We start from the raw sequence: 56549 nt of genomic DNA on the forward strand, positions 1-56549 counted from the left end.
GCGGTACTGGCCACGGGTGGCGCTGACGCCGATGCGCACTTGATCCGCCGGGCGGGTCGCAGTGTTGACGAAGATGCCTGGCCAGTTTTCTTCGCAGGTCAGGTAGGTGCCCCACGGCGTGTAGCCATTGCCGCAGTTGTTGTTGGTGCCGCGGCACTGGGTGCCGGCTGGGGAGAATTTGGTCTTGACATGGTCGCTGCCGCGCAGTGGTCCGGCGATATCCATCAGCGACACCGTGGTGAAGCGGCGGTTGAGCGGGTCGTTGTCGACCACCTGCCAGCGCCCGCTGACCTTGCTCAGGCGGACCACGCCGGCGCCGTGGGCGTTGATTTCCTTGCGTGCTTCTTCCACCGGGCGCTTGCCGCTGCCGTCGGTGGTGGGGCCGGCCGGGTGCAGTGCGGCGGCATCGATGTACTCGAAGTTGATCGCCAGCAGGCCGTCATCCGAGCTGCCGTTGATAGGGAAGAAGTGCATGCCGTCGTGGTGCATGCCCATCGCGTTGGCCTGGTCGGTGGAGGTGTTGCTGCCATCGGACTTCCACGGATTGGCGTTGCTGTTCAGCGGAGTGCCCCAGGGCGCCAGCACGTAGGCGCTGTAACCGGCAGCGACGACGCAGGCATCGGTGCGCGAGCCTGCGATGGAGTCGAAACCGAGCCTGAGCTTGACCGGCTCCGGGGTAGACGGCGAGTCGTTGTCGGAACCGCCACCACTGTCGAAACAGCCTGTCAGACCGGTGCCGGCGATCATTGCGATGGCTGCGCCAAGGCTGCCGCGCATCACGGTGCGACGGCTCAGGTAAGTGTCCATGACGCTGGCCATCGGCAGGTTGCCGCTTTGGTTGCGGTCCAGGTTGTCGCCGGTGTCTCGACTCATCAGGGTGTCCTTATAGTGGCTGAGTTGGAGGAAACCGCGACTGTAGTGCTCAAGTGTGATGATTCCTTGGCAGAAATATTAAGGTCTGCTTAAAACCAGCAGTTCTTACCAGTGCGTATTGACAGAACAGTCGGCGATTACTGTCGGATATCTGCCATGAAACTGTCATCTGAGCGCCGCAATATCCGAACCCCAACGTGAACTCGGAAAAGGATGCGGGCCTGATGGTTAGCAGTGTGGGCAGACGCGAGGTAATCAGCTGGATGGGTGTCGCGGCGTTGACGCCGTTGCTTGGCGCCTGCTCGGCGCTGCCCGGCCAGCGTGGCGGCGGTGCGCCGCTGGACCTGCTGTATCTCGCCGACACCCTGGATGCCCGCCAACCCGGCCAGGCGGTGGTGCCGGCGACGCGCCTGGGGCCGGTCAGCCACCTCGGCCGCGCGCCGTGGATGACCGGCGCCAGCGCCAGTGCCGCATCCCCGGAGCTTGCGCCTTTGCTGGATGCCAGCCAGAGCAGCCGCGCACAGCTGGGTGGGTACCCGGTGCTGGCCGCGTTGCTCGAGCAACTGCGCAACGAAGCCGGCGCAGACAACTGCCTGACCCTGGAGAACGGTCAGGGCTGGAATGGCAGCGGCCTGGCTTATCTGAGCCAGGGCGAAAGCGGCGTGCAGGGCAGCCAGCTACTGGGCAGCGATGTCCGCGTCAGCAGCGATGAACGTGTGCTCTGGCCACAGCGCTGTGCGGCGCTCTATCAGCAGTCTACCGCGGCGACACTGGGTGCAGGCCTGTCTGCCGAGCAGAGCAAGGCGCTCGGCATCGACAGCCTGCGGGTGTTCCAGCGCGCAGGTGTGCGGATTGCTGTGGTGGGGGTGACCGACCCTTATGCGCAGGATCAAAAAGCCTCTCTGAAGCAGTGGTATCAGTCACTGCAAGCGGTCTTTCAGCAGGCGCGACGCGAGGCTGATCTGGTCATTGCGCTGGCCGATGTCGGCACCGGCCCGGGCCTGTGGCTGGCCGAGCGCGTGGCTGAAATCGACGTGCTGCTATGCGCCCGTGGCCAGGACTTGTGGCCGGCGCCAGTGCTGGCCAGCCAGGCCAGCGGCCGGCAGGTGCCGGTGCTGTTCGCCGGTTGCCGTGGCAGCGGCGCGTTCCGTTTGCGTTGCCAGCAGGTGGCGGGTCAATGGCAGTTTCAGGCGCGTTTCTTTCCCGCCTTCGAGCAGCAGTTGACGCCCGCTGCCCAGGCGCGCGCCGCACAACTGCGCAGTGTGGTGCGGGCGCAGCGTGCCGGCCATGCCGCTTGGCTCGATCTACCGTTGGCACGAGCGCCGCAAGCCCTGTGGCGGCGCGATACGCGCGGCGGCAGTTGGGATGCCTTGCTCCAGCAAGCGTTGTCTGACAGCAGCGCCATGCCGGTGTTGTTGCCGGGGCTGCGCTACGACTATCCGTTGGCAGGCGGTGAAATGATTACCCGCGAGCACCTGATAAGCCTTACCGGTGGCTACCCGGCGCCCGTGGTCGAGGCGCCGGCACGGCAGGTTGAACAGGTGCTGGAAAACGCCGCCGAGCAGTTGTTCGGCGACCCGCTGCTGCTCGACAACAGCCAGGATCTACCACGCTGGCAAGACCAGGCCTGGCGCGTCAGTTATAGCCCGCAAGGCAAGCGTATCGCTGACTTTGCGACCGTGCAGGGCCAGTGCCGTACCTTCGGCCTGCAGTTCGCCGCCGATGCCGGTGAGCCGCTGTGGCAAACCCTCGAAGCCTGGTTGCGTCGTCAGCCCAGCGACTGGCGCCTGGCACCGCTGCAGTTGCCTGAGGTGCGCTATGTACAGGGGCATCCCGGCTGGCACCCACGGCAGGCTAAGACGTGAGCTGGAGCAGTCGCCTCGGCGCTTTTTTGCTGTTGACCCTCGCCGGCTGGCTGGCGGCGCAATGTGTGCTGCAGCTTAGCCGTCAGCCGCAGCCGGCCACGACGGCGCAGCCTGAACACGCGGCCATTCCAGGGCTGATGGCGGGGCACTGGCAAGCCCCGCTCGACACCGGCGAGATCCCTCTGACCCGGCTGCCCTTGCAGTACCTCGGCGGGCTGCGTGCCCAGCCGCTGTCGGCGACGGTGGTGGTGCTGCGTTTCGGCGAGCAGATTCGCACCTTGGGCCGCGGCCAGCGGCTGGCGCCGGGGATCGTGCTGCAGGACATCGATGGCGCAGGCCTGATTATCGACAACCAGGGGCGGCGCGAACGCCTGCCCTGGCCGCCACGGCCCGCCGTGACCGGCTTCAAGCGGCAAGGATGAGTTGATGTTTGCTAGATACTGCGCAGCGGCTGCATTGAGCCTGAGCTTGTCATTGGCCTGGGCTGAAGAGCCCGAAGTGCTCGACGAAGGCGGCACGCCGATGTACGAAGTGAATTTCGTCGACACTGACCTGGTCGAGTTCATCGACAGCGTGTCGCGGATCACCGGCACTACGTTCATCGTCGACCCGCGGGTCAAAGGCAAGGTCACCGTGCGCACCGTCGACCGGCATGACGCTGACGCCATCTACGATATCTTCCTCGCCCAGCTGCGTGCGCAGGGTTACGCCGCCGTCGACCTGCCCAATGGCAGCGTCAAGATCGTCCCCGATCAAGCCGCGCGGCTCGAGCCGGTGCCGGTCGAGAACGCCGCCAGCAAGAATACCGGCAGCGATGGTGTCGCCACCCGCGTGTTCAATGTGCGCAATGCGGGCAGCGAGCAGATACTTGGCATCATCAAGCCGCTGATCGATCCCCGGGTGGGCGTGATCACGCCGTACCCTGCGGCCAATCTGCTGGTGGTGACCGACTGGCGCAGCAACCTCGAACGCATCGACAGCCTGCTGCGCGAACTCGACCAGGTCAGCGAGGAGCCACTGCAGGTGATGAAACTGCAGCACGCCAGCGCTGCCGATACCGCCCAGTTGGTCACGCGGCTGCTGGCCAGTGAACAGGCCGCCGACCGTGCCCAGGTGGTGGCCGACCCGCGCAGCAATGCCTTGCTGGTGCGCGGTAGCGCCGACAGCCGTGAGCGCGTGCGCGCCTTGTTGGCGCAGCTGGATCGGCCCGGCGACAACCTGCACAGCAGCAATACCCAGGTGATCTACCTGCGCCACGCCAATGCCAGCGAAGTGGTCAAGGTCTTGCGCGGCCTGAGCCAGACCGGCGCGGTGCCGGCCGAAGGGCAGGGCGAGGGCAAGGATCAGCCGGTGGCGATGGCCAGTGACTCCGGTATTCGCCTGGAATACGAGGAGGGCACCAACGCTGTGGTGATGGTCGGCCCGGACAGCGAGCTGGCGGCCTATCGCAACATTGTCGAGCAGCTGGATATCCGTCGTGCGCAGGTGGTGGTCGAGGCGATCATTGCCGAGGTCTCGGACATTCAAGCCCAGGAGTTGGGTGTGCAGTGGCTGTTTGCTGACGAGAAGTTTGGCGCTGGCGTGGTCAACTTCGGCAGTAACGGAGTGAACATCGCTGGTATTGCCGGCGCGGCCGCCGAGGGTGATACCAGTGCGCTGGGCAAGCTGCTGTCGGCCACCACTGGGGTGACTGCCGGCATCGGCAACTTCGGCGGCGGCTTCAACTTCGCCATGTTGGTCAATGCACTCAAGGGCAAGAGCGGCTTCAATCTGCTGTCGACGCCAACCCTGTTGACCCTGGACAACGCCGAGGCGTCGATCCTGGTCGGTCAGGAGGTGCCGTTCGTGACCGGCTCGGTAACCCAGAACAACGCCAACCCGTACCAGACCATCGAGCGCAAGGAGGTCGGGGTCAAGCTGCGGATCAAACCGCAGGTCAACGTCGACAACAGTGTGCGCCTGGATATCGTCCAGGAAGTTTCGTCGATTGCCGACAGCAGCAGCGCCAGTGACGTCATTACCAACAAGCGCGAGATCAAGACCAAGGTCATGGTCGAGGACAACGGCCTGGTGATTCTCGGTGGCCTGATCAGCGATGAATTGAGCACCAGCAACCAGCGTGTGCCGCTGCTTGGTGATGTCCCCGTGCTGGGCCGCTTATTCCGCTCCGATGCCAGCCGCAATACCAAGCAGAACCTGATGGTGTTCATCCGCCCGCGCATCCTGCGTGACGGCCCAAGCCTCGCCGGTCTGAGCCAGGACAAGTACCGCAGCCTGCAGCAGAGCACGCCGCTGCAATTGCCAGTGTTGGCCGAAGGCTCGCAGTTGTTGCAGGTGTTTCCGGCCAGCCGCGCGCGGCTCGAAGGCGGTAACTGGTGATGCTGCCCTATCGCCTGGCGCGCCAGTCCGGCCTGGCCCTGGCACCACTCGCCGAAGGTTGGCAGCTGTGGCTGCGGGCCGACGCCGACAGCGCGCAGTTGCAGGAACTGCTGCGCGTGCACGGCCAGCCGGCAGCGGTCGAGTACCTGCCGGCGGCAGACTTCGATCAACGCCTCGGCCAGCTTTATCAAGCCGGCAGCGCGGCCAACCAGGCGTTGATCGAAGGCATCGGCGAGCAGGTCGATCTCGACAGCCTGATGAGCGAAATGCCACGCATCGAAGACCTGCTCGAAAGCGATGACGAAGCGCCGGTGATCCGCCTGATCAACGGCCTGTTCGGCCAGGCCATGCGCCTGCGTGCATCGGACATCCACATCGAAACCTTCGAGCAAAGCCTGGTGGTGCGCCTGCGCGTCGACGGCCACCTGCGCGAAGTGCTGCGCCCACCGCGGGCACTGTCGGCGATGCTGGTGTCGCGGATCAAGGTCATGGCCCGCCTCGATATCGCCGAAAAACGCCAGCCACAGGACGGCCGGATCACCCTGCGCGCAGCTGGTCGCGAGATCGATGTGCGGGTCTCGACCCTGCCCGGCATCCACGGTGAGCGGGTGGTGATGCGCGTGCTCGACAAGCAGGCCAGTCTGCTGGCGCTGGACAACCTGGGCATGCCCACCGCCGTGTTGCAGGGCTTGCGCAATTGCCTGGCGCGGCCCAATGGCATTGTCCTCAGTACCGGCCCGACCGGCTCGGGCAAGACCACCACCCTGTACGCCAGCCTCAACAGCCTCAACGACGGCAGCCGCAACATCCTCACCGTGGAAGACCCGGTCGAATATGCCATCGCCGGCATTGGCCAGACCGCGATCAACCCACGCGCCGGGCTGACCTTTGCCGCCGGCCTGCGGGCGATTCTGCGTCAGGACCCGGACGTGATCATGCTCGGCGAAATCCGCGACCAGGAGACTGCACAGATTGCCGTGCAGGCCAGCCTCACCGGCCACCTGGTGCTGTCGACCCTGCACACCAACAGCGCTGTGGGCGCCGTTACCCGTCTGCGCGACATGGGCATCGAGCCGTTTCTGATTGCCTCGTGCCTGCGCGGCGTATTGGCCCAGCGGCTGGTCCGGCAACTGTGCAGCTGCGCTGTCGCGCAGCCGCTGCAGGCCGCAGAAAAACAACTGTTCCCCGAACTGGGCGCGTTGCGCGAGACCTTTCACGCAGTCGGCTGCGAAGCCTGCCAGGGCAGCGGCTACGCCGGGCGGATGGGCCTGTACGAATTCGTCGAACTGGATGCCGGGCTGATTGCCTTGCTGTACGAGGGCGCCAGCGAAGTGGCCATGCACGCCTACCTGAGCGACCGTCGGCGCAGCCTGGTGAGCATGGCCAGTGACTGCCTGCAGCGCGGTCAGACCAGCCTTGCCGAAGTGTTGCGCGTGGTCCAGGGCTAACCTATGCCGACCTATCGCTACCAGGCCGTCGACCTTGCCGGCAAACGCCACGCCGCCACTTTGCAGGCCGACAGCGAGCGCCATGCACGGCAGTTGTTGCGCGAGCAGGGGTTGTTCGCCAAAGGCCTCAAGCGCCACGACAACGCGACCGGTCGCTCCCGTCACCAGCGCCTCAGCCGGGCGCAGCTGTGCGAGCTGACCCGCCAACTGGCAACCCTGACTGGCGCCGGTATCCCTCTGGTCGATGCGCTCGCCACACTGGAGCGGCAGTTGCGCCAGCCGGCGCTGCAAGCGGTACTGGTCGGTGTGCGCGGGGCGTTGGCCGAGGGCCTCGGGCTGGCCCGGAGTTTGGCAAGGCAGGGCGCGCCGTTCACTGGTCTCTACTGCGCGCTGGTCGAAGCCGGTGAGCGTTCCGGGCGGCTGGCGCAGGTGCTGACGCGGCTGGCAGATCACCTCGAACAGGTCCAGCGCCAGCAACACAAGGCGCGTACGGCGTTGATCTATCCGGCGGTGCTGATGGGTGTATCGCTGGCCGTAGTGGTCGGCCTGATGACCTTCGTGGTGCCCAAACTCACCGAACAATTTGCCCATTCCGGACAGAGCCTGCCGCTGGTGACCTCGATCCTCATCGGCCTCAGCCAGGGCCTGGTCAGCGCCGGGCCCTGGCTGTTGGCGGCGGTCCTGCTATTCAGCGTGATCAGCCGCTGGCTGCTGCGCAAAGCGCACTGGTGCCTGCGCCGTGATCAATGGCTGCTGCGCCTGCCGCGTGTCGGCGGCCTGCTGCAAGTGCTGGAAAGCGCGCGGCTGGCGCGCAGCCTGGCGATTCTCAGCGGCAGTGGCGTGGCCCTTCTCGAAGCGCTGCAGGTGGCCACCGAAACGGTTGGCAACCGGCGCATTCGCCAAGCCATGGAACAGGTCCGCCAGCAGGTCGAGGGCGGCACCAGCCTGCACCGGGCACTGGACGCCAGCCAACAGTTTCCGCCACTGCTGGTGAACATGGTCGGCAGCGGTGAGGCCAGCGGCACCCTGGCCGACATGCTCGAGCGCGTGGCCGACGACCAGGAGCGTGGCTTTGCCCGTCAGGTCGATACCGCGATGGCGCTGTTTGAACCTTTGATGATTCTGGTGATGGGCGGCGTGGTGCTGTTCATCGTGCTGGCGGTCTTGCTGCCGATCATGCAACTCAACCAGGGCCTGCAACTGTGACAAGGAGAACCGGCAATGCAGCATCGACGTAAGCGCCAACAAGGCTTCACCCTGATGGAAATCATGGTGGTGATTTTCATCATCGGCCTGCTCATCGCCGTGGTCGCTCCGAGCGTGCTGGGCAATCAGGACAAGGCCATGCGCCAGAAGGTCATGGCCGACCTGGCAACGCTCGAGCAGGCGCTGGACATGTATCGGCTCGACAACCTGCGCTTTCCCAGCAGCGAGCAGGGCTTGGCGGCGCTGGTTACAAAACCGGTCGCCGAACCTGTCCCGCGGGCCTGGCGCAGCGACGGTTATATCCGCCGCTTGCCAGAAGACCCTTGGGGCACTCCGTACCAGTACCGCATGCCCGGCGAGCATGGTCGGGTCGACGTGTATTCGCTGGGTGCCGATGGCGTAGCGGGCGGCGAAGACCTGGATGCCGACCTGGGCAACTGGGCGCTGTGACCGATGCTCGCTCAGCGTGGCTTCAGCCTGATCGAACTGCTCGTGGTGCTGGCGATTGCCGGCTTGATGAGCGGCCTCAGTGTGGCCTGGCTCGACAGTGGCAACAGCAACGTCAGCCAGACGCTCGAGCGGCTGGCTGCACAGACCCGCGAGCAAGCTGCGCTGGCGCGCCATGCCGGGCAATTGCGCGGGCTGCGTTGGAATGGCCAGCAGCCGGAGTTTGTCCGCCGCGAGGGCGACGCCTGGGTGGTCGAACCGGTGCGCCTCGGCCAGTGGCCAAAGACGCTGCGCCCGGACTGGTCCGCCAGTGCTACGCCGCAATTGCTGTTCACTCCCGAGGGCTGGGCACAGCCCGGCACGCTGCTGTGGCGCTGGCCGCAAGGCAGCCAGCGCTGGCAGTGGGGGCGCGACGGTCGCTTGCTGACCCAGGCCGCGCCGTGAAGTCGCGCCAGGTGGGCTTCACCTTGCTTGAGGTCGTGGTGGCGCTGGCCATCGCCTCGGTGCTGGCGGTGATCGCCAGTCAGGTCCTGCGCCAGCGCCTGGCGGTGCAGGAGACCGTCCAGCAGCATCGCCTCGGGCTGCTCTGCGCGCGTGAATTGCAGGCGCGCTTTGTCGTCGAGCAGTACTGGCCTGCGGCCAATCAGGGCAGCGGAGAATTGCAGCAGGGCGGGCAGACCTGCCATTGGCAACTGCAATTGCGCAGCACCGGTGTGCGTGACCTGCGCCGTGGCGAGCTGCAGTTGTTCGCAGACCGCGAGCAGCGCCTGCCGCTGGGTTTGTACAGCGTGTTTCTGGAGCGGCCATGAAGCGTCGCCAGGCAGGCTTGACCCTGATCGAGCTGATGGTCGCGCTGGCCCTGACCGCCGTGCTTGGGGTCATGCTCGCCGCGCTGGTCAACGGCTGGCTCAAAGTTCGCGAACGTCTCGACAGCACCAGCAACGAACGCGGTGTGCTGGAGTTTTGCCTGGCCTTGGAGCGGCGTTTCGACAGCCCAGTGCTGCGCCGTCTCTATGAGCAGCGCTTGCCCTTGGCCGTGCGCTGGCTCGATTGGCAACCGCAGGCGCAGCAGTTGCTCTGGGTGGCTGCCGCCGCCTGGCCGCAGGCCGAGGGCGGCTCGCGGCTGCAACGTCAGCGCCTGCGCTTCGATCCGCGCGAGCAGCAGTTGCTGTTGGAAAGCTCGGCAGACCTGTATGCCGTCGGCATGCCGCATTGGGTCGTGCGCGAGCGGTTGCAGCGGGTCAGCAGTTGGAGCGTTGTCTATTACCAGGGCGGCCGCTGGCTGGCCTGGCCTTCCGATCAACCGGCACACCCCGGCGCCGGTGTACGGCTGCAACTGCAGCGTGATGGAGCACCTTATGTCTGCACGTTCGTCCTGCCCTGGGGGCTTTCATGAAGCGTGAATGGCGGTGGCGCTCGCCAGCGCGGCCTTGGTTGTTGGTGCGGCCTGTGGCTGATGGGCATTGGCACTGGTGCCTGCTGGACAACGGCGTGCTCCGTGACGAAGGGCAGGGGCCCCCGCCGCAGGGCCTCAACGCTCGGGTTGGCGTGGTGGTACCGGGGGACGCATGCAGCCATTTTCAGGTGCCGGCGCCGCCCGGGCTCAAGCGTGAGGAATGGCCGCTGCTGTTGGAGGATCGCCTGCTGCAAGGAAGCGATGAGGTTGACTGTGCCTGCATCGGTCGCGCGACAGGGCAATTACGGCTGGTGGTGGTGGCACGTGATCGGCTCGATGACTGGTTGGCTCAGTGCGTGGAGTGGGGTCTGGAGGTGGAACGTTGCTGGTCGCAGTTTCAGCTCTTGCCGGCGCTCGAGCGGGGCTGTGGATGGCAATGGCGACAGGAGCAAGCGACCTTGTATGCGCGGGTCGACGAGGAGGGCTGCGAACACTGGCTGGCCTGGCCACAGGGGATGGGTGGTGCGCCTGCGCCATGGGGTACACAGGTATTTGCGCAGGTCGATGGACCCTGGCCGAAGCGGGTTGCGGATCTCGATGCAGCACCGGGGCTGCGGGAAATGCGCCGCCCGCGCAAATCATTGAATGTCACGGCTCAGCACAAAGGCTTGATCGCTGCCTGCCTGGTGCTTGCCGCTGTCTGGGGCGCCCTGTGGTTAAGCCAGCAATGGCGTCAGGCCCAGCTCTATCGCGAGCAGGTACTGGCGGTCACTGGCCCCCAGGCCTCACCGCGTGAAGCGGCGCAGGAGCTCAAGCAGCTGCGTGCTGCCGACGGCGAGCGAGCCTTGCGCCTGCGCCGGCTCGATGGCTTGCAGGAGCAGTTGCAGGACTGGTTGCACGCGCATCCGCAGTGGCGTCTGCGCGCGGTGCGCTTCGATGGGCAGCGCTGGCATCTGCTCCTGGATGGCGAGGGCGCGCTGCCGCCGTGGGAGGAACTGGCCGCTGCGGTCGGCGCGACGGTACAGGTGCAGGCAGCGGGCGTGGTGTTCGATCTGGGGAGCAGTTCATGATCCGCGCACTTTCGCCCCGCCTGCGTATGCGCCTGGCCTTGGGGCTGATCGCGTTGTTGCTGGTCGTCATTCTGGTACGGGAGGTGAACGCACGCTGGGCCCAGATGAGCCAGTGGCGGGGGCTTGCCGAGGCGGCGGTCAGCCTTGAGCGCGGCACTGGATTGAGCCTGGAGCGTTTGCGCCAATCCGCCCAGGCCCGGCATATCGAGCTGACCGAGGTCGAGTTGCAGGACGATGATTGGCACGTGCGCGGGGCGGTCGCCGACGAGCAGGCGCTGCTGGCGTGGTTGCAAGTGCTGCAGGCCGAGGGCGTGCAGCCGCTGCAATGGGGCATGGAGCAGGCTGGCAAGCAGTTGCGCTTCGACTTGCAGTTTCGGCCATGAGGGTGCGCGTGCTGTTGTGGCCGGCGCTGGTGTGTGCTGTAACCCTGCTTGTGGAGTTGCCCGCGAGCTGGTTGCTGCCAGGCAGGGTCGTCAGCGGCAGCCTCTGGCAGGGACAGGCCGAGCAGGTGGGCGATGTCGGGCCGCTGCGTTGGCAGTGGCGACCGTGGCGAATGCAGGCTGAGGTCCGCTTGGCTTATCAGGGGCAGGCTTGGCTGGCGCGGTTGAGCGGTTGGCCCTGGCGCTGGCGGGTGGAGGTCGAGGCGCTCGAAGCGGCGCCGAGTGTGCCGGTGGCTTATCGCCTGGCGGGGCAATGGCAGGGGCGTGTCAGTGTGACGGGTTCATGGCGACAGTGCGCCGGTACCGAGGGGCGTTTGCAGGTGACCGACCTGGCGCTGGTATCGCCGTGGTCGCTGCAGTTAGGGCAGGGCTGGCTTGCAATGCACTGTGCGGGTGACTGGCGCTTGCAGGGTGCGCTGGCCCAGCAGAATCAACACCAGATTGATCTCGATGCGGACCTGCTCGCCCGCCGCGCGCGGGTCGCTTTTGAGGTTCAGCCAGAAGCCGCGCTGACGCCATTGTTACGTGGCGCCCAATGGCTGGGGCCGCAGGCTGGCAAGGGCGAGCGGCAGGTAAGGTGGTAGTTGCAGCGCACACTCGCGTAAGCCTGTTAACACCAAGTTAACAGGCTCTTACAGTTTCATTTGTTGGCGATTTTAGTGGGGACCTCAGGGTTAAGGCCCTGACTGGCTTCGTTATTGGAGGTTGGCGCGGGACAGGCCCGCGCCTGATTCATCTATCGGCGCCCGCCCTTGCCCCCGACACTCGATACCCACTCTTCACTGCGGCTATGCCCACTGGTACGCAGCAGGCCCAGGTCCAAGCCATTCTCGCCATCGGCGCGGACGCTGTTCTTGATCACGTCAAACAAAGCCGTGCCCAGGTCGACCGGCGAATTTGACGCATCCACTGCGAAATCGCGGCGGAAGTCGCGGCCATATAGGGTCTGCTCGGTGACGGATGCAGCCTGCACCTCCACCTGGCCTTTGCCTGACTGCAGCTTGGCACCTTCCAGTTTCAGATTGCCGCCGACCTTGAGCTGGACTTCATCGCGTCCACTCAAACTCGCTTGCTCGCTGACGGTGTCGCGCTGAACCTGCGACACGTCCAGTTTCAGCGTAGGCGACAGGCTTGGGTCGACCTTGCTGACCTGCTTGCCGAACTTGCCGGTGAGCTTGTCGCCCGCGGGACCTGCCAACGCAGCCAGGGCATTGTTGAAGCCCTGCGGATTGCGCTCGCGGCTCAAGCGCGCATCAACATCGACGCTGAGGTTGTTGACTTGGTCCTTGCGGCTGGCGACCAGTAGGTCGCCACCGATGTCGGCGTCGATGCGTCCTGCATCCAGGCGCGCGCTCAGCAAGCGACTGTCGCCGCTGCTGGTCAGGACGATGTGGTCGGCGCGCAGGTTGCTGGTGTTCCAGGTCTGGTTGTCGCGTTGGTCGAGGTTGACCTTGACCCGGCCGTGCAGGCCTTGGCTGTCGAGGCTGCCGCTGGATTGGGCAAAGCCGGCGCCGGCAGTGACGGCGAGGTTGTCGCGCCGCTCGCTGTTCGATGAGCCTTCCAGCAGCAGGCCGCCGTTGTCTGCGGTGATCGCGATCTGCCCCGCCGTCGCCTGCAGCCCTTGCAGGTGCATGGCAGTTTCTTCGCGTGCGCTGCTGACCAGGGCCAGCTTGCCGGTGGCGTCGATCTGCGCATCCACTGCCTGGCGCGAGGACTCATCCACACGACCACTGTTGAAGTGGCCGCCGACTGCGCCACCGCGGCTATCGCCTTGCTTGAGGGCCAATTCCAGGCCGCCGCCGAGGGCGTTGCCGTGGGCCTCGTGACTTGAGGTAGCGGCCTTGACCTGTAACAGCCCGGCGCTGTTCATATCGACGTTGGCGACCTTGGCCGCTCGGCTGCCGATACGTGTGCCTTCCAGCAACAGGTCGCCAGCACTGCTCAGGCTGACATCGCCCTTGGCGTCGATCTGGGCCACCTGCGCAGTCATATCGTCGAGCGAGCGTTGCTCGCTCTTGAGATAGCCGCGCACTTCACCCCCCGTGCTGCCGGGGCGGTTGCCGCCTTTGGCCCAGGCGTTGCCCTCGATGGCATTGATCTGCTCGCTGTGCCGATCAGTGACCTGCACCAGGCTCAGTTGCCCGCCGCTGTGCAGGCTTACCCCCGCATCGCCACCGTCGAAGCGGCTGCCCTCATAGCGGCCTTCGCTGCCCAACTGAACCTGAATGCCTTGCTTGCCGTAGAGGCTGCCTGGGCGGGCCGTGTCCTTGCTGACAAGACTTGCCAGTGAATCACCCTTGGCCGAGGCGCGCACATTGATGTCTTCGCCAGTGCTGGTGTCGACCCGCAGGTCGCCGCCATAGGCCAGGCGGTCGACCTTGCTCTGCTGCTGATCAACCGCCGCCGCCATGTGATGATGGTCGGCATCGATCTGCAGGGTGCCGGTATTGGCTCGCCATGCCGTACCTTGATCATCGATGCGATCTGCCTTGACCACCACCGAGCCACCACTCAGCTCGCTGACCTGCGCATAGCCGCGGCGCTGGTTTTCCAGGCGTTTGAGGTGCTCCACAGTCATGTCGGCGCCGGCACTCGGGGCGACCAGCGCATCCTCCACAGAGGCCTGCTGGAAGCGCTGACCCTCACCGCCTGCGATCAGTTGCTCGATCGGCCGGGTGAGCCCGCGGTATTCCAGGCTGCCACCCAGGCTGGCGCTCCAGTCGTTACGGTTGTGCTCGCGCACTTCAGTGTCATGCACCGCCCGATTGTCGATGTGCTCGGCATCGATTTGCAGGGTATCGCCGGCAGTCACCCGTGCGGCTTCGGTGACCAGTTGCTTGCTGTTGATATGAAGGTTGTCTGTGGCCGAGAGTTCGCTGCGCTGCACCTTGCTGTCCTCTTGCTGTTGCGTATCGCGGTTGTGGTGGCCTTCGAAGGCCGCACCGAGCTTGTCGATGCCGCCGCTCAACAGCAGGCCGCCGCCGCTCTGGCTGGAGCTGTCGAGCGACTCGTGCTGATTGTGGGTGGCGCTCAGGGTGGTTTGCTCTGCGTTGATGTTCAGGTCGCCGTGGGTGGCCTTGACCTGTGAGCCGTTGACTTGCAGGTGGGCATCGCTGCGCAGGTCGACGTTGCCGGCTTGCAGCTCACTGCCCAGCTGGGTGGTGTCTTGCTGCTCATGCTGGCTGTTGACTACCTGATAGCCCAGGCCCGCCTGGTACTGGTGCGAAGCAGGCGTGCCGTCCTCAGCCTCCTGGGTCTGCTTGGCAGATGCGGTGAGGCCGCGTTGATGAGTCGAAGTCTGCTGTTGGGATCGAGACTGGGCACTGTCGATCAGCAGGTCGCCCTTGGCCTCGACCTTCAGCTGCTGGCCAGCCTTGAGCCTGGAGCCGTGAATGCGCATCTGCTCGGCGCTGGCCAGGTGCAGGTTGCTCTGGGCCTGCACTTCGCTGGCCTGGGCTTGTTCATGTTGCTCGGCGTCGTCCTTGCTCTTGCTTATGAGGCCGAACAACTTGCTGTCGCGGCTGTGCGAGTTGGAGCTTGACTGGGTCTGCCCGCTGGTGACCTCGAGGCTGCCCTGGTCACTGTGCAGGACTGCATCGCTCTGGCTATGCACTTCACTGCCGCGGACGTTTATCGCGCCGGTGGCACTGGCGCTGACTTGGCCAGCCTGAAGGCGGCTGCCGCGGGCGGTTTCCTGATAGTCGTCGCTGTTACTGTCGCCATTCCACAGGTGTTTGCGATGGCGGATGGTTTGGTTTACCCGCGTGCTGTCGACAGCTGCGTCGATGTCCAGTTTGCCGCCGCTGGCGAGATTAATCTGGCCCTCGCTGGTTAGCGTTGCGGCAGCCATTCGCAGGTCGCCGCCCGACTGCAATTGGACCGCTTCGTCAGCCCTCAACGTGGTGCCTTGCACGGTGCGTTCGGTGGTAGTGCGGTCGCGGTTGTAAGTTTCGGTGGTCACGAACCACCAGCCTTTATCCCAGTTCTCCTGCTCGCGGGCGATGGTTTCGCGGGTAGTGGTATCCAGGGTCAGCTGTTGCCCGGCCTTGGCTTCGATACGCTTGGCCTGGCCATCAATAGCGCGCAGGGTCAAGTTGTCCCTGGCCTGCAGCCTCAACAGCCCCTGCTCACTGCGTAACGTGGCGGCCTGGCCGGGTTCACCGCTGATGAACAGATCGCCTGCCGAACCGATGCTGACGCCGTCACGGCCGTTGACCTGCACCGCGCCAACGCGCACGCCGGCACCTTCGCCAGTGCTGACTACCCGAATACGCCCTGCGTGCATCGCACCGAACAGCTGGGCGTCGATGCTCGAAGGCGTCGCAGCCAGGTGTTCGACGACGTTACCGGTCACCGCATCGATACGATTGCGGCCAACGGTGATGTTGAGGTCGTCCTTGGCGCCGAGCTCGCCCGTGCTGTGAATCTGCGGTGCGATCAGGTCCAGCGCACCGCCGTCGTTGCGTTGGCCGCCGCTCAGCACCTGCAGCGAGCCGCTCGCCTGCAAGGTATCGAGCAGCTTCAACTGCTGGTCCTGGACCTCTGCAGTACCGACCGCGAAGCCGGCCCGGGTGGTGTTGATGAAGCTGCCGCCGTTGAGGGTGATGCCGTTGGGGTTGGCGAGGATGTAGTTGGCCGCGCGACCGAAGATTTCCTGCGGGCCTTCGATCAGCGAGGCGTTGCGGCTGACCACCTCATTGAGGATGGTCGAAGCGGCCTGACCGTGAAACTGCGGGTTGGCCGCCAGGGCGCCGGCCAGTTGCGACTGGCCCGACTGCAGCGAGTTGTTGAGCACCAGCCCGGGCTTGCCGACGTTATAGTCGATGAACTGGTTGTGCGACAGGCCACTGGCATTTGGCGGGACGATTTCGATCACCGGCACGCCATGGGCCGGGTTGATCACGGGCGTTCCACCGGGGCCGCTGCTGGGCTGCAATGCGGGTTGGGCAAGGGCTGCGCCCGTGCAGAACAGGCCGACAAACACCGCCCAGCGCAGTGTGTCTGGTTGGATCAGGGGGAGTTGCGCAAGGTTTTTCATTATTGTTTTTCTCGTGGTGGTGGGTGAATCACAGGGACAGGCTCCAATCCAGCACCCAGAATCCCGGCTCGAGGGCCTGTCGAGAACGGTCACTGGCGTACAGCGGAAATTGATAGTCGAGGCGCAAACGGCTGCCCGGCAGGCTGACCTCGACGCCAGCGGCGGCGCCGGCCAGTCGTTGCCAGGGGCTGTCGCTGGTGAGGCGGGCCCAACCCAGGTCTAGGCTGAGTTGTGGGCGTAGCTGCAAGTTGAAGGGCAGGGGTATGGCCAAGGGTTGGCTAACGCTGTTGCGCCAGACCGCGCCGCTGGCGCCGGCGACGCTGTAGGCGCGAAAACCGCGTACCGCCGAGTCGTCGCTGAGCAGCAACTGTTCGATGGCCGGCAGCACATCGCGGCTGTACTGCAGATTGAGTTCGCTCTGCCAGCGCCAGGGGCTTTGCGCTGGCCCCTGACGCACATGCAGCAGATTTGCCCGGTACTTGAGAAACTGCGCTTGTGGATGCGCGGCTGCGCTAGCCGGTGGGTCTGCGCCAAACCAGGCCAAGCCGCGGGCAATGCCGAGGTAGCCGTGCCACAGGCCTGCCTCCAGCCACAGCAGATTGACCCCGGCGTCCAGCGTGGTCAGGGTCGGGCTCTGTAGTTGCAGCAGGCTGTCGTCGAGGCGGTTCTGCAGTTGCTTGTGGTCAAGCCGCGCGCTGGCGCTGAGCATGCCGTGCTGACCGCGCCAGAGCACGCGCTCGGCGCTCACGCCTTGGAAGCGGCTAGTGCCGTTACTGGTGTAACGGGTATCCGGGATCGGCGCTCGGTAGCTCAGCTGGCTGGCGTTGACGGCGAACGTCCACGGGCCGTAGGGCACGCTGTAATACAGGCTGGCGCCCTGGCTCTGCCCCGGTGCGTCGAATACGGCGGCGTTGAGGGTCAGGCGCAGGTCGTCGTTGACCTGCAGCGGGCTGTCGACGCCGAGGCCGAGGCTCAACCTGTGGCGACCGGTAAGGGGGCTGCCGCGGTTGTCCAGGCGGCTGTCCAGGTGCCAGCGCGAACCCACTGCGCGCGGCTCGATGAGTATCTGGGTGCCGCCCTGCAGGGTGCCCGGCAGCAGCGCGGCAGTCAGGTCGTAGGCGCGCAGCCGATTGAGTTGGTCGAGGCCTTGCTCCAGATCAGGCAAGTACAACGGCCGGCCCAGCAGATTGGGAAAGGCGCCGCGTAACGACAATGGCAGGTCGGGATCGGCAAGCCTGATCGACTCGACAAAGCCTTCGATGATGACCACCTCGAGTGGCTTGCCAGTCGCCGGTTGCCGGGCCAGGTACGGTCGACTGGCCGGATAACCGGCGCGTACATAGAGTTCGGTGATGGCCTTGAGTAGGCGATTGAGATCGGCCACGCCCGTGCAGGATGGCAGCAGCGGCCGCAGGTGTTGTTCAAGGTCGGCGCTGGAGATCTGTTTGTTGCCGGTGATGCGCACACCGGAGATCGCCCAGCACTGTTGATCAGGCGGGGCTGACGTGGTCGACTCGACAGTGCTGTCGACCCGCCCCCGGCGCTGCCACTGCTGCAAACGCTGGTGCTGCTCGATTTGCTGCAGCGCGCGTTGTTGATCACGTATCTGCTGGCTGGCGGGGTCGCTGGCGAGCGCCTCTACTGTGCCAAACAGGCCCAGCAAAAGGGCGCAAAGGATTAGTCGACCTACACGGGGCAGGCAAGTAGGCATGGTGAACTTCCGCAACTAGGGCACGGTTTGCGTGCTTCTTTGCGGAAATTCTAAGAAGTTGGCTATTGGAAAATATGCCGTACCTTGCTGACCGGAGCGTCAGACAAGTGCGCGAAGTGCGTAGGAAATTTCTTGTCAGGAGCCGGCCGCTTCAGGGCCGGATCTCGATCATGGTGCCATCCTTGACCATGCTCCATACCTCGCGCATATCGGCATTGCGCATGGCGATACAGCCCTCGGTCCAGTCCAGGGTATGGAAATACCACTCCGGGTATTCCTCATCCAGCGGCGTACCGTGGATCATGATCATGCTGCCGGCGGATACGCCTGCGCGGCGGGCTTTGGCGGCGTCGGTGATGTTTGGGTAGGAGATATGCATGGCCAGGTTGTAGCGGTCGCTGGCCTTGCGCCAATCGAGCCAGTAGAAACCTTCCGGGGTGCGTTTGTCGCCTTCGCGCTCCTTGGCGCCCTTGGGCTGCTTGCCCAGCGAGATGCGGTAGGTCTTGAGCGGCTCGCCGCGGCTGATCAGTTGCAGGCGGCGTTCGGACTTGAGCACCAACACCTTGTCGATCAGCGGTTGCTGGGTCTGCTGCTGTTGCTGTTGCTGCTGCTGCTGCTGCTGCTGCGCGGGCGCCTGGGTTTGCACCTGGCCCTGGGGCTTGCGAATGATGACTTCGGTAAACGCCGCTTGCGACACCGAAGCGACACCACAGCAGATAAGGGCTAGCAACCAACGCATGAAACGGTATCCCTGCAGACTAGGTAATGGGCGGCGCAACGGTCATCGGCGCCACGTATTCATGGCCTATGGGGAAGTGCTGCTCGATGCGGTCGCGATAATAGCATTCTAGTGTGCGTGCGACTGTGCGAAAAGCCAGATGGTCCCACGGGATCTCATGCTCCTCGAACAAACGCACCTCCAGGCTTTCGACGCCGACGGCATAGTCCAGATCGGCCAGTTCGGCGCGGAAGAACAGGTGTACCTGATTGATATGCGGCAGGTCGAACAGCTGATACAGCCTCATTTCGCCGACCCTGGCGCAGGCTTCTTCGACGGTTTCGCGACGAGCGGCCTGATCGATGGTCTCGCCGTTCTCCATGAAGCCTGCGGGCAGAGTCCAGAAGCCGCGGCGTGGCTCGATAGCGCGGCGGCACAGCAGCACCTGGCTGCCATGGGTCGGTAGCACCCCGGCGACGATGTTGGGGTTTTGGTAATGGATAGTCTGGCAATGATCGCAGACGTAGCGCAGGCGGCTGTCGCCGTCGGGGATGCGCTGGATGACCGGCTTGCCGCACGCGCTGCAGAAATTCATGCTTTGCTCCCTTTATATGCGCCTATCTTGGCGCGCCTTGCCGCCCGCCAGCAAGTGCCCGTCGGCCAGGGCTTGGGTGGCCCGCAGCTTTTGGTGCATCATGCACGGCAGGCCTTGCAATCGAGAGTGCGTATGCTGGACGAGCTGTTGCGCCGAATGAGCAACCATACCCCCGCGGCCATGGCGGGTGACCGTCGTTTTCCGGAAGCGGCGGTGCTGCTGCCCATCACCCGCAGCGATGAGCCCGAGCTGGTCTTGACCCTGCGGGCCAAGGGCCTGTCGACCCATGGCGGCGAAGTGGCGTTTCCCGGTGGACGGCGTGACCCGGAAGATCCGGATCTGGTGTTCACCGCGCTGCGCGAAGCCCATGAAGAGATCGGCCTGCCGCCGGGCCTGGTGGAAGTGATCGGGCCGCTCAGCCCGCTGATTTCGCTGCATGGCCTGAAGGTGACGCCGTTCGTCGGTTTGATCCCTGACTACGTCGAATATCGGCCCAACGACGCCGAGATTGCCGCGGTGTTCAGCGTGCCGCTGGAGTTCTTCCGTCAGGACCCGCGCGACCACACCCACCGCATCGATTATCAAGGCCGCAGTTGGTATGTGCCCAGCTATCGCTATGAGGGCTACAAGATCTGGGGTTTGTCGGCGATCATGATCGTCGAACTGGTCAACCTGTTGTATGACGCAGGTATCAGCCTGCATCAGCCGCCTGAGCGTTTCATCAATATCTGAGTGGGGTCGACCCCACCAAGCCGCCGACCGTGAGGAGCCAACCATGAAGTACCGCCTGGGTAACATGCACGTAGAGACCCATCCCACCAGCTGGACGGCACCGACCGCCACGCTGATCGGCAAGGTCCGCCTGCAGGCCGGGGCCAGCGTCTGGTTTGGCGCGGTGCTGCGCGGCGACAACGAGCTGATCGACATCGGCGAGGGCAGTAATGTCCAGGACGGCACCGTAATGCACACCGACATGGGCTCGCCGCTGACCATCGGCAAGGGCGTGACCATTGGCCACAACGCCATGCTGCATGGCTGCACGGTTGGCGACCACAGCCTGATCGGCATCAACGCGGTGGTGCTCAACGGCGCGCGTATCGGCAAACACTGCATCATCGGCGCCAATGCGCTGATTGCCGAAGGCAAGGAAATCCCTGACGGCTCGTTGGTGATGGGCTCGCCGGGCAAGGTCGTGCGCGAGCTTACCGATGCGCAGAAAACCATGCTCGAAGCCAGCGCCGCTCACTACGTGCACAACGCCGAGCGCTATGCCCGCGACCTGGCCGTGCAGGAAGACTGACATGAGCGAAGTCGAACGTCCGGTCAGCTCGCCCTGCGTGAACATCTGCGCGCTGGATGAGCAGGATATCTGCACCGGTTGCCAGCGCAGCGTGGCCGAGATCAGCCGCTGGGGGCGGATGGATAACGACGAACGTCGGCAGGTACTCAGGCTGTGCCATGAGCGGGCGCTGGCGTCCGGGATGATTGTTGGCCTGTGAGGCTGGCGTTGACTTGAAAATCAAGTAATCTGTGCGGCTTGCCCGAAGGTCGCTCACCATGTTCTATCTGCTCGCCTATATCAGCAGCGTAGTGCTGATCAACTACGCGTTTTCCAGCGCTCCGCATCTGGACGTGATCTGGTCCGCCTGGGGCGGGCTGGTGTTCATTCTGCGTGACATGGTGCAAACCCGCTTTGGCCACGGCGCGCTGGTGGCGATGCTGGCCGCGCTGGTGCTGTCATACATCACCTCGGAACCGGCCATCGCCCTGGCCAGCGCCACCGCGTTCTTTGTCTCCGAACTGATCGACTGGCTGGTGTTCAGCATCACCAAGCGGCCGCTGCGCGATCGCCTGTGGCTGAGTTCGGCGCTGAGCATTCCGGTGGACACCTTTATCTTCTTCGGCATGATCGGCGCGTTGACGCCGCTTGTGGTCGGCACCGCCATGGCCTCCAAGTTTGCCGGTGTCAGCGCCGTGTGGTTGGCGATGACCTGGCGCGCACGCAAGGCAGCGCTGCTGCGCTGAGCGCCGCGCCTGTTGTAGAATACCGGTCCTTTTTCAGCGGGTAGCGCTCAGCCTGACGCCGCCCCGCACGCCCACGAGGACCTGAAATGACCCGTATCGGAACTCCACTGTCGCCGACCGCGACCCGTGTACTGCTGTGCGGCTGCGGCGAGCTGGGCAAAGAAGTGGTGATCGAGCTGCAGCGCCTGGGCGTCGAAGTGATCGCCGTCGACCGCTACGCCAACGCGCCGGCCATGCAGGTCGCGCACCGTAGCCACGTCATCAACATGCTTGATGGGGTTGCGCTGCGGGCAGTGATCGAGGCAGAAAAACCGCATTACATCGTCCCTGAAATCGAAGCCATCGCCACCGCGACTCTGGTCGAGCTGGAAAACGAAGGCTTCAACGTGGTGCCAACCGCACGCGCGACTCAGCTGACCATGAACCGCGAAGGCATTCGTCGCCTGGCCGCCGAAGAGCTGGACCTGCCGACCTCGCCGTACCACTTCGCCGACACCTTTGAAGACTACGCCAGCGCCGTCAATGACCTCGGCTACCCGTGCGTGGTCAAGCCGGTGATGAGTTCGTCGGGCAAGGGCCAGAGCCTGCTGCGCAGCGCCGATGACCTGCAACAGGCCTGGGACTACGCCCAGGAAGGCGGCCGCGCCGGCAAAGGTCGGGTAATCGTCGAAGGCTTTATCGACTTTGAATACGAGATCACCCTGCTGACCGTGCGCCACGTCGGTGGCACCACCTTCCTTGCACCGGTCGGCCATCGTCAGGAGAAGGGTGACTATCAAGAGTCTTGGCAGCCACAGGCGATGAGCGCCAAGGCTTTGGCCGAGTCGCAGCGCGTCGCCCAGGCAGTCACCGATGCCCTCGGCGGGCGTGGCCTGTTTGGCGTCGAGCTGTTCGTCAAAGGCGATCAGGTGTGGTTCAGCGAAGTCTCGCCGCGCCCGCACGATACCGGCCTGGTCACCTTGATTTCCCAGGACCTGTCGCAGTTTGCCCTGCACGCACGGGCGATTCTCGGTCTGCCAATTCCACTGGTGCGTCAGTTTGGTCCGTCGGCGTCGGCGGTGATCCTGCCGCAAGGCAAGTCGCAGCAGACCAGCTTCGCCAACCTTGGCGCTGCCCTGAGCGAGCCTGACACGGCGATCCGCCTGTTCGGCAAGCCCGAAATCGACGGCCAGCGCCGCATGGGCGTGTGCCTGGCGCGTGACGAGTCGATCGAGGCCGCACGGGCCAAGGCGACCCGTTCAGCGCAGGCGGTCAAGGTCGAGTTCTGATTCAGCAATGGGGCTGCCTTGCAGCCCCAACTTCCATCAGAGGTGCGCGTTGCGCGTCTCCTTCAGGCACAGCACAGCCAGCAGGCTGATCAGCGCTGCCGCCGACACATACCCGCCAACCCAGCTCAAACCGCCCATGCTCACCAGCTTCTGGGCAAAGAACGGTGCCGCCGAGGCGCCGACAATACCGCCCAGGTTATACGCCGCCGACGCGCCGGTATAACGCACCTGAGTCGGGAACAGCTCGGGCAGCAACGCGCCCATCGGCGCGAAGGTCACGCCCATCAAGAACAGTTCGATCGCCAGAAACAGCGCCACGCCCGCGGTCGAGCCTGAGGTCAGCAGTGGCTCCATGGTAAAGCCCGATGCAATTGCCAGCAGTGCGCCGACGATCAGCACCGGTTTGCGCCCGTAGCGGTCGCTGAGCCAGGCCGACAGCGGCGTGGCCAAGGCCATGAACACCACTGCAAAGCACAGCAGGCCAAGGAAGGTCTCGCGGCTGTAGCCAAGGGTGCTCACGCCATAGCTGAGCGAGAATACCGTCGAAATGTAGAACAGCGCATAGCACACGACCATGGCCGCGGCGCCGAGCAGGGTTGGCCGCCAGTGTTTGGCAAAGACATCCACCACCGGCATCTTCACCCGCTGATTGTCGGCAATGGCCTTGGCGAACACCGGGCTCTCTTCAAGCTTGAGGCGCACATACAGACCAACCAGCACCAGTGCGGCGCTGAGCAGGAATGGGATGCGCCAGCCCCACGCGCGGAACTGCTCGTCACTCAGGCCCAGAGCGAGGCCGAGGAACAGCCCGTTGGCCGCCAGAAAACCAATCGACGGGCCAAGTTGCGGGAACATGCCGAACCAGGCGCGCTTGCCTGGCGGGGCGTTCTCTGTGGCCAGCAGTGCTGCGCCGCCCCATTCGCCACCCAGGCCCAGGCCTTGGCCAAAGCGCAGGATGCACAGGATGATCGGTGCCCACACGCCAATGCTGTCGTAGCCCGGCAGCACACCGATCAGCGTGGTCGACACGCCCATCAGCAGCAGCGAGGCAACCAGAGTCGATTTACGGCCGATGCGGTCGCCAAAATGGCCGAACAGGGCGGAACCCAGCGGCCGCGCCATGAAGGCGATGCCGAAAGTCAGAAACGCCGCGAGCATCTGCGCGGTGCCCGAGCCGGACGGGAAGAACACCGGGCCGATCACCAGCGCGGCGGCGGTGGCGTAGACATAGAAGTCGTAGAACTCGATCGCGGTGCCGATAAAGCTGGCGGTAGCCACCCTCGCTGGCGAGTTGACCGGTGCTGCCGGGGTCGAATCGGAATAGGTGCTGCTGGTGGTCATCTGTGTAGATCCCTGACAGTCGAAGCTCCATGGCCGGCGCAGGTCAGACAGGCAGCTGCGCGCGCACAGGCGCTGGAGCGAATGGTTGTGGGTCGCTCGACTGATCAAAGCCCTGGGGGTAGGCGAGGGGAGCGGGCACTGTTCAGGATGGTGAGGCAGGCGCGCGGGGTACATCAGTGGAGCGGACTGGCCGTGTGGCGCCAAATGCGGATAGCGGGCGCGACGGCAGGGCTGGGTAAGCGTGACCCGAGTATAGCTAGCGGGTCACGGTCCAGACCAGTACCTTGCTCGCACAATTGTCTTCGGTTTCAAGGATTTCCAGCCGGTAGCGGCCAATCTTCAGGCACACGGCACTGGCCGGGATGCTTTCCAGTGCCTCGGTGACCAACCCGTTGAGGGTCTTCGGCCCGCCGTCACAGGGCAAATGCCAGCCCAGGCTGCGGTTGACCTCGCGCAGCGAGGCGGCGCCTTCGATGACGAAGCGGCCGTCGGCCTGCGGATGAATGTGCGGGTTCTGCGGGCTTTGCTCGTCCTCGAACTCGCCGACGATTTCTTCGAGGATGTCTTCCAGAGTGACGATGCCCAGCACTTCGCCGTATTCATCGACCACCACGCCAAGGCGCCGTTGCTGCTTGTGAAAGTTCAGCAGCTGCATCTGCAGTGGCGTGCTTTCGGGTACGAAGTAGGGCTCATAGCAGGCGGCGGCAATCGCCTCCAGGGTCAGCTCGGCGTGTGGCAGCAGATGGCTGATCAGCTTGGTGTTGAGGATTGCCTCGACCTGGTTGATGTCGTTGTGAAACACCGGCAGGCGGGTATGCCGGCTGACGATCAGTTGTTCGATGATGCGTTCGATAGGGTCGTCGAGATTGATCCCATCGACTTCGTTGCGTGGCACCAGAATGTCGTTGACGGTGATCTCGTCAAGTGAACGCAAACCATCGAGCAGGCCGTGGCGCTGGGCTTCGAACTCGTCCTGATCGTCATCGTCGTTATTCTGTGGGTGCAGCGCAACCGCAGTCGGCGCCGGGCGGAACGGGCGCAGGATGAGCTTGGCGATGCCGTCGAGCAGGCACGCCAGCGGTTGCAGCAGAGTCAGCGGCAACTTCAGCAGGTTGGCGCCAAGGCTGACGAACGCTTCCGGATTACGCCGTACCATTCGCCGCGGCAGGTATTCGGCCAGTACCAGCACCAAGACCGCAGCCATCAGACCGCCCAGCCAGAAGCCGTGCTCGCCGCTGTAGCGCTGACCCAACAGGCAGCCCAGGCCAAACACCAGTAGCTTGCCCAGGCTGGCGCCGAACACCAACGCCTGAGCCGGCAAGGCAGGTGCGGCAGGCTCTGTGCCACGTGGTTGCGCGTTGAGTTGTTGGCGGGCGCTATCGACCGCAGTGAACAATGCCGCCCACAGCAGCGCCAGGGCCAGGCAACCCAGCAGTGGCGCATGCAACTGGACGAACAGCGGCAGACTATCCATGGACCACCGTCAGATATGCAGGATGAATTCGCGTACCAGCTTGCTGCCGAAATAGGCCAGCATCAGCAGGCAGAAACCGGCCAGGGTCCAGCGGATCGCCTTGTGCCCGCGCCAGCCCAGGCGGGTGCGGCCCCACAGCAGCACGCTGAACACCACCCACGCCACGCAGGCGAGCAAGGTCTTGTGCACCAGGTGCTGGGCAAACAGGTTGTCGAGGAACAGCCAGCCCGAGATCAGTGACAGCGACAGCAGTGCCCAGCCGGCCCAGAGGAAGCCGAACAGCAGGCTTTCCATGGTTTGCAGCGGCGGGAAGTTGCGGATCAGCCCGGACGGGTGCTTGTGCTTGAGCTGGTAGTCCTGCAGCAACAGCAGCAGCGCCTGGAACACGGCGATGGTGAACAGCCCGTATGCCAGGATCGACAGCAGGATATGGGCAAGGATGCCCGGTTCTTCGTTGATCAGCGGCACTGTACCTGCGGGGGCGAACTGCGCCAGCAAGGCGGTGATCGCGCCGAGCGGGAACAGCAGGACCAGCAGGTTCTCCACCGGAATGCGCAGGCACGCCAGCAGGGTCAGGGCGATCACTGCGACGGCGATCAGGCTCGAGGCACTGAAGAAGTCCAGGCTCAGCCCCAACGGGGTGATCAACTGGAAGAACAGCGCGCCGGCCTGGGCGATGACCGCGATCGTGCCGAGCAGACCGAGCAGGCGCTTGTCGGCACGCGTGCCCTGGGCCAGGCGCATGCTGTGGTAGATCGCAGCGGCAATATAAAGGCCGGCGGCGAGCAGATTGGGGATGAGGCTGGGTGAAGAGAGCATAAGTCCTGATAGGCAAGCCCGGGAAGATCGCGAGTTTGGCATAGAACGCGGGTGCCAAGGAAGGCCGAAGCACGGCTCTGCCGTTGATCCAGCGCAGGCCTCGCGCTGCGGATGATTGGGCCGATGGTCCTGTACATGGTGTGCGCGGCGTCAAGTCTCCGCTATAATCGCCGGCTTGCTGTTCCCCGTGCGTGTCGATTACCGCCGGGGCGCCTGACAAATCGCGGCTTTGCCAAGCCTGAAAGGATCACCATGTTCGAAAACCTGACCGACCGCCTGTCACAGACGCTGCGCCATGTCACCGGCAAGGCCAAGCTGACCGAAGACAACATCAAGGACACGCTGCGCGAAGTGCGCATGGCGTTGCTCGAAGCCGACGTTGCGCTGCCGGTGGTCAAGGATTTCGTCAACAGCATCAAGGAACGCGCAATCGGCACCGAGGTGTCGCGCAGCCTGAGCCCGGGCCAGGCGTTCGTGAAGATCGTCCAGGCCGAACTCGAAAGCCTGATGGGCGCAGCCAACGAAGACCTTGCCCTGAACGCCGCCCCGCCCGCCGTGGTGCTGATGGCCGGCCTGCAGGGTGCGGGCAAGACCACCACCGCCGGCAAGCTGGCGCGCTTCCTTAAAGAGCGCAAGAAGAAGTCGGTAATGGTGGTGTCTGCCGACGTCTATCGTCCGGCGGCGATCAAACAGCTGGAGACCCTGGCAGGCGAAGTCGGCGTGACCTTCTTCCCGTCCGACATCAGCCAGAAGCCTGTGGCAATCGCTGAAGCGGCGATCCGCGAGGCCAAGCTCAAGTTCATCGACGTGGTCATCCTCGACACCGCCGGTCGTCTGCACATCGACAGCGACATGATGGACGAGATCAAGGCGCTGCACGCTGCGGTCAAGCCGGTCGAGACCCTGTTCGTGGTCGACGCCATGACCGGTCAGGATGCCGCCAATACCGCCAAGGCGTTTGGTGATGCGCTGCCGCTGACCGGCGTAGTGCTGACCAAAGTCGACGGTGACGCCCGTGGCGGTGCCGCGCTGTCGGTACGCTCGATCACCGGCAAGCCGATCAAGTTCATCGGTATGGGCGAGAAGAGCGACGCGCTCGAGCCGTTCCACCCTGACCGTATCGCCTCGCGCATCCTCGGCATGGGCGACGTGCTCAGCCTGATCGAGCAGGCCGAGCAGACCATCGACAAGGCCAAGGCCGACAAGCTGGCCAAGAAGCTGAAGAAGGGCAAGGGCTTCGACCTCGAAGACTTCCGCGACCAGCTGCAACAGATGAAGAACATGGGCGGCCTCGGCGGCTTGATGGACAAGCTGCCGAGCATCGGCGGGGTCAACCTGTCGCAGATGGGCAATGCCCAGGGCGCGGCCGAGAAGCAGTTCAAGCAGATGGAAGCGATGATCAACTCGATGACCCCGGCCGAGCGCCGCGATCCCGATTTGATCAGCGGTTCGCGCAAGCGCCGCATCGCCCTCGGCTCCGGCACTCAGGTGCAGGACGTCGGCCGGTTGATCAAGCAGCACAAGCAAATGCAGAAGATGATGAAGAAATTTTCCACCAAGGGCGGCATGTCGAAGATGATGCGCGGCCTTGGCGGCATGATGCCAGGTGGCGGCATGCCCAAGATGTAACCCTACTCAGGCCAGTGGCGCGAAGGCGCGGCTGGCCGGGATCCCGCTTCGGCGGGGACACCGCTGCCTTGCGAGAGGCAGCTTTATCGCAGATCGGCAGGCGGGTCTTTTTTCAGGGTGAACAACCCGGTGAAAAAAGGCATTTGCAAATGTCCGGATATTCCTTGAGAATATGCGGCCTTTCGGGCACCCGTGTGCCCGCTGTGCATCATGATTTGCAGCACCGACTACAGGAACGATGTTCAATGCTTACCATTCGTCTTGCCCGTGGCGGCTCCAAAAAGCGCCCGTTCTACCAACTGACCGTAACCGACTCGCGTAACCCGCGTGACGGCTCCCACATCGAACAGGTTGGCTTCTTCAACCCAGTCGCTCGTGGTCAGGAAGTTCGTCTGTCCGTTAAACAAGACCGCGTTGCTCACTGGTTGAGCGTTGGCGCACAGCCGTCTGAGCGTGTTGCTCAGCTGCTGAAGGAAGCTGCCAAGGCTGCTGCCTGAACAGTATGAACGCGACGCCAGAAAAGGCTGACGACCTCATCGTCGTTGGCAAGATTTTTTCGGTACACGGCGTTCGCGGCGAGGTGAAGGTTTATTCCTTTACCGATCCGATTGAAAACCTGTTGGATTACCAGAACTGGACGCTTCGGCGCGAAGGGACGGTCAAGCAGGTCGAGCTGGTCAGTGGCCGTTCCAATAAAAAGGAGCTGGTCGCCAAGCTCAAGGGCCTCGACGATCGTGACGAAGCACGTCTTCTGAGCGGTTACGAGATTTGCATCTCGCGAAGCCTTTTGCCCAACCTGACTGACGACGAGTACTACTGGTACCAGTTGCAAGGTCTGAAAGTCATCAACCAGGACGAGCATCTGTTCGGCACGGTTGATCATCTGTTGGAGACCGGCGCGAACGATGTAATGGTGGTCAAGCCTTGTGCAGGCAGCCTGGATGACCGTGAGCGTCTGTTGCCCTATACGGCGCAATGCGTGCTTGCAGTCGACCTTGAAGCCGGCGTGATGCGGGTCGAATGGGACGCGGATTTCTAACTGATGGGTAACCTTCGCGTAGAAGTCATCACGTTGTTCCCCGAGATGTTCTCGGCCATTACTGAGTACGGCATTACCAGCCGCGCGGTGAAGCAGGGCTTGTTGCAAGTCACTTGCTGGAATCCGCGGGACTACACCACAGATCGTCACCATACGGTGGATGATCGGCCGTTTGGCGGTGGTCCGGGGATGGTGATGAAGATCAAGCCTCTGGAAGATGCACTGGCTAGCGCCAGGCAAGCGACCGGAGCAACGGCGAAGGTGATCTACCTCTCGCCACAGGGCCGCAAGCTGGATCAGCAGGCGGTTCAAGGCTTGGCCGAACAGGAATCTTTGATCCTGATCGCCGGCCGATACGAAGGCATTGACGAGCGCTTTATTGAGGCTCATGTCGATGAAGAGTGGTCGATTGGTGACTATGTACTTTCCGGTGGCGAGCTGCCGGCCATGGTACTGATCGATGCGGTTACGCGGCTGCTGCCCGGAGCTTTAGGGCATGTAGGCTCGGCGGAGGAAGATTCCTTCACCGATGGCTTGCTGGATTGCCCGCACTACACCCGACCTGAGGTGTATGCGGATCAGCGTGTACCCGACGTGTTGCTAAGTGGCAACCATGCACATATCCGGCGATGGCGGATGAAGCAGTCCCTTGGTAGGACCTTCGAACGTCGCGCCGATCTTCTGGAAAGTCGCTCACTTTCTGGAGAAGAGAAAAAGCTGCTCGAGGAATACCTCCGCGAGCGGAACGATAGTTAACGTATCGATGGTGGATCACGTTTTCCACCTTAGGAGCACAGCATGACTAACAAAATCATCCAGCAGCTCGAAGCAGAGCAGATGAGCAAGGAAATCCCTACCTTCGCACCAGGCGACACCATTGTCGTCCAGGTTAAAGTGAAGGAAGGTGATCGTTCCCGTCTGCAGGCATTCGAAGGCGTTGTTATCGCCAAGCGTAACCGCGGTCTGAACAGCGCCTTCACCGTGCGCAAGATCTCCAGCGGCGTTGGCGTTGAGCGTACCTTCCAGACCTACAGCCCGCAGATCGACAGCCTGGCCGTGAAACGTCGTGGTGACGTGCGTAAAGCCAAGCTGTACTACCTGCGTGACCTGTCCGGCAAAGCCGCTCGCATCAAAGAAAAACTGTCCTGAGTACAGTTTGACTGGCGGCTGCGGCCGCCATGCGAGAAAAAAAGCAGCCTTCGGGCTGCTTTTTTGCTTTCTGCAACCTTGCCTTAGTGATGTGACATAACCATGACCAATACCCGCGAGCAGGAAATCCAGCGCCGCACCGAACTGTCGATAACCCGCGTGACCAAGGCGGTGTTCCCCAACACCACCAACCACCACAACACCTTGTTTGGCGGCACCGCGCTGGCCTGGATGGATGAAGTGTCGTTCATCGCCGCAACGCGCTTTTGCCGCTTGCCGTTGGTGACCGTGTCGACCGATCGCATCGACTTCAAACACCCGATCCCGGCCGGAACCATCGTCGAGCTGGTCGGCACTGTGATCAAGGTGGGCAATACCAGCTTGCAGGTGCAGGTCGATGTGTTCGTCGAGAACATGTATCTGGATGGCCGCGAGCGCGCCATTCATGGGGTCTTCAGCTTTGTCGCCATCGACGAGGACAAACGCCCGGTGCCGGTGCTGGCCGGGTTCTGACGCCTGCAGCGCCGAGCGCCGATGACAGCGTGTCGGTGGCTGTGAAACACTCAGCCCATCTTCCCTGGATAGCGACTGTGCATGCCCGCCCTTGACCACCCTTTGATTGACCAGTTTCTCGATGCGCTGTGGCTTGAGAAAGGCCTGTCCGACAACACCCGCGTGTCCTACCGCAGTGACCTTGCGCTGTTCAACGGCTGGCTGCAGGAGCATGGCGTTGCCCTGCCAGATGCTGGTCGCACGTTGATTCTCGATCACCTGGCCTGGCGCCTCGATCAGGGTTACAAGCCGCGCTCGACGGCGCGTTTCATCTCCGGCCTGCGTGGCTTCTTTCGCTACCTGCTGCGGGAGAAGCTGATCGCCGTCGATCCCACCCTGCAGATCGACATGCCGCAACTGGGCAAGCCACTGCCCAAGTCGCTGTCGGAGGCTGACGTCGAGGCGTTGCTGCAGGCGCCGGATCTCAGCGAGGCTATTGGTCAGCGTGATCGGGCCATGCTCGAGGTGTTGTATGCCTGTGGTTTGCGCGTTACCGAACTGATCAGTCTGACCCTTGATCAGGTCAATCTGCGCCAGGGCGTGGTGCGGGTAATGGGCAAGGGTAGCAAGGAACGGCTGGTACCAATGGGTGAGGAAGCTGTGCTGTGGCTGGAGCGCTATGTGCGTCATGGCCGCCCTGAGCTGCTCAACGAGCGCCCCAGCGACGTGCTGTTCCCCAGCCTGCGCGGCGAGCAGATGACCCGGCAGACCTTCTGGCACCGGATCAAGCACCAGGCCAAGGTTGCCGGAATCGACAAGGCCCTGTCGCCGCACACCCTGCGTCATGCCTTTGCCACGCACCTGCTCAATCACGGTGCAGACCTGCGCGTGGTGCAGATGCTGCTGGGCCACAGTGACCTGTCGACCACGCAGATCTACACCCATGTAGCCAAGGCTCGGCTGCAGCAGCTGCATGCACAGCACCATCCGCGTGGATGAAGCAAATTCATGTTGCGCCTAGCGGTCGCTGAGGGCTCATTCAGCACAGCCTGATGTGGTAGGCTTGGGCGGTTTGCACCAAGGGCCGCACGGTCGCCGCGGTTTTTACCCGCAGGTGACGTCTTCGGCCCGGTCCGTCTTCAGGAGTACCCCATGCGCGTGACCCGTATCATTGCCGCCGCCGGCTTGGCGCTGGCCAGTACCTTTGCTGTGGCTGCAACCAGCGAAACCAACAATGGCGCCGCCGAGCAGGCAATCCGCAAGAGCCTGCAGACCCTCGAACTGGAAGTGCCGATCGAGAGCGTCGCCAGCAGCCCGCTCAATGGCCTCTATGAAGTCAAGCTGCAGGGCGGCCGCGTGCTCTACGCCAGCGCCGACGGCCAGTTCGTCATGCAGGGTTATCTGTTCCAGATCGCCGACGGCAAGCCGGTCAACCTGACCGAGAAGACCGAGCGCCAGGGTATCGCCAAGCTCATCAACGGCATTCCAGCTGCCGAGATGGTGGTTTATCCTGCCAAGGGCGAGACCAAGTCGCATATCACCGTGTTCACCGACACCACCTGCCCGTACTGCCACAAGCTGCACGCCGAAGTACCCGAGCTCAACCGTCGCGGTATCGAAGTGCGCTATGTCGCCTTCCCGCGCCAGGGCCTGGGTTCGACCGGTGACGAGCAGTTGCAGGCCGTCTGGTGCTCCAGCGACCGCCGCGCGGCGATGGACAAGATGGCCGATGGCAAGGACGTCAAAGCGGCCAAGTGCGTCAACCCGGTGGGCAAACAGTTCCAGTTGGGCCAGTCGATCGGTGTCAACGGTACGCCAGCCATCGTGCTCGAAAGCGGGCAGGTGATTCCTGGTTACCAGCCAGCCCCGCAAGTGGCCAAGCTGGCCCTGGCTGCCGGCAGCAAGTAATCCAATTCAGTGCGCCGTCGCCATGCGGCGGCGGTAGTTTTCACGGTCGGCCGAGTGCCGGCCGTTCTATGGGGAGTTCACAGTGAAACCGGTCAAAGTAGGCATCTGTGGGTTGGGGACCGTCGGTGGCGGTACCTTCAATGTACTTCAACGCAACGCCGAGGAGATTGCCCGTCGTGCCGGGCGCGGTATTGAAGTTGCTCAGATTGCCATGCGCTCGCAGAACCCGAACTGTCAGATTACCGGTACCCCCATTACCGCTGACGTGTTCGAGGTTGCCAGCAACCCGGAAATCGACGTCGTCATCGAACTGATCGGCGGCTACACCATTGCCCGTGACCTGGTCCTCAAGGCCATCGAAAACGGCAAACATGTGGTTACCGCGAACAAGGCGCTGATCGCCGTGCATGGCAACGAGATCTTTGCCAAGGCGCGCGAGAAGGGCGTTATCGTTGCTTTCGAAGCCGCCGTTGCCGGTGGTATTCCGGTGATCAAGGCGATCCGCGAAGGGCTTTCGGCCAACCGCATCAACTGGCTGGCCGGGATCATCAACGGCACCGGTAACTTCATCCTCACCGAAATGCGCGAAAAAGGCCGGGCGTTCCCCGATGTGCTGGCCGAAGCACAGGCGTTGGGTTACGCCGAAGCCGATCCGACCTTCGACGTCGAAGGCATCGATGCAGCGCACAAGCTGACCATCCTGGCCTCGATTGCCTTTGGTATCCCGCTGCAGTTCGACAAGGCCTACACCGAAGGCATCACTCAGCTGACCACTGCTGACGTCAACTATGCCGAAGCACTGGGCTATCGCATCAAGCACCTGGGCGTGGCCCGTAGCACCGAGGCCGGTATCGAGCTGCGCGTGCACCCGACGCTGATCCCGAGCGACCGCCTGATCGCCAACGTCAATGGCGTGATGAACGCGGTCATGGTCAATGGCGATGCCGCGGGTTCCACGCTGTACTACGGCGCTGGCGCCGGCATGGAGCCGACTGCTTCGTCGGTGATCGCCGACCTTGTCGACGTGGTACGGGCGATGACCTGCGACCCGGAAAACCGCGTGCCGCACCTGGCCTTCCAGCCGGATTCGCTGTCGGCCCACCCGATCCTGCCGATCGAAGCCTGCCAGAGCGCCTACTACCTGCGCATCCAGGCCAAGGATCACCCCGGTGTGCTGGCTCAGGTCGCGAGCATCCTCTCCGAGCGCGGGATCAACATCGAGTCGATCATGCAGAAGGAAGCCGAGGAGCAGGACGGCCTGGTGCCGATGATCCTGGTCACTCATCGCGTGGTCGAGGAGCACATCAACGACGCGATCCTGGCTCTGGAGAGCCTGCAGGATGTAGTCGGCAAGGTCGTGCGCATCCGCGTCGAGCAGCTCAACTAATTTCGCCGTCGGGCCGCGTCTGCGGCCCGGGCCCCAGCATTGAAGGTTTGCACCATGCGCTATATCAGCACCCGCGGCCAGGCACCGGCCCTGAACTTCGAAGACGTCCTGCTTGCCGGTCTCGCCAGTGATGGCGGCCTGTATGTGCCGGAGAACCTGCCGCGTTTTACCCAGGAAGAAATCGCCTCGTGGGCCGGCCTACCGTACCACGAGCTGGCCTTCCGGGTGATGCGCCCGTTCGTGGCCGGCAGCATCGCCGACGCCGACTTCAAGAAGATCCTCGAAGAAACCTACGGCGCCTTCGCCCATGCGGCAGTGGCGCCGCTGCGTCAGCTTGGCTCCAATGAATGGGTACTGGAGTTGTTCCACGGCCCGACCCTGGCGTTCAAGGACTTTGCCCTGCAACTGCTCGGCCGCCTGCTCGATCACGTATTGGCCAAGCGCAACGAGCGCGTGGTGATCGTCGGTGCTACCAGCGGCGACACCGGCTCGGCAGCTATCGAAGGCTGCCGCCGTTGCGACAACGTCGACATCTTCATCCTGCACCCGCATCAGCGCGTATCGGAAGTACAGCGCCGGCAGATGACCACCATCTTTGGCGAAAACATCCACAACATTGCCATCGAAGGCAACTTCGACGATTGCCAGGAGATGGTCAAGGCCAGCTTCGCCGACCAGTCGTTCCTCAAAGGCACGCGCCTGGTGGCAGTCAACTCGATCAACTGGGCGCGGATCATGGCCCAGATCGTCTACTACTTCCACGCCGCCCTGCAGTTGGGCGGGCCGGCGCGTTCTGTGGCGTTCTCGGTGCCGACCGGCAACTTCGGCGACATCTTCGCCGGTTACCTGGCGCGCAACATGGGCCTGCCGATCAGCCAGCTGATCGTCGCGACCAACCGTAACGACATCCTGCACCGCTTCATGAGCGGCAATCAGTACGTCAAGGAAACCCTGCACGCGACCCTGTCGCCGTCGATGGACATCATGGTTTCGTCCAACTTCGAGCGGCTGCTGTTCGACCTGCACGGGCGCAACGGTGCGGCGATTGCCGAGTTGATGGCCAACTTCAAGCAGGGTGGTGGCTTCAGCGTCGAGCAAGACCGCTGGACCGAGGCACGCAAGCTGTTCGATTCGCTGGCGGTCAGTGACGAGCAGACCTGCACGACCATTGCCGAGGTGTTTGCCAGCACGGGTGAGGTGCTTGATCCGCATACGGCGATTGGCGTGCATGCGGCACGTGAGTGCCGGCGCAGTCTGGATACGCCGATGGTGGTGTTGGGTACGGCGCATCCGGTCAAGTTCCCCGAGGCGGTGGAGAAGGCTGGGGTGGGCAAGGCGTTGGAATTGCCGGCGCACCTGACTGACCTGTTTGAGCGGGAAGAGCGGTGTACGGTGTTGGCCAATGACCTGAAAGTGGTGCAGGGGTTTGTTAGCCAGCATGGCAATCGCGGTAAGCCATTGTGATGGGGTAGCTGGGGGACGCTTCTACATCTGGTTTGCCTAGCGCGATTTCTGTAGGAGCGGCCTCGTGTCGCGATTGGGTCGCGCAGCGGCCCCGGCGATCTCCGGTTCGTTCACCATTGCTGTGGGCTTATCCGTTTTCCGATGTTGGTTATGCGGGCCCCTTTCGCCCTTACGGCGAGTCACTTTTTTGGCAAACGCCCCAAAAAAGTAACCAAAAAAGGACTTGGCTCCACATCCGGCCCCTGCCCTGCGCTGCGGGGTTCCCTCGCTCTGGTCTTGCTCCCGGGAGGACCGCGCTGTACGGGCCATCCTGGCCCGCAGCGCTTGCCGGCCATCCATGGACCGTCACCTCCCTTCGCAAGACCTGCGCTCGGCCTCCTGAGTCGCCGGTGGATCAACATCAAAAGCAGATCAAGATCAAAAGCACGCCTCGCTGCGCTGGCGCAGATTAACAGCGGGGCCGCTTCGCGGCTCAACCCGCTCCCACAGAGTTCGCGTTGCCAGGAGTGGTGTGCAGTATGGAAGCGAGGTTGCTGGAGCGTCGAACCAAAGGTCTGCTGAGAGCATCGCATCCTGTGGGAGCGGGTTCACCCGCGAAGGTCTGCGAAGCAGACCCCATTCACGGATTGTCCTGTTCGCACTTTCAGCCTTTTCCTATATCCCTCGCACTTGACCCTTTCTACAGTTGGCGCTACTTCAACCCGGGCGCGCGGCGCTCAGGAGCGCCCTATGTACCGGCTCAACGTCGTCATCTATCACACTCGTCCCGCCCAGCAGATCAGCCTGCATCAGGCTTGCAATGCTCAGGGCATATTCAATGTGCGCATCGCCGACAACCTGGTCATCGCCACAACCTTGCTGGCTCGCCGGCGTGCACCTGATCTGCTGATCATCGACCACGCCATGCCCAGTGCCGACGGCAAGGCGTTGCTGCAGCACCTGAGCTTGACCTGCCCATCTACGGCGTTGCTGTTGATCGGTCAGCCCCGTCCCGCGCATCTTGATATCGCCCAGCAGGCCCGGCAAAAAGGCTTGTGGGTGGTCAACGAACTGGCCTGGCCTTTGTCGATGCCAGCATTGCAACGAACGCTGCAGCGAGTAGGTGGCAGCCGCCATAAGCCTGCTGTGAGCGATTTTCAAACTGTCATGATGCGCGCGCATGCTCACTGAACCCCGCAGCAACGAACTTTCTGCGGCCGCCAAGGGTCAGTACCCATATAGCCAAAAAACAAGTGAGTGCGCCGGATGGAAAGAATTTGCAGACTGCTCAATGATGCTCTGACCCCTTACCAAGCTCACCTCGCCGCCGCCGATGCCAATGGCAATCGGCAACTGGTTCTGCGTGACCCTCAAGGCAATGTCACCCTGCAACGGGCTGTCACCTCGCGACAATTGCAGGAACAGAGCCTGCTGATAGATCTGGTCGATGGCCTGCATCGGGATGTGCAGATTGCCGAAGGACGCCTGCAGCCTTGTGTGATCGCTGCCCTGCAGCAGCGCCAACCGATTCACGGAACCTTTGCCAGCTGATTGCGTCTTATTTGCTAATGGCAGCCCAGCGGCGCTTTGCTCCGGTGACGTTGAGCTGCCACGGAAAGTCCAGATGACTTTCGCTTGACCCCGGTCGTCTTCCCCAGCGACCGGGGTTTCTTTTTTCTGGCTCAGGGCGTGGCGTAGGCCTGATCGTCGGCCAGCTCTGCGGCCCGCTGCATATACGCTTCGCGCTGCTCTGGATCTAGCCAGCGGGCATACAGATCCGGCAATGTGTCACGGCGCAGCGCCGGCAACAGTTTGTCGATATGGCCGATCGCCTCACGCCCGAGCGGTGTGTCGGAACAGGCGACATGCATTAGCTGGTAGGGCTGCACGCTCTGGATCGGATAAAAACGGTAACTGTGCGTATCCGCGCCTTGCTGATTGAGCAGGTAGCGCAACTCTGGCCAGTAACCCAGCACCAGCTGCAAACGGCCCAACTGCTGCATCTGCAGCAAGCTGGCGGTCGCTTCGGTGCCGTAGTGACGGTTGAAAGCGCTGTCGGGCAGTTGCCTGAGCAACTTATCGACCGAGGCGCTGTAACTGCGCTCGGCAACAATCCCGAGCTTCAACGTGCTCTGGGTCAGTAGGCGTTTGAGGTCGACGCTGCCGCCTTGCAGGTAAGGTTCGATCAGCGCCTGGTCCTCGTTGCGCACCAACAGGCCGCTGCTCAACGTGGCCATGGTCGGGCTGGAGAAATAAGCGTACTTGGCCCGCTCCGGGGTCCACAGCAGGGTAGGGTCGCAGGTGAAGGAGGGCTCTTGCAGCATCTGGATGCCGCGGGCGCGGTTGACCCGGACGATGCTGTGCTCGTACTCGGGCATCTGCGCGATCAGCAGCGGCAGCATGCGGTCGAGCACGCCCTGGCCTTGTTCAGGCCCTTCAAAGATCGTGAAGGGCGGCAGATCGCGGATCAGCCACAGCAGCTTTTCCTTGGCCGTGGCTACGCCGGGCAGCAGCGCGCAGCTAACTGCAAGCGTCAGCAGCCAGCGTAACTTGAGCCTGAACACCACGGCGGCGCGGTTCAGACCGCGCCGTCCTTGCGCAGCCGGGCAATGGCTGCAGCATCGTAGCCAAGCCCGCTGAGCAGCGCCGTGGTGTGTTCGCCCAGCGCCGGGCCAACCCATTCAGTCGAGCCTGGCGTGTCGGACAGCTTCGGCACGATGCCGGGCATCTTGAACGCTTTGCCATCGGGCAAGCGGCCCTGCAGGAACATTTCGCGGGCCAGAAACTGCGGGTCGCTGAACATGTCCTCTGCCGAGTAGATCCGGCTGGCCGGCACCTGCGCGGTGTTCAAAACCTCCAGTACCTGTTCCAGCGGCAAGCCATTGACCCAGCGATCGATCACGCCGTAAAGCTCGTCACGGCGCAGGTCGCGGCCGTCGTTGCTGGCCAGGGTTGGGTCATCGGCCAGGTCGTCGCGGCCGATTGCCTGCATGAAGCGCTTGAAGATCGCATCGCCGTTGGCGCCGATCTGCACATGCTTGCCGTCGGCGCTGGTGTGGATGCATGAGGGAGTGATGCCGGGCATGATGTTGCCGGTGCGCTCGCGGATAAAACCGAACACGTCGAATTCCGGCACCATGCTTTCCATCATGGCGAAGATCGCTTCATACAGCGCCACATCGACCACTTGCCCGGCACCTCCATTGACCTCGCGGTGACGCAGCGCCATCAATGCACCGATCACGCCCCACAGGGCGGCAATCGAGTCGCCGATGGAGATACCGGTACGCACGGGCGGGCGATCATCGAAGCCGGTGATGTAACGCAAGCCACCCATCGATTCGCCGACCGCACCGAAGCCTGGCTGGTCTTTCATCGGCCCGGTCTGGCCGAAGCCCGACAGGCGTACCATGACCAGACGCGGGTTCAGCGCATGCAGCACGTCCCAGCCCAGGCCGAGTTTTTCCAGCACGCCGGGGCGGAAGTTTTCGATCAGGATGTCGGCTTCGGCCAGTAGCCGCTTGAGGATCTCGCGACCTTCCTCGTGCTTGAGGTTCAGCGTCAGCGACTGTTTGTTGCGCGCCTGGACGAACCACCACAACGACGTGCCTTCATACAGCTTGCGCCATTTGCGCAACGGATCACCGCCGTCGGGCGATTCGACCTTGATCACCTCGGCACCGAATTCGGCGCAGATGCGCGACGCAAAGGGGCCGGCGATCAGGGTCCCGAGCTCGATGACTTTAAGGCCGGCGAGGGGTTTGCTGGGCGTTGGCATGGGGGCATCCGTGGCGGCAGAAACAAAGCGCTGGTTTTATCACAGCTCGCCTGCGGCAGATACTGCCGCGACGCAAGCAGGGCAGGATCAGTTAGACTAGCCGACTTTCTCCAGCTAGAAGCCCGTCACCCATGGCCCAGCCGTCCACCACCTACAAGTTCGAACTGAACCTGACCGACCTCGACCGCAACGTCTACGAAAGCGTCAAGCAGACCATCGCCCGCCACCCTTCGGAAACCGAAGAGCGCATGGCCGTGCGCCTACTCGCCTACGCGCTCTGGTACAACGAGCAACTGTCGTTCGGCCGTGGTCTGTCGGACGTCGACGAGCCTGCGCTGTGGGAAAAGAGCCTGGATGATCGCGTCCTGCACTGGATCGAAGTCGGCCAGCCCGACGCTGATCGACTGACCTGGTGCTCGCGTCGCACCGAGCGCACCAGCCTGCTCGCCTATGGCAGCCTGCGTGTGTGGGAAACCAAAGTGCTCGGCGCGATCAAGAACCTGAAAAACGTCAACATCGCCGCCGTCCCGCAAGATGTGCTGGAAGTCATCGCCAAGGACATGCCGCGGGTGATCAAGTGGGACGTGATGATCAGCGAAGGCACGGTGTTCGTCACCGACGACCGCGGCCAGCACGAAGTGCAGCTGCAGTGGCTGCTCGGCGAGCGCGGCTGATTTCAACCTTTATAGACTGCTGAAGACCCCATGCGTATCGAACCCCGCCCGTTGCCGCCCACCCTGCCTTTTCTGGGAGCCTTGCCGCCGTTGCTGACCCGCCTGTACGCCGCTCGCGGCGTGCAATCGGAGGCTGAACTGGACAAGAGCCTGGCCCGTCTGCTGCCGTATCAGCAGCTCAAGGGCATCGATGCGGCGGTCGATCTGCTGGTCGAGGCGCTGGACCAGCGGCAGCGCATCCTCATCGTCGGCGACTTCGATGCCGATGGCGCCACCGCCAGCACCGTTGGCGTGCTGGGCCTGCGGCTGCTGGGCGCGGCGCATGTCGACTATCTGGTGCCAAACCGCTTCGAGTACGGCTATGGCCTGACCCCGGAAATCGTCGAAGTCGCGCTGCAGCGCCAGCCGCAGCTACTGGTCACCGTCGACAACGGTATTTCCAGTGTCGAGGGCGTTGCCGCCGCCAAGGCGGCCGGGCTCAAGGTACTGGTGACCGACCACCACTTGCCCGGCCAGCACTTGCCGGACGCCGACGCCATCGTCAACCCGAACCAGCCAGGCTGCGAGTTCCCCAGCAAGTCGCTGGCCGGGGTAGGGGTGATCTTCTATGTGTTGATGGCCCTGCGCGCGCGCTTGCGCAGCCTTGGCCGTTACCAGACCCAGGCGCAACCGAACATCGGCGAGCTGCTCGACCTGGTCGCGCTGGGCAGTGTCGCCGACGTGGTGCCGCTGGATGCCAATAACCGCATCCTGGTCCATCAGGGCCTCGAGCGAATTCGTGCTGGTCGCGCCCGCGCTGGCTTGAAGGCGATCCTCGAAGTCGCTCGCCGTGACTACCAGCGCATCACCTCGACCGATCTGGGCTTTATCCTCGGCCCGCGCCTGAACGCCGCAGGCCGGCTGGACGACATGAGCCTGGGCATCGAATGCCTGCTTTGTGACGACCCGGCGCTGGCCCGCGACATGGCCGAGCAGTTGGACGGCCTCAACCAGGACCGCAAGTCGATCGAGCAGGGCATGCAGCGCGAGGCGCTGGCCCAGCTTAAGGACCTGCCGCTGGAGTCGATGCCGTATGGCCTGTGCCTGTTCGATGCCCAGTGGCATCAGGGCGTGATCGGCATCCTCGCCTCGCGCCTGAAAGAACGTTACCACCGCCCGACCATCGCCTTTGCCGATGCCGGTGAGGGTTTGCTCAAGGGCTCGGCGCGTTCGGTGCCAGGCTTTCATATCCGCGATGCGCTGGATGCCGTGGCTGCGCGTCACCCGCAACTGATCAGCAAGTTCGGTGGCCACGCCATGGCCGCCGGTTTGTCGCTGCCGGCAGAGAACTTCCCGGCGTTTGCCGCCGCGTTCGACGAAGAAACCCGGCGTCAGCTCAATGAAGACGACCTGACCGGGCGGTTGCTGACCGACGGCACCCTGGCGGTTGAAGAATTCCACTTGGACCTGGCCCGCGCCCTGCGCAACGCCGGCCCGTGGGGCCAGCATTTTCCCGAGCCGCTGTTCCATGGTGTGTTCCAGCTGGTTGAGCAGCGTGTGGTCGGCGAGCGGCATTTGAAGGTGGTGCTCAAGAGCGAGTGCGGTGCGGTCAAGCTCGACGGTATTGCCTTCGGTATCGACCGCGAAGTCTGGCCCAACCCCACCGTGCGTTGGGTCGAGCTGGCCTACAAGCTGGACGTCAACGAGTTTCGCGGCAACGAAAGCGTGCAACTGATGATCGCGCACATCGAACCACGCTAACCGGCTGCTGCAGGGATACTCCTGCGACCGGGCTGAACCCTGGTCGCAGCAAACTGGTCTAGGCTCAAGAGAACCGGTACCAGGCCACGGCTGCACATCAGTGCCCGGGCCGGTCACCCATTTGGAGTCCCAGGGAGATCCCCCATGAGCCTGCTGTTAGAGCCCTACACCCTCCGCCAGTTGACCCTGCCCAACCGCATCGCCGTGTCGCCGATGTGCCAGTATTCGGCCGCCGATGGCTTGGCCAATGACTGGCATCTCGTGCACTTGGGCAGCCGTGCCGTAGGCGGGGCCGGGCTGGTCTTCACCGAAGCCGTGGCGGTCACTGCCGATGGTCGGATTACCGCTGAAGACCTCGGTCTGTGGGATGACCAGCAGATCGCGCCGCTGCAGCGCATCACCCGCTTTATCACTGCCCAGGGTTCGGTACCCGCCATTCAGCTGGCCCATGCCGGGCGCAAGGCCAGCACTCATCGGCCCTGGCTGGGCAAGCACGGCAGCGTCAAACCGGAGGACGGCGGCTGGCAGCCGGTCGGCCCGTCGAAAATAGCCTTCGACCCGGAGCACACTGCACCGCGTGAGCTGAGTACCGGCGAGATCCAGGAGATCATCGACGCCTTCGTCAAAGCCGCCGAGCGCGCGCTCACTGCGGGTTTCAAGGTGGTCGAACTGCACGCTGCCCATGGCTACCTGCTGCATCAGTTTCTCTCGCCGCTGAGCAACCAGCGCCGCGATGAATACGGCAGCAGCTTCGAAAACCGCATTCGCTTTACCCTTCAGATTACCGAGGCTGTGCGTGCGGTATGGCCCAAAGAGCTGCCGCTGTTCGTCCGGGTGTCGGCCACCGATTGGGTCGAAGACGGCTGGAACCCTGACGAAACCGTCGAGCTGGCGCGCCGCCTGCGTGCGCTAGGGGTGGACTTGATCGACGTGTCGTCTGGCGGCACTTCGGTCAACGCCGAGATTCCCACCGGCCCGGGCTATCAAACGCGCTTTGCCGAGCGCGTGCGCAAAGAGGCGGAGATCGCCACCGGCACCGTCGGCATGATCACCGAACCCGCCCAGGCCGAGCACATTCTGCGCACGGGGCAGGCTGACCTGATCTTCCTCGCCCGTGAACTGCTGCGTGATCCGTACTGGCCGCTGCATGCCGACGACGATCTGGGTGGCAACAAGGCCACTTGGCCAGCGCAATACCAACGGGCAACCCACCGCGCCAACCCGATTCACGAGTCCGACCTGCGCGACGCCTGACGTTGATGTGGCTGCCTTGTCGTCGATAAAAGACGGCGACAAGGCAGCCAACACGGCTAGTGCTTGAACATCACATGGCGGACACAGGTGTAGTCCTCCAGCCCATACATCGACATATCCTTGCCGTAGCCCGATTGCTTCTGCCCGCCGTGGGGCATCTCGCTGATCAGCATGAAGTGCGTGTTGACCCAGGTGCAGCCGTATTGCAGGCGTGCGGCAAGGCGGTGCGCGCGGCCCACGTCAGCGGTCCACACCGATGAGGCCAGGCCGTACTCGGAGTCGTTGGCCCACTCCAGCGCCTGGGCTTCGTCGGCAAAGCGAGTGACGCTGACCACCGGGCCGAACACCTCATGACGGGCGATTTCGTCGTCTTGGAGCACGTCGGCCAGCAGAGTCGGCGCGTAGAAGAAGCCTGCACCCTCCAACACCTTGCCGCCAGTGACCAGGCGGATATGCGGCTGGTCGAGGGCGCGTTGCACCATGCCTGCTACCTTGTCGCGGTGTTGCGCACTGATCAGTGGGCCGAGTTCGGTGTCGGCCGCATCCTGAGGTCCCGGCTTGATGCTGGCGACAGCCTGGCCCAGGCGCTCGACCAATTCATCGTAGATGGCGTCCTGCACATACAGCCGGCAGGCGGCGGTGCAGTCCTGGCCGGCATTGTAGAAACCAAAGCTGCGAATGCCAGCGACGGCCGCATCGAGATCGGCGTCATCGAAGATCAGCACTGGCGCCTTGCCGCCCAACTCCATGTGCATGCGCTTCACGCTGGCGGCAGTGGCGCCGATGATGTTCGCCCCGGTCGGGATCGAGCCGGTCAGCGATACCATGCGTACGCGCGGATGAGTGACCAGCGGCGTGCCCACAGTCGCGCCACGGCCAAACAGAATGTTCAACACACCGGCCGGGAAGATCTCGCGGGCCAGCTCGGCCAGGCGCAGCGCTGTCAGCGGGGTCAGCTCGGAGGGCTTGAGCACCACGGTGTTGCCTGCGGCCAGTGCCGGCGCGATCTTCCACGCGAGCATCATCAGCGGGTAGTTCCACGGCGCAATCGAGGCGACCACGCCCAATGGGTCACGCCGCACCATCGAGGTGTGCCCCGGCAGATACTCCCCTGCCGCCGAACCGCCCAGGCAGCGCGCCGCCCCGGCGAAATAGCGAAACACGTCGACAATGGCCGGGATCTCGTCATTGAGGGCGGCGGCGAGGGGCTTGCCGCAGTTCTGCGATTCGAGGCTGGCCAGTTCTTCGCCGTGTTGCTCAATGGCATCGGCCAGCGCCAGCAGGGCCAGCGAGCGGTCTTTCGGGCTGGTCTGCGACCAACTGGCAAAGGCGCTGTCGGCGGCGCGCACGGCGCTGTCGACCTGCGCCTCGCTGGCCTCGCTGATCTGCGCCAGGGCAGTGCCTGCGGCTGGGTCGAGTACGGTCCAGGCCGGGCCTTCACCGGCCACCAGTTGGCCGTTGATCAGCATCTGGGTGTGCATGGGGTAATCCTCCGAGGCATTTGCGATGGTCGATAGCGTAGACCACTCACTGCAGCTCATTGGCTACCCGGCTGGTGACCTCGACGACCTGGCGTGCGCCGCGGCTGATTTCGTCCATCGCGTTGCCGGCCTGGCTGGCCAAGTCCTGCACCGCGCAGGCATGCTCGCGGCTGTTCTGAATGCCTTTGAAGGCGCCATCGGCCAGTTCTCGGTTCAGACGCACTACCTCGAAAATGTCCCGGGTGGCCTCGGTAGTGCGCGCGGCCAGGCGCCTGACTTCATCGGCAACCACAGCAAAGCCGCGGCCCTGATCGCCGGCACGGGCGGCCTCGATGGCCGCATTGAGTGCCAGCAGGTTGGTCTGCGCCGCGATCCCGCCGATGATCTCGACGATCGCACCAATGTTCAGCGACTGCGCCTGCAGCGCTTGCATGTCCTGGCCAACGCTGGCCATTTCCCCGGCGATGGATTGCATGGCCGACGCGGCCTGCATGACTACTGTCAGGCCTTGCTGTGCGCTGTGCTCGGTGGTCAGCGAAACATCATGGGCGAGGTCGGCAGCGCGGCGCACGAGGTCGGCCTTTTCCACCTGTTCGGTTACCACATTGGCGAACTTGGCCACCTTGTAGAGGCGACCGTGCTGGTCCTTGATCGGGTTGTAGGTCGCTTCAAGCCATACGCTATTGCCGCGGGCGTCGATACGACGAAAGCGCCCCGCCACGAACTGCCCGCGATTGAGCGCTTGCCAGAACTGGGTGTAGTCGGCGCAGGCGGCGTCCTCGGCAGAGCAGAACATGCGGTGGTGCTTGCCGAGAATCTGCGTCAGGCCATAGCCCATGGTGTTGAGAAAGGCTTTGTTGGCGTCGAGCACCATGCCGTTGAGGTTGAACTGGATGATGGCGGTGGAATGGTCAAGGGCGTTGTACAACTCCAGCCCGTCCCGGTCACGGCGGCTGGTGCCGGGGCTGGCGCAGCCGTAGCCGTGATGTTGGCCCAGCGCGTCGCGCAACCAGCATAGCTGAAGTAGCACCGGGCGACCGTCGGCGCCCCGGCAACTGAGCGACGGCGAGCCTGTCAGTGGTGCCGGCAAACTGCAGCCTGGTTCAAGCAGGGCTTCGAGCTTGACCCCGAGCAGTTGCGCGGCGGAAAAGCCCAGCGCGTTGGCGAACGGCGCATTGACCTCGGTGAAGCAGCCGTTGGCATCGAGGCGAGCGCTGAGCAGTTGCTGTTCCAGTTGGGCGAGCACGGCTTGCAGGCTGTCCAGTTGTTGTTGGCAAGCGAGCAGTGCCTGCGTGCAGCGGCGGTTGAACACGGCGAACTCCAGTAATTGTCAGGATAAATGCTCGCCTGCACCGAAATGCACCCGGTCCTTGCCGGCGCGTTTGGCCTTGTACAGGCAGCGGTCGGCGTGGATAAGGATGTCGGCTAGGGCTTGATCGTGGCTGAAGGGCACCAGCCCAGCGCTGAAGGTGAAGCGGGCGGGAGCTTCGCGGCTGTTGCGTACCGCCTCCAGCAGGCGCTGGGCGATGGCCAGGGCGATGGCTGGGCTCTGGGCATCGATGATGACGCCGAATTCCTCACCACCCAGCCGCCCGGCACAGTGGCTGCCGGCCATGTTGCGCAGGCGTGCGGCGAGCACGCGCAGCACCTGATCGCCGGCGGCGTGGCCAAGTTGGTCGTTGATCCGCTTGAAGTCGTCGATATCGATCATCATGAAGAAACCGCCACAGTGGCTTTCGATGACGCGCTCGAAGCGGTCCATCAGTGCACGTCGGTTGTACAGCGAAGTCAGGTAGTCGGTTTCCGACAGGGTGCGATAGTGCTGCTCGATCTGCAGTGTGATGCTCAGTGCGCGCAGGTAGGTGCGGCTGTTGATCCAGCCCAGGCTGATCGAGAAGGCAAAAAAAATAGCCAGATACCAGCGGTAGTCGCTCACGTCATCGTGACCGATGTGGGGCATCACCAGCACCCAGCTCAACACGGCGACCAGCAGATAATCCATTGGCCCACGGATCAGCAGCGATGCGCCGACCACCGCCAGAACGGTCATGGCCAGAGAGAACTGGCGATGCAATGGCGGGTAGTCGAGAAAGATCAGCTTGAAGCCGAGCACCACCGTCAGCATGAACAGCAAGCCTGAATACCGCCATACGTTGTCCGAGTTTGTCCGTGTCTGGATGATGAACAGAGCCATCATCATCAATAGCGGTCCCCAGGCGCCGAGGGTGGCGATGCGTTCGTCAAGCACCAGGTGAACGGCAAGCCAGCTGGCGATAACCAACAGTTGCACGGCGATGATGCCTTCGCGCAGCAGCAGCCTGATGCGCGGGCGATGATCAGCCGAGACATCCAGCTCCAGGCTGGGGTATTTCCGATTCAAGGGCATAACTACCAAGCTCCATGCTGACCCGCGTGACGGCGAAGTAGATCGCCATGGTGTGCCTGACCAACTCGGCGAACGCCGGGCGCATCTCGACCAGTGATCCCTGGGTGCGGAAGTAGCCTTTGCTTTCGCCTTCCTTGACCAGCCGTGCCACGTGCATGGTGGATACCCCGAGCCGGGAGGACAGCTCGGCATAGCTGGAGACCTTGTAGCCGCCGTCGTTTGAGCGAAAGCCCCGGGTATCAAGGTACAAGCTCAGCATCGGCAGATGACCACCGTCGCGGTTCATGATCCACTTGGCCCCCGGCAGCAGCCCGTCCAGCAGCACGTCCGCATCCAGCAGGTGAGCGAATCCGCTGAAGTATTGACGCAGGAACGCCGTTGGCTCGGTGCGCTGCCAAGGCTGGGCATCGGGTATCAGCTTCTGGGCCGGTATGAGGTATGCGCTGATCAGTTGTGTGGCCAGATCGATAGCGGTTTTGCTGGGTCTGTAGATGCGTTGCCGAGCATCATCCGGGTGGGGCGATACGTGCATATAGCCCGATATCAGGAAGAACGAGAAATACGACTCCAGGGTGTTGCGCGTCAGGTAGCCACGCCGCTCGCAAAATGCCTTGACCCGCGATAACGGTGTCATAGGGTCGTGGAAATGAAAGGCGAACAGCGACAGCACGACCATCAGGCGGTCGTATTTGAGCAAGCTCTTGAAGAAGAACGGTTTGCGCCGGTATTGCTCAAGCATCAACTGCAGGTGGTGGTCCAGCGCGGCATCGGAATCAAGCCGGTAGAAGTTGCTGATCGTCAAATGCAGGTAGTCCAGCAGTTCGGCTCGTTTCATGGCTAGCAACATCACCTAATATCAATGGCTGCACATGGCCATTATCGTTTCAGCGCCGATTATGCGGTCTCGCGGAGCAAATTCAGGATGGCCCCAAAAATGTTGCAAGGTTGACCGCGGGGCAAGGTCTGGCCATGCATGGTCGATGGAGCTGGACCCTTGGCGGCTATTCGATGATCAGGCCGAGCGTGCCGCCTTGCCAGCGCACTTGGTCGGCTTGTGCAACATCCCGAAGCAAATACTTCCATGGCGAACGACAGGCCAAGCCTTACTCTGGGTTTTCCTTTCTGTAGCGTGGAGACGTGCGCATGAACACCCGAGGTTTGCTCGATCAACTGTTCAAGACCGGCCAGGAAATGCTCAGCAAACAAACCGGTAAAAGCGCTGGCGGCAAGCCGTCGCTCGGTGCAGGCGGTCTCGGTGGGCTGCTCTCCGGGATGGGCGGCGGCGCCTTGGCAAGTGGCGCCATGGGCTTGTTGCTCGGTAACAAGAGCGCGCGCAAGTTAGGCGGCAAGGCGCTGACCTACGGCGGCCTGGCAGCGCTGGGGGTGATCGCCTACAAGGCCTTCAATAACTGGCAGGCGCAGCAGGCCACTGGCCAGGTGCGCGAGCCGCAGACGCTCGACCGGCTGCCACCGGCTGAAGCCGAGCTGCACAGCCAGGCCGTGCTGCGTGCGCTGGTCGCGGCAGCCAAGTCCGATGGCCATATCGATGAGCGTGAGCGTGAGCTGATCGAAGGTGAATTCACCCGTCTGGACAGCGACCGCGAACTGCAGCAATGGCTGCACGCCGAGCTGAACAAACCGCTCGACCCGGCAGAAGTCGCCCGCGCCGCGCAAACCCCGGAAATGGCCGGCGAGATGTACCTGGCGAGCCTGATGATGGTCGATCAGGAAAACTTCATGGAGCGCGCCTACCTCGATGAGCTGTCGCGCCAGCTGCGCCTGGATCCGGCGCTGCGCCAGGAGCTTGAAGCCCAGGCCAGGCTTGCCGCCGGTCAGTAATCTGGCTATTTGCCACCTTTGCCGGCAGGGATGCCGCAAACGCCGCTCATTCAGCTGAGAAACCCGGCTCATGCCTGGGCTATACTCGAGCGATTTCCCCGCTCGTACTGAATTCTTGAGGGCTGATTTTGAAAAACTGGACCATGCGCCAACGGATCCTGGCAAGTTTTGCCGTGATCATCGCCATCATGTTGTTGATGATCGTTGCAGCCTACTCAAGGTTGGTCGCCATTTCCGCGAGCGAGGAAGCGGTCGGTTCCGATGCCATCCCCGGCGTCTACTACAGCTCGATGATCCGCAGCGCCTGGGTCGACAGCTACGTCACCAGCCAGCAGTTGGTCGGCCTGAGCAAGCATCGCGATATCGCCTCTGCGGATATCGAACTGTTCAAGAGCTTTGAAGAGCGCCTGCGCCAGCACATGGCCAGTTATCAGGGAACCATTCGTAATACCGAAGACCAGACCAGCTTCGACGCCTTCGTCGACATGGAAAAACGTTACATCGCCGACATCGAACTGGTACTCGAGGCCTACCGGCAGAAGAACTACGCCGAAGCCGAGCGCTTGATCACCGACGTGCTGACACCCGCCTGGGTTGAAGGGCGCAAGCACCTCAACACCGTGATCGAACGCAATCGGGAAGCGGCCGATGTAGCCACCAAAGACATCGTCAGCGCCGTGGCCACCGCCAAGGGCAGCATGATCGTTTCGCTGATCCTGGCCATCATCGCTGCCGGCATTTGCGGGCTGCTGTTGATGCGTGCGATCACCACGCCCATGCAACGCATCGTACATGCCCTCGATAAGCTGCGCTCGGGTGACTTGAGCATGCGCCTGGACCTGGACCGTAAGGACGAGTTTGGCGCCATCGAAACCGGCTTCAACGAAATGGCCGAATCCCTCGCCAGCCTGGTCGCCCAGGCCCAGCGCTCGTCGGTGCAGGTGACCACCTCGGTTACCGAAATCGCCGCCACCTCCAAGCAGCAGCAAGCCACGGCCACCGAAACCGCAGCCACCACCACCGAAATCGGCGCCACCTCGCGTGAGATCGCCGCCACGTCGCGTGATCTGGTGCGGACCATGACCGAGGTCACCTCGGCTGCTGACCAGGCCTCGATCCTCGCCGGCTCCGGCCAGCAAGGCCTGGCACGCATGGAAGAAACCATGCACCAGGTGATGGGCGCGGCCGATCTGGTCAACGCCAAGCTGAGCATCCTCAACGAGAAGGCCAGCAACATCAATCAGGTGGTGGTGACCATCGTCAAGGTTGCCGACCAGACCAACCTGCTGTCGCTGAACGCTGCGATCGAGGCCGAGAAGGCCGGCGAATACGGCCGCGGTTTCGCCGTGGTGGCCACTGAAGTGCGCCGCCTGGCCGACCAGACCGCCGTGGCGACCTACGACATCGAGCAGATGGTGCGCGAGATCCAGTCGTCGGTTTCGGCCGGGGTAATGGGCATGGACAAGTTTTCCGAAGAAGTCCGCCGCGGCATGTTCGAAGTGCAGCAGGTTGGCGAGCAACTCAGCCAGATCATCCATCAGGTCCAGGCGCTGGCGCCGCGGGTATTGATGGTCAACGACGGCATGCAGGCCCAGGCCACCGGTGCCGAGCAGATCAACCAGGCGCTCTCTCAGCTCAGCGACGCCAGCACCCAGACCGTCGAATCGCTGCGCCAGGCCAGTTTCGCCATCGATGAGCTGAGCCAGGTCGCGGCTGGCCTGCGTGGCGGTGTCTCGCGTTTCAAAGTCTGATGACAATCAAGGATCTACCTCAGCGCGAACCCACAGCCGGCTCCGGCAAAGGCGTGCTGTACCTGCAGTTTCGCCTCAACGACCAGCGCTTCGCCCTGGATGTGCGTGAGGTGGTGGAAGTGCTGGCGCTGCGTACGCTCAAGCCTATCGCTCAGGCCCCGGGGTGGGTGCGCGGGATTCTCAGCCATCGTGGTGCGCTGATCCCGGTGATCGACCTGGCCGCGCTGAGCTTTGCCAGGCCGGCCGCAGCACGCACCAGCACGCGGCTGGTGGTGGTGCGTTATCACCCGGCTGCCAGCGCTATCACGCTGCACCTGGGTTTGATCCTCGAGCAGGCCACCGAGACCCTGCGCTGCCAGCCTGACGAGTTCCAGCCGTATGGGCTGGACAACGGCGAGGCGCCCTATCTGGGCCCGGTGCGCCAGGATGCCCAAGGCATGTTGCAGCGCATCGAGATCGACCAGTTGCTCAGTGACGAGGTCCGTCGCTTGCTGTTCCCGGATGCGCCAGCGCAGGTGCCGGCATGATCGAACAGCAGTTTTTTCGATTCTTGCAAGAGCGCATCGGCCTGGATGTCGAGTCGGTCGGAGTGCCCATGGTCGAGCGTGCCCTGCGTCAGCGCAGTGCTGCGCTGGCAGCCCACGACTTGAACGATTACTGGCTGCTGCTGCAGCAATCGACGGCTGAACAGCAAGCGCTGATCGAGGCGGTGATCGTCCCGGAAACCTGGTTTTTCCGTTATCCCGAGTCGTTTGCCGCGTTGGCCGGCCTCGCGCACAAGCGCTTGGCCGAACTGGCCGGTGTGCGGCCGCTGCGCATCCTCAGCCTGCCGTGCTCGACCGGCGAAGAGCCGTATTCGATTGCCATGGCGCTGCTCGACAGCGGCATGAGCGCCGCCGCGTTCAGTGTCGATGGGCTGGACATCAGCCCCAACTCGGTCGCCCGTGGACGCCAGGCGCTGTACGGGCGCAATTCCTTTCGTGGCAGTGATGTGGCCTTTCGCGAGCGGCATTTCAGCGCTACCGGTGAGGGCCATCAGTTGCATGAGCGAGTCTGCCACCAGGTCGATCTGCAGGTCGGCAACGTGCTTGATCCAGCCCTGGCTAGTCGCAACGGGCATTATGACTTCGTGTTCTGTCGCAACCTGCTGATCTACTTCGACGTGCCCACCCAGCACCGGGTGTTTGCGGTGCTCAAGCAATTGCTGCATGCCCAGGGTGTGCTGTTCATTGGCCCCGCCGAAGGCAGCCTGTTGGCGCGCCTGGGCATGCGGCCATTGGGCATCCCGCAGTCGTTCGCCTATGTGCGCCAGCCGGAACAAGCCGTGCCCGTAGTTACCCCGACGCCTGCACGGCCGGCCCTGGCGTCTGCGCCATGGAGCCAGCCGCCTGTGCCGCGTAGCGTGCCGCCAGCGCCGCGGCACGTGCGCCCAGCGCCCGCCCCGTCGCTAGTGGCCACTGCCGGGCAGGCCGGCGAGAGCGAGCTGCTGGCGCAAATCGCCCGCCAGGCCAACGCCGGCGACAGTCAGGCCGCGCTGGCCAGTTGCGAGCGCTACCTGCGCCAGTTCGAACCCAAGGCGCAGCTGTACTACTGGCTGGGCCTGCTCAGCGACACCGCAGGCGACAGCCACAACGCCATTATCCATTACCGCAAGGCCGTGTACCTTGAGCCGCAACACCCCGAGGCGCTGCTGCAACTGGCCACGCTGCTCGCCGCACAAGGCGATGAGGCCGGTGCGCGGCGTCTGCAGGAACGCGCCGCGCGTGCCGGTCGGGAGCCGCAACGATGAGCGAGATTCATGAGCTGCTGCTGGTCAGCGAAGACCACGCGCCGATCGACGACTGCTGGAATCGCATCGGCGTGCATGGCAACAAACAATGCCCTTTGCTTGAACAGCATATTCACTGCCGCAACTGCGAAGTGCATGCCGCAGCCGCCACGCGCCTGCTCGATCGCTACGCCCTGCAGCAGGACCAAGAGCCTGTCGCCGCCGCGCCGCTGACCGAATGCACCGGGCGTTCGATGCTGGTGTTCCGCCTGGGTGAAGAATGGCTGGCGCTGGCGACTGCCAGCCTCGCCGAGATCGCTCCGGTGCAATCCGTGCATTCCCTGCCGCATCAGCGCTCGCGGGTACTGCAAGGTGTAGCCAATGTGCGCGGCGCCCTGGTGCCGTGCCTGTCACTGGCCGCGCTGCTGGGGGCCGACAGCCTGCCGGCCAGCCCCATCAATGGTCGGGTAATGCCACGCATGCTGATTCTGGCCGCCGAAGGCGGGCCGGTAGTTGCTCCAGTGGATGAAGTCGATGGCATTCATCGGCTTGATATCGATGCCTGTGAAGACGGCCAGGACACTGCGCGCTTCACTGCCGCCGTGCTGCAGTGGCGCGGGCGCAGCGTGCGCGTACTGGATTCGACCCACTTGCTATCGGCTGTCAAGCGGAGCCTGTCATGACCCCTGAGCAAATGCGTGATGCGTCTTTGCTGGAGCTGTTCAGCCTGGAGGCCGAAGCCCAGACCCAGGTGCTCAACACTGGCCTGATTGCGCTCGAGCGCAACCCGACCCAGGCCGATCAGCTCGAAGCCTGCATGCGTGCCGCGCACTCGCTCAAAGGCGCGGCGCGGATCGTCGGCGTCGACGCCGGGGTGAGCGTCGCCCACGTCATGGAAGACTGCCTGGTCGCGGCCCAGGAAGGTCGGCTACGTTTGCGTGGCGAACACATCGATGCCTTGCTGCAAGGCACCGACCTGCTGATGCGCATCGCTACGCCGGGCGATGCCGCCGGTGAGCTGGCAGTGCCGGGCTTTGTCGCGCAGATGACGGCGTTGCTCGACCCCGCTGCCGCTTTCAGTGCGGCGCCGCAGTTGGTTGCTGCAGCAGTGAGTGAGGCGTTGCTGGCCGCGCCGTCGGTGGCCAGCGCCGAAGTACCCGCGCTGGCCGCCCAGGCGCAAGCCGATGTCGAGCCTGCACCGCGGCCAGGCAAACGCAGCAGCCAGACCGGCGAGCGAGTATTGCGGGTGACGGCGGATCGCTTGAACAGCCTGCTCGACCTGTCCAGCAAGTCGCTGGTGGAAACCCAGCGGCTCAAGCCCTACCTGGCCAGCCTGCAGCGGCTCAAGCGCATGCACGGGCAGGGCATGCGTGCCCTCGACGGGCTGAAGAGCCAGCTTGAGAGCAGCGGCCAGAGCCCTGAAGTACTCGATGCGCTGGCCCAGACCCAACGCCTGCTCGGCGAAACCCAGGCCATCCTGCAACAGCAAGCAGCCGAGCTCGACGAGTTCGGCTGGCAAGCCAGCCAGCGCGCGCAAAACTTGTATGACACGGCGCTGGCCTGCCGCATGCGGCCATTCGCCGACGTGCTTACCGGGCAGAGCCGGATGGTCCGCGATCTGGGCCGCTCGTTGGGCAAACAGGTGCAGTTGCAGATCGAGGGCGAGAAAACCCAGGTCGATCGCGATGTCCTGGAAAAACTCGAAGCCCCGCTGATTCACCTGCTGCGCAACGCCGTCGACCATGGCATCGAACTGCCCGAACGACGCCTGTTGGCGGGCAAGCCCAGCGATGGCGTGATCCGCCTGCGTGCATCCCACCAGGCTGGGATGCTGATTGTCGAGCTGAGTGACGATGGCGCCGGCATCGACCTTGAGCAGCTGCGCTGCAGCATTGCCGAACGGGCCTTGTCACCGGCCGAGACCGTGGCGCAGATGAGCGAAGCCGAGCTGCTGACGTTCCTGTTCCTGCCCGGTTTCAGCATGCGCGATCGGGTCACCGAGGTATCCGGTCGCGGGGTGGGGTTGGACGCAGTGCAGCATATGGTGCGCGAGCTGCGCGGCTCGATCGAGCTGACCCAGGTTGCTGGCCAAGGCTGTTGCTTCCATCTGCAGGTGCCGCTGACCTTGTCGGTGGTACGCAGCCTGGTGGTTGAGGTCGGCGGCGAGGCGTATGCCTTTCCGCTGGCGCATATCGAGCGCACCCTTGACGTGCCCGCCGAGGCCATCGTCCAGATCGAAGGGCGTCAACACTTCTGGCACGAGGAGCGCCATATCGGCCTGGTCTCGGCCAATCAGTTGCTCAATCGCCCGCAAGGGCAGGGCGATGAGCGCAGCCTGCGGGTTGTGGTCATTCGCGAGCGCGAGCAGCTCTACGGGATTGCCGTCGAGCGCCTGATCGGCGAGCGCGTGCTGGTGGTCATGCCGCTCGATGCGCGCCTGGGCAAGGTTCAGGATATCTCTGCCGGAGCGTTGCTCGACGATGGCTCGGTGGTACTGATCGTCGACGTCGAAGACCTGCTGCGCTCGGTGGAAAAGCTGCTGACTACCGGCCGCCTGGAGCGCATCGAACGCAACGGCGCCAGTGCCAAAGGCGTCAGCCGCAAGCGCGTGCTGGTGGTGGACGACTCGCTGACGGTGCGTGAGCTGCAACGCAAGCTACTAAGCAATCGCGGCTACGACGTGGCCGTTGCGGTGGATGGTATGGACGGCTGGAACGCCCTGCGCGGCGATGACTTCGACCTGCTGATCACCGACATCGACATGCCGCGCATGGACGGCATCGAGCTGGTCACCCTGGTGCGCCGCGACCAGCGCCTGCAAGGCTTGCCGGTGATGGTGGTGTCGTACAAGGACCGTGAAGAAGACCGCCGGCGTGGCCTGGATGCCGGCGCCGACTACTATTTGGCAAAGGCCAGCTTCCACGATGACGCGTTGCTGGATGCAGTGGTCGAGTTGATCGGAGGTGCACAAGGATGAAAATTGCCATCGTCAACGACATGCCCCTGGCCGTCGAGGCGCTGCGCCGGGCGCTTGCGCTGGAGCCGGCGCATGAGCTGATCTGGGTCGCCGGCAATGGCCAGGAGGCGGTCGAGCGCTGCGCCGCACAGATCCCGGACCTGATCCTCATGGACCTGATCATGCCGGTGATGGACGGCGTCGAGGCAACCCGGCGAATCATGGCGGTAACGCCCTGCGCTATCGTCATCGTCACGGTCGACCGCAAGCAGAACGTGCACCGCGTGTTCGAGGCCATGGGCCACGGCGCGCTGGACGTAGTCGATACGCCGGCGCTGGGCGCGGGTGATCCGCGCGAAGCGGCCGCGCCATTGTTGCGCAAGATCCTCAATATCGGCTGGCTGATCGGTCAGCAGCGCACTTCGGCGCCAAGCAGCGTGCCCGCCGCTGTGCGCGAAGTCTCGCAGCGTACCGGCCTGGTGGCGATTGGTTCGTCTGCTGGCGGCCCGGCCGCGCTTGAAGTTTTGCTCAAGGGCCTGCCCAAGCAGTTTCCGGCGGCCATCGTGCTGGTGCAGCATGTTGACCAAGTGTTTGCCGCAGGTATGGCCGACTGGCTCAGCAGTACCTGCGGCCAGGTCGTACGGCTTGCCCGCGAAGGCGAGCCGCCGCAGGCCGGGCAGGTATTGCTGGCAGGCACCAACCACCATATCCGCTTGCTGAAAAACGGCCAGCTCGCCTACACCGCCGAGCCGGTCAATGAAATCTACCGACCCTCGATCGATGTGTTTTTCGAGAGCGTGGCACGCCATTGGAATGCGCCCGGCGTGGGCGTTCTGCTCACCGGGATGGGCCGCGATGGCGCCCAGGGTTTGAAGATGATGCGCCAGCAGGGCTTTTTGACCCTTGCCCAGGACCAGCAGAGCAGTGCTGTATATGGCATGCCCAAGGCCGCTGCGGCGATTGATGCAGCGATGGAGATCCGCCCGCTCGAGCGCATTGCCGGGCGATTGACGGAGTTTTTTACCAAATGACATCAGCAATTGAGTCACACCGCCTGGACGGTCGTGACCAGGTGAACAGGCATGATTGATCTACCAAGCGCAGGTCTTGTGACCGCCAACGAAAACTCGGCGATGGTGCTGCTGGTGGACGATCAGGCAATGATCGGCGAAGCGGTGCGGCGTGGGCTGGCCCATGAAGAGAATATCGACTTCCACTTCTGTGCCGATCCGCATCAGGCCATCGCCCAGGCCATGCGCATCAAGCCGACGGTGATCCTCCAGGACCTGATCATGCCGGGCCTGGATGGCCTCACCCTGGTGCGCGAATACCGCAACCACCCGGCCACCCAGGACATCCCGATCATCGTCCTGTCGACCAAGGAAGACCCGTTGGTCAAGAGCGCCGCGTTTGCCGCCGGGGCGAATGATTACCTGGTCAAGCTGCCGGACACCATCGAACTGGTGGCGCGAATTCGCTACCACTCGCGCTCCTACATGACCCTGTTGCAGCGCGACGAGGCGTATCGCGCACTGCGCGTCAGCCAGCAGCAACTGCTCGACACCAATTTGATGCTGCAGAGCCTGATGAACTCCGATGGCTTGACCGGCTTGTCCAATCGCCGCCACTTCGACGAGTACCTGGAACTGGAGTGGCGCCGGGCCATGCGTGAGCAGCAGCAGCTGTCGCTGTTGATGATCGACGTCGACTACTTCAAGGCCTTCAACGACAGCTTCGGCCACCTGGCCGGTGACGAGGCGCT

54 protein-coding genes and 1 pseudogene (2 of these 55 cut by a window edge) are annotated in these 56549 nt (G+C 63.6%); 40 read left to right on the forward strand and 15 right to left on the reverse strand.

Annotated features, from left to right (window positions below):
- A protein-coding gene (locus tag ACIOAU_RS01015) for a PhoX family phosphatase (RefSeq protein ID WP_259075651.1) crosses the window boundary here: on the reverse strand, positions 1-873 show its 5' end (the start). 1173 nt of this gene lie to the left of the window's left edge; the window shows 873 of its 2046 coding nt (coding positions 1-873); the start codon lies at positions 871-873; its stop codon lies off the left edge, out of view.
- A 224-nt stretch (positions 874-1097) separates the two neighbouring features.
- Between ACIOAU_RS01015 and ACIOAU_RS01020 the strand changes: the two genes are divergently transcribed.
- Genes ACIOAU_RS01020 through ACIOAU_RS01075 form a run of 12 tightly spaced genes read left to right on the forward strand, consistent with a single transcriptional unit; the run spans position 1098 to position 11708 of the window.
- A complete protein-coding gene (locus ACIOAU_RS01020) occupies positions 1098-2738 on the forward strand; it encodes a lipoprotein UxpA (protein WP_259075649.1) in 1641 nt (546 codons plus the stop codon).
- Positions 2735-3160: a pilus assembly protein PilZ gene (locus tag ACIOAU_RS01025; RefSeq protein WP_259075647.1), complete on the forward strand. Its 426-nt coding sequence runs from the start codon at positions 2735-2737 to the stop codon at positions 3158-3160. Before ACIOAU_RS01020 ends, ACIOAU_RS01025 begins: the two co-directional genes overlap by 4 nt.
- A gap of 4 nt (positions 3161-3164) precedes the next feature.
- Positions 3165-5117: a type II secretion system secretin GspD gene (gspD, locus tag ACIOAU_RS01030; protein WP_401179438.1), complete on the forward strand. Its 1953-nt coding sequence runs from the start codon at positions 3165-3167 to the stop codon at positions 5115-5117.
- Positions 5117-6565, forward strand: coding sequence for a GspE/PulE family protein (locus ACIOAU_RS01035; RefSeq protein WP_401180139.1), 1449 nt, complete (start codon positions 5117-5119; stop codon positions 6563-6565). Before gspD ends, ACIOAU_RS01035 begins: the two co-directional genes overlap by 1 nt.
- A 3-nt stretch (positions 6566-6568) precedes the next feature.
- On the forward strand, positions 6569-7771 hold the full coding sequence (gspF, locus tag ACIOAU_RS01040; RefSeq protein ID WP_401179441.1) for a type II secretion system inner membrane protein GspF: 1203 nt from the start codon (positions 6569-6571) through the stop codon (positions 7769-7771).
- A gap of 15 nt (positions 7772-7786) precedes the next feature.
- Entirely contained in the window at positions 7787-8221 is a 435-nt protein-coding gene (gspG, locus tag ACIOAU_RS01045) for a type II secretion system major pseudopilin GspG (RefSeq protein WP_101317055.1), read from the forward strand.
- Positions 8222-8224: 3 nt separating this feature from the next.
- Positions 8225-8662 (forward strand): type II secretion system minor pseudopilin GspH, encoded by a 438-nt coding sequence (gene gspH, locus ACIOAU_RS01050; RefSeq protein WP_181088600.1) that lies wholly within the window; start codon positions 8225-8227, stop codon positions 8660-8662.
- Positions 8659-9027 (forward strand): type II secretion system protein, encoded by a 369-nt coding sequence (locus ACIOAU_RS01055; RefSeq protein ID WP_101317060.1) that lies wholly within the window; start codon positions 8659-8661, stop codon positions 9025-9027. The genes gspH and ACIOAU_RS01055 overlap by 4 nt, the downstream gene beginning before the upstream one ends.
- Positions 9024-9614 (forward strand): Tfp pilus assembly protein FimT/FimU, encoded by a 591-nt coding sequence (locus ACIOAU_RS01060; RefSeq protein ID WP_150571040.1) that lies wholly within the window; start codon positions 9024-9026, stop codon positions 9612-9614. Before ACIOAU_RS01055 ends, ACIOAU_RS01060 begins: the two co-directional genes overlap by 4 nt.
- Positions 9611-10684, forward strand: coding sequence for a GspL/Epsl periplasmic domain-containing protein (locus ACIOAU_RS01065; RefSeq protein WP_188035497.1), 1074 nt, complete (start codon positions 9611-9613; stop codon positions 10682-10684). Before ACIOAU_RS01060 ends, ACIOAU_RS01065 begins: the two co-directional genes overlap by 4 nt.
- Positions 10681-11067: a type II secretion system protein GspM gene (gspM, locus tag ACIOAU_RS01070; protein ID WP_262499991.1), complete on the forward strand. Its 387-nt coding sequence runs from the start codon at positions 10681-10683 to the stop codon at positions 11065-11067. Before ACIOAU_RS01065 ends, gspM begins: the two co-directional genes overlap by 4 nt.
- A gap of 8 nt (positions 11068-11075) precedes the next feature.
- Entirely contained in the window at positions 11076-11708 is a 633-nt protein-coding gene (locus ACIOAU_RS01075; RefSeq protein WP_224785578.1) for a type II secretion system protein N, read from the forward strand.
- Between the two features lie 152 nt (positions 11709-11860).
- Here ACIOAU_RS01075 and ACIOAU_RS01080 read toward each other — a convergent pair whose 3' ends face one another.
- From ACIOAU_RS01080 to ACIOAU_RS01095, 4 genes are all read right to left on the reverse strand, one after another.
- Positions 11861-16162, reverse strand: coding sequence for a hemagglutinin repeat-containing protein (locus ACIOAU_RS01080; RefSeq protein WP_401179449.1), 4302 nt, complete (start codon positions 16160-16162; stop codon positions 11861-11863).
- A gap of 28 nt (positions 16163-16190) precedes the next feature.
- Positions 16191-17873 carry a ShlB/FhaC/HecB family hemolysin secretion/activation protein gene (locus ACIOAU_RS01085; protein WP_188035499.1) on the reverse strand — a complete coding sequence of 561 codons (1683 nt, stop codon included), beginning with the start codon at positions 17871-17873 and terminating at the stop codon, positions 16191-16193.
- Between the two features lie 151 nt (positions 17874-18024).
- Positions 18025-18612, reverse strand: coding sequence for a murein L,D-transpeptidase family protein (locus ACIOAU_RS01090; protein ID WP_401179453.1), 588 nt, complete (start codon positions 18610-18612; stop codon positions 18025-18027).
- A gap of 19 nt (positions 18613-18631) precedes the next feature.
- The gene (locus ACIOAU_RS01095; protein WP_101317077.1) at positions 18632-19186 is read right to left on the reverse strand and encodes an NUDIX hydrolase; all 555 of its coding nucleotides are present in this window, start codon (positions 19184-19186) and stop codon (positions 18632-18634) included.
- 132 nt (positions 19187-19318) lie between these two features.
- On the opposite strand from ACIOAU_RS01095, the gene ACIOAU_RS01100 reads away from it, so the two are divergent.
- The 5 genes from ACIOAU_RS01100 (at position 19319) to purT (ending at position 22479) form a co-directional block, all read left to right on the forward strand.
- Positions 19319-19918, forward strand: a complete 600-nt coding sequence (locus tag ACIOAU_RS01100; RefSeq protein ID WP_101317079.1) for a CoA pyrophosphatase — start codon at positions 19319-19321, stop codon at positions 19916-19918.
- Positions 19919-19961: 43 nt separating this feature from the next.
- Positions 19962-20486, forward strand: coding sequence for a gamma carbonic anhydrase family protein (locus tag ACIOAU_RS01105; RefSeq protein ID WP_188035501.1), 525 nt, complete (start codon positions 19962-19964; stop codon positions 20484-20486).
- 1 nt (position 20487) lies between these two features.
- Complete coding sequence (locus tag ACIOAU_RS01110; protein WP_101317083.1) at positions 20488-20685, forward strand: DUF1289 domain-containing protein; 198 nt, start codon at positions 20488-20490, stop codon at positions 20683-20685.
- Between the two features lie 58 nt (positions 20686-20743).
- Positions 20744-21211, forward strand: a complete 468-nt coding sequence (locus ACIOAU_RS01115; protein ID WP_101317085.1) for a VUT family protein — start codon at positions 20744-20746, stop codon at positions 21209-21211.
- Between the two features lie 86 nt (positions 21212-21297).
- Complete coding sequence (purT, locus tag ACIOAU_RS01120) at positions 21298-22479, forward strand: formate-dependent phosphoribosylglycinamide formyltransferase (RefSeq protein WP_101317087.1); 1182 nt, start codon at positions 21298-21300, stop codon at positions 22477-22479.
- Positions 22480-22515: 36 nt separating this feature from the next.
- On the opposite strand, the gene ACIOAU_RS01125 is transcribed toward purT, so the two are convergent.
- The 3 genes from ACIOAU_RS01125 to ACIOAU_RS01135 form a co-directional block, all read right to left on the reverse strand.
- Entirely contained in the window at positions 22516-23820 is a 1305-nt protein-coding gene (locus ACIOAU_RS01125; protein ID WP_101317089.1) for an MFS transporter, read from the reverse strand.
- Between the two features lie 256 nt (positions 23821-24076).
- Entirely contained in the window at positions 24077-25294 is a 1218-nt protein-coding gene (locus ACIOAU_RS01130) for a transporter associated domain-containing protein (protein ID WP_150573305.1), read from the reverse strand.
- A gap of 9 nt (positions 25295-25303) precedes the next feature.
- Positions 25304-26113, reverse strand: coding sequence for an inner membrane protein YpjD (locus tag ACIOAU_RS01135; protein ID WP_101317093.1), 810 nt, complete (start codon positions 26111-26113; stop codon positions 25304-25306).
- A gap of 252 nt (positions 26114-26365) precedes the next feature.
- Between ACIOAU_RS01135 and ffh the strand changes: the two genes are divergently transcribed.
- The 12 genes from ffh (at position 26366) to ACIOAU_RS01195 (ending at position 36711) form a co-directional block, all read left to right on the forward strand.
- Positions 26366-27742 (forward strand): signal recognition particle protein, encoded by a 1377-nt coding sequence (gene ffh / locus ACIOAU_RS01140; RefSeq protein ID WP_101317095.1) that lies wholly within the window; start codon positions 26366-26368, stop codon positions 27740-27742.
- A 245-nt stretch (positions 27743-27987) separates the two neighbouring features.
- The gene (gene rpsP / locus ACIOAU_RS01145; protein WP_101317097.1) at positions 27988-28239 is read left to right on the forward strand and encodes a 30S ribosomal protein S16; all 252 of its coding nucleotides are present in this window, start codon (positions 27988-27990) and stop codon (positions 28237-28239) included.
- Positions 28240-28244: 5 nt separating this feature from the next.
- The gene (gene rimM, locus ACIOAU_RS01150) at positions 28245-28781 is read left to right on the forward strand and encodes a ribosome maturation factor RimM (RefSeq protein ID WP_101317099.1); all 537 of its coding nucleotides are present in this window, start codon (positions 28245-28247) and stop codon (positions 28779-28781) included.
- A gap of 3 nt (positions 28782-28784) precedes the next feature.
- A complete protein-coding gene (gene trmD / locus ACIOAU_RS01155) occupies positions 28785-29537 on the forward strand; it encodes a tRNA (guanosine(37)-N1)-methyltransferase TrmD (protein WP_103436271.1) in 753 nt (250 codons plus the stop codon).
- Between the two features lie 42 nt (positions 29538-29579).
- Positions 29580-29930 carry a 50S ribosomal protein L19 gene (gene rplS / locus ACIOAU_RS01160; protein WP_023629812.1) on the forward strand — a complete coding sequence of 117 codons (351 nt, stop codon included), beginning with the start codon at positions 29580-29582 and terminating at the stop codon, positions 29928-29930.
- Between the two features lie 102 nt (positions 29931-30032).
- Positions 30033-30443, forward strand: coding sequence for an acyl-CoA thioesterase (locus ACIOAU_RS01165; protein ID WP_188035502.1), 411 nt, complete (start codon positions 30033-30035; stop codon positions 30441-30443).
- Between the two features lie 81 nt (positions 30444-30524).
- Positions 30525-31421: a site-specific tyrosine recombinase XerD gene (gene xerD / locus ACIOAU_RS01170; protein WP_101317105.1), complete on the forward strand. Its 897-nt coding sequence runs from the start codon at positions 30525-30527 to the stop codon at positions 31419-31421.
- A gap of 153 nt (positions 31422-31574) precedes the next feature.
- Entirely contained in the window at positions 31575-32330 is a 756-nt protein-coding gene (locus tag ACIOAU_RS01175; RefSeq protein WP_188035503.1) for a thioredoxin fold domain-containing protein, read from the forward strand.
- An 82-nt stretch (positions 32331-32412) separates the two neighbouring features.
- Positions 32413-33717: a homoserine dehydrogenase gene (locus ACIOAU_RS01180; protein ID WP_101317109.1), complete on the forward strand. Its 1305-nt coding sequence runs from the start codon at positions 32413-32415 to the stop codon at positions 33715-33717.
- 54 nt (positions 33718-33771) lie between these two features.
- Positions 33772-35181 carry a threonine synthase gene (gene thrC / locus ACIOAU_RS01185; RefSeq protein WP_101317111.1) on the forward strand — a complete coding sequence of 470 codons (1410 nt, stop codon included), beginning with the start codon at positions 33772-33774 and terminating at the stop codon, positions 35179-35181.
- Between the two features lie 729 nt (positions 35182-35910).
- Positions 35911-36351, forward strand: coding sequence for a response regulator (locus ACIOAU_RS01190; protein ID WP_181088589.1), 441 nt, complete (start codon positions 35911-35913; stop codon positions 36349-36351).
- Positions 36352-36426: 75 nt separating this feature from the next.
- Positions 36427-36711: a DUF3509 domain-containing protein gene (locus ACIOAU_RS01195; RefSeq protein WP_101317115.1), complete on the forward strand. Its 285-nt coding sequence runs from the start codon at positions 36427-36429 to the stop codon at positions 36709-36711.
- Positions 36712-36842: 131 nt separating this feature from the next.
- Here the strand turns inward: ACIOAU_RS01195 and ACIOAU_RS01200 are convergent, their stop codons facing one another.
- On the reverse strand, positions 36843-37724 hold the full coding sequence (locus tag ACIOAU_RS01200) for a TIGR02285 family protein (protein ID WP_401179469.1): 882 nt from the start codon (positions 37722-37724) through the stop codon (positions 36843-36845).
- Between the two features lie 14 nt (positions 37725-37738).
- Complete coding sequence (locus ACIOAU_RS01205) at positions 37739-38938, reverse strand: CaiB/BaiF CoA-transferase family protein (protein WP_101317120.1); 1200 nt, start codon at positions 38936-38938, stop codon at positions 37739-37741.
- A 131-nt stretch (positions 38939-39069) separates the two neighbouring features.
- On the opposite strand from ACIOAU_RS01205, the gene ACIOAU_RS01210 reads away from it, so the two are divergent.
- The 3 genes from ACIOAU_RS01210 to ACIOAU_RS01220 all read left to right on the forward strand — a co-directional run bounded on the left by ACIOAU_RS01210 (position 39070) and on the right by ACIOAU_RS01220 (position 42606).
- Positions 39070-39612: a YaeQ family protein gene (locus tag ACIOAU_RS01210; RefSeq protein ID WP_103436278.1), complete on the forward strand. Its 543-nt coding sequence runs from the start codon at positions 39070-39072 to the stop codon at positions 39610-39612.
- 30 nt (positions 39613-39642) lie between these two features.
- A complete protein-coding gene (recJ, locus tag ACIOAU_RS01215; RefSeq protein WP_101317124.1) occupies positions 39643-41352 on the forward strand; it encodes a single-stranded-DNA-specific exonuclease RecJ in 1710 nt (569 codons plus the stop codon).
- A 144-nt stretch (positions 41353-41496) separates the two neighbouring features.
- The gene (locus ACIOAU_RS01220; RefSeq protein ID WP_150571027.1) at positions 41497-42606 is read left to right on the forward strand and encodes an NADH:flavin oxidoreductase/NADH oxidase; all 1110 of its coding nucleotides are present in this window, start codon (positions 41497-41499) and stop codon (positions 42604-42606) included.
- Positions 42607-42662: 56 nt separating this feature from the next.
- Here ACIOAU_RS01220 and ACIOAU_RS01225 read toward each other — a convergent pair whose 3' ends face one another.
- The 5 genes and pseudogenes from ACIOAU_RS01225 to ACIOAU_RS01245 form a co-directional block, all read right to left on the reverse strand.
- Positions 42663-44087, reverse strand: a complete 1425-nt coding sequence (locus tag ACIOAU_RS01225; protein ID WP_150571026.1) for a gamma-aminobutyraldehyde dehydrogenase — start codon at positions 44085-44087, stop codon at positions 42663-42665.
- Positions 44088-44133: 46 nt separating this feature from the next.
- Positions 44134-44580 (reverse strand): methyl-accepting chemotaxis protein, encoded by a 447-nt coding sequence (locus tag ACIOAU_RS01230; protein ID WP_401180142.1) that lies wholly within the window; start codon positions 44578-44580, stop codon positions 44134-44136.
- 105 nt (positions 44581-44685) lie between these two features.
- Positions 44686-45399 (reverse strand): annotated as a pseudogene (locus tag ACIOAU_RS01235) (PAS domain S-box protein); the annotation flags it as partial.
- 18 nt (positions 45400-45417) lie between these two features.
- Positions 45418-46473: a diguanylate cyclase gene (locus ACIOAU_RS01240; protein WP_150571024.1), complete on the reverse strand. Its 1056-nt coding sequence runs from the start codon at positions 46471-46473 to the stop codon at positions 45418-45420.
- Positions 46424-47308, reverse strand: a complete 885-nt coding sequence (locus ACIOAU_RS01245) for a hypothetical protein (RefSeq protein ID WP_150571023.1) — start codon at positions 47306-47308, stop codon at positions 46424-46426. The genes ACIOAU_RS01240 and ACIOAU_RS01245 overlap by 50 nt, the downstream gene beginning before the upstream one ends.
- A 308-nt stretch (positions 47309-47616) precedes the next feature.
- Between ACIOAU_RS01245 and ACIOAU_RS01250 the strand changes: the two genes are divergently transcribed.
- The 8 genes from ACIOAU_RS01250 to ACIOAU_RS01285 form a co-directional block, all read left to right on the forward strand.
- Complete coding sequence (locus tag ACIOAU_RS01250) at positions 47617-48312, forward strand: tellurite resistance TerB family protein (RefSeq protein ID WP_150571022.1); 696 nt, start codon at positions 47617-47619, stop codon at positions 48310-48312.
- Positions 48313-48440: 128 nt separating this feature from the next.
- Positions 48441-50063: a methyl-accepting chemotaxis protein gene (locus tag ACIOAU_RS01255; protein ID WP_101317135.1), complete on the forward strand. Its 1623-nt coding sequence runs from the start codon at positions 48441-48443 to the stop codon at positions 50061-50063.
- 5 nt (positions 50064-50068) lie between these two features.
- Positions 50069-50590: a chemotaxis protein CheW gene (locus ACIOAU_RS01260; RefSeq protein WP_375139946.1), complete on the forward strand. Its 522-nt coding sequence runs from the start codon at positions 50069-50071 to the stop codon at positions 50588-50590.
- Positions 50587-51852, forward strand: coding sequence for a protein-glutamate O-methyltransferase CheR (locus ACIOAU_RS01265; protein ID WP_188035507.1), 1266 nt, complete (start codon positions 50587-50589; stop codon positions 51850-51852). Before ACIOAU_RS01260 ends, ACIOAU_RS01265 begins: the two co-directional genes overlap by 4 nt.
- Positions 51849-52514, forward strand: coding sequence for a chemotaxis protein CheW (locus ACIOAU_RS01270; RefSeq protein WP_150571530.1), 666 nt, complete (start codon positions 51849-51851; stop codon positions 52512-52514). Before ACIOAU_RS01265 ends, ACIOAU_RS01270 begins: the two co-directional genes overlap by 4 nt.
- Entirely contained in the window at positions 52511-54808 is a 2298-nt protein-coding gene (locus ACIOAU_RS01275) for a hybrid sensor histidine kinase/response regulator (protein ID WP_150571531.1), read from the forward strand. The genes ACIOAU_RS01270 and ACIOAU_RS01275 overlap by 4 nt, the downstream gene beginning before the upstream one ends.
- Positions 54805-55818, forward strand: coding sequence for a chemotaxis response regulator protein-glutamate methylesterase (locus tag ACIOAU_RS01280; RefSeq protein WP_150571532.1), 1014 nt, complete (start codon positions 54805-54807; stop codon positions 55816-55818). Before ACIOAU_RS01275 ends, ACIOAU_RS01280 begins: the two co-directional genes overlap by 4 nt.
- Positions 55819-55869: 51 nt before the next feature.
- A protein-coding gene (locus ACIOAU_RS01285; RefSeq protein WP_188035508.1) for a PleD family two-component system response regulator crosses the window boundary here: on the forward strand, positions 55870-56549 show its 5' portion. 325 nt of this gene lie beyond the right edge of the window; only the first 680 of its 1005 coding nucleotides appear in the window; the start codon lies at positions 55870-55872; its stop codon lies off the right edge, out of view.

Source organism: Pseudomonas sp. NPDC088322 (assembly GCF_044740745.1).
Classification (GTDB): domain Bacteria; phylum Pseudomonadota; class Gammaproteobacteria; order Pseudomonadales; family Pseudomonadaceae; genus Aquipseudomonas; species Aquipseudomonas shirazensis.

Excerpts from the sequence above, each read along its gene's own strand:
- ACIOAU_RS01165 (WP_188035502.1), top strand. The coding sequence starts at position 30,033 with ATGACCAATACCCGCGAGCAGGAAATCCAGCGCCGCACCGAACTGTCG.
- recJ (WP_101317124.1), top strand. The coding sequence starts at position 39,643 with ATGCGTATCGAACCCCGCCCGTTGCCGCCCACCCTGCCTTTTCTGGGA.
- ACIOAU_RS01135 (WP_101317093.1), bottom strand. The coding sequence starts at position 26,113 with ATGCTCTCTTCACCCAGCCTCATCCCCAATCTGCTCGCCGCCGGCCTT.
- purT (WP_101317087.1), top strand. The coding sequence starts at position 21,298 with ATGACCCGTATCGGAACTCCACTGTCGCCGACCGCGACCCGTGTACTG.
- ACIOAU_RS01125 (WP_101317089.1), bottom strand. The coding sequence starts at position 23,820 with ATGACCACCAGCAGCACCTATTCCGATTCGACCCCGGCAGCACCGGTC.
- ACIOAU_RS01270 (WP_150571530.1), top strand. The coding sequence starts at position 51,849 with ATGAGCGAGATTCATGAGCTGCTGCTGGTCAGCGAAGACCACGCGCCG.
- ACIOAU_RS01090 (WP_401179453.1), bottom strand. The coding sequence starts at position 18,612 with ATGCGTTGGTTGCTAGCCCTTATCTGCTGTGGTGTCGCTTCGGTGTCG.
- ACIOAU_RS01245 (WP_150571023.1), bottom strand. The coding sequence starts at position 47,308 with ATGAAACGAGCCGAACTGCTGGACTACCTGCATTTGACGATCAGCAAC.
- ACIOAU_RS01035 (WP_401180139.1), top strand. The coding sequence starts at position 5,117 with ATGCTGCCCTATCGCCTGGCGCGCCAGTCCGGCCTGGCCCTGGCACCA.
- gspH (WP_181088600.1), top strand. The coding sequence starts at position 8,225 with ATGCTCGCTCAGCGTGGCTTCAGCCTGATCGAACTGCTCGTGGTGCTG.
- ACIOAU_RS01080 (WP_401179449.1), bottom strand. The coding sequence starts at position 16,162 with ATGAAAAACCTTGCGCAACTCCCCCTGATCCAACCAGACACACTGCGC.
- ACIOAU_RS01210 (WP_103436278.1), top strand. The coding sequence starts at position 39,070 with ATGGCCCAGCCGTCCACCACCTACAAGTTCGAACTGAACCTGACCGAC.
- ACIOAU_RS01225 (WP_150571026.1), bottom strand. The coding sequence starts at position 44,087 with ATGCACACCCAGATGCTGATCAACGGCCAACTGGTGGCCGGTGAAGGC.
- rpsP (WP_101317097.1), top strand. The coding sequence starts at position 27,988 with ATGCTTACCATTCGTCTTGCCCGTGGCGGCTCCAAAAAGCGCCCGTTC.
- ACIOAU_RS01240 (WP_150571024.1), bottom strand. The coding sequence starts at position 46,473 with ATGCCCTTGAATCGGAAATACCCCAGCCTGGAGCTGGATGTCTCGGCT.
- rplS (WP_023629812.1), top strand. The coding sequence starts at position 29,580 with ATGACTAACAAAATCATCCAGCAGCTCGAAGCAGAGCAGATGAGCAAG.
- ACIOAU_RS01060 (WP_150571040.1), top strand. The coding sequence starts at position 9,024 with ATGAAGCGTCGCCAGGCAGGCTTGACCCTGATCGAGCTGATGGTCGCG.
- ACIOAU_RS01085 (WP_188035499.1), bottom strand. The coding sequence starts at position 17,873 with ATGCCTACTTGCCTGCCCCGTGTAGGTCGACTAATCCTTTGCGCCCTT.
- ACIOAU_RS01190 (WP_181088589.1), top strand. The coding sequence starts at position 35,911 with ATGTACCGGCTCAACGTCGTCATCTATCACACTCGTCCCGCCCAGCAG.
- ACIOAU_RS01280 (WP_150571532.1), top strand. The coding sequence starts at position 54,805 with ATGAAAATTGCCATCGTCAACGACATGCCCCTGGCCGTCGAGGCGCTG.
- ACIOAU_RS01205 (WP_101317120.1), bottom strand. The coding sequence starts at position 38,938 with ATGCCAACGCCCAGCAAACCCCTCGCCGGCCTTAAAGTCATCGAGCTC.
- trmD (WP_103436271.1), top strand. The coding sequence starts at position 28,785 with ATGGGTAACCTTCGCGTAGAAGTCATCACGTTGTTCCCCGAGATGTTC.
- thrC (WP_101317111.1), top strand. The coding sequence starts at position 33,772 with ATGCGCTATATCAGCACCCGCGGCCAGGCACCGGCCCTGAACTTCGAA.
- ACIOAU_RS01230 (WP_401180142.1), bottom strand. The coding sequence starts at position 44,580 with ATGCAGGCCGCGTCGGCCATGCAATCCATCGCCGGGGAAATGGCCAGC.
- ACIOAU_RS01065 (WP_188035497.1), top strand. The coding sequence starts at position 9,611 with ATGAAGCGTGAATGGCGGTGGCGCTCGCCAGCGCGGCCTTGGTTGTTG.
- gspD (WP_401179438.1), top strand. The coding sequence starts at position 3,165 with ATGTTTGCTAGATACTGCGCAGCGGCTGCATTGAGCCTGAGCTTGTCA.
- ffh (WP_101317095.1), top strand. The coding sequence starts at position 26,366 with ATGTTCGAAAACCTGACCGACCGCCTGTCACAGACGCTGCGCCATGTC.
- ACIOAU_RS01020 (WP_259075649.1), top strand. The coding sequence starts at position 1,098 with ATGGTTAGCAGTGTGGGCAGACGCGAGGTAATCAGCTGGATGGGTGTC.
- xerD (WP_101317105.1), top strand. The coding sequence starts at position 30,525 with ATGCCCGCCCTTGACCACCCTTTGATTGACCAGTTTCTCGATGCGCTG.
- gspM (WP_262499991.1), top strand. The coding sequence starts at position 10,681 with ATGATCCGCGCACTTTCGCCCCGCCTGCGTATGCGCCTGGCCTTGGGG.
- ACIOAU_RS01250 (WP_150571022.1), top strand. The coding sequence starts at position 47,617 with ATGAACACCCGAGGTTTGCTCGATCAACTGTTCAAGACCGGCCAGGAA.
- ACIOAU_RS01130 (WP_150573305.1), bottom strand. The coding sequence starts at position 25,294 with ATGGATAGTCTGCCGCTGTTCGTCCAGTTGCATGCGCCACTGCTGGGT.
- ACIOAU_RS01175 (WP_188035503.1), top strand. The coding sequence starts at position 31,575 with ATGCGCGTGACCCGTATCATTGCCGCCGCCGGCTTGGCGCTGGCCAGT.
- gspF (WP_401179441.1), top strand. The coding sequence starts at position 6,569 with ATGCCGACCTATCGCTACCAGGCCGTCGACCTTGCCGGCAAACGCCAC.
- ACIOAU_RS01195 (WP_101317115.1), top strand. The coding sequence starts at position 36,427 with ATGGAAAGAATTTGCAGACTGCTCAATGATGCTCTGACCCCTTACCAA.
- ACIOAU_RS01265 (WP_188035507.1), top strand. The coding sequence starts at position 50,587 with ATGATCGAACAGCAGTTTTTTCGATTCTTGCAAGAGCGCATCGGCCTG.
- ACIOAU_RS01100 (WP_101317079.1), top strand. The coding sequence starts at position 19,319 with ATGCTGGACGAGCTGTTGCGCCGAATGAGCAACCATACCCCCGCGGCC.
- ACIOAU_RS01275 (WP_150571531.1), top strand. The coding sequence starts at position 52,511 with ATGACCCCTGAGCAAATGCGTGATGCGTCTTTGCTGGAGCTGTTCAGC.
- rimM (WP_101317099.1), top strand. The coding sequence starts at position 28,245 with ATGAACGCGACGCCAGAAAAGGCTGACGACCTCATCGTCGTTGGCAAG.
- ACIOAU_RS01110 (WP_101317083.1), top strand. The coding sequence starts at position 20,488 with ATGAGCGAAGTCGAACGTCCGGTCAGCTCGCCCTGCGTGAACATCTGC.
- ACIOAU_RS01115 (WP_101317085.1), top strand. The coding sequence starts at position 20,744 with ATGTTCTATCTGCTCGCCTATATCAGCAGCGTAGTGCTGATCAACTAC.
- gspG (WP_101317055.1), top strand. The coding sequence starts at position 7,787 with ATGCAGCATCGACGTAAGCGCCAACAAGGCTTCACCCTGATGGAAATC.
- ACIOAU_RS01095 (WP_101317077.1), bottom strand. The coding sequence starts at position 19,186 with ATGAATTTCTGCAGCGCGTGCGGCAAGCCGGTCATCCAGCGCATCCCC.
- ACIOAU_RS01105 (WP_188035501.1), top strand. The coding sequence starts at position 19,962 with ATGAAGTACCGCCTGGGTAACATGCACGTAGAGACCCATCCCACCAGC.
- ACIOAU_RS01220 (WP_150571027.1), top strand. The coding sequence starts at position 41,497 with ATGAGCCTGCTGTTAGAGCCCTACACCCTCCGCCAGTTGACCCTGCCC.